We start from the raw sequence: 57,671 nt of genomic DNA on the forward strand, positions 1-57,671 counted from the left end.
ACCGAGATGGCCATGCAACCCCCAAGGCGGCATGAGCACCAACCGGGCTATAGAGCTTAAATGCATCGCCAACTTGTCCAACCAAGTCAGACCACCTCAGATTACGCAACGACCTCAAGCACATCATCTGATTGTTTGAATAGTAGCCCACAAAAATCCATCCCGGACCCAGCGGCGCACCACCAGCAAAAATTCCTAAAAAATCTACACGGAAACAGAAAACCTCACCAAACTAGACACTTGGGGAACTTTCCAGAAGCATTGGGATACTTTCTCGTACAAATCGAAGGGAAAATTGAGATGGGGATGCTGGGACGGGGTCCAACACCTCAGCCAACGGGTAGTGTTGGCGCTGGTGCTTTTTCCAAAAGAAAAAGGGGTCACCGATTTCTCGGTAACCCCTTGGCATGCTTCGTGGTGGAGTTGGAGGGAATCGAACCCACGACCTCTTGAATGCCATGCCTCCAGTAGAAAATAACATATTGAAATTTCAAGTATTTTTAGAAAAAATTCGGGGAGCCACAGAGCCTTTGTTGACTCCAGCCAACAGTAACCATTAGGCCTGTGACGCATCAGCCAACATACCGCCAACGGACAGCCACAGCGTCTGTGGTGCGCCTGCCAACGATCATGTGGCGTGGCCGCCAACACAACTATCAAGGTGGCGAACATAGAGCACAATGCCAACACGTTCTCAACCGGTTCCGCAAGCTGGCGATTCGGTATGAACAGCTCGGGACAACGCCTTTAGCATTGATCCACTTGGCGGCAGCAATCATTGCATTCCGAAAGTTAAAAACTCAAATAATTTATGAGCAAGTCCTTAAACACACTTCTCACTTTCCTTTTAAGCACAGGCTCCCAAAGCCTGGTTCGGGGTGCACAGGGAGAATTCACGAAACTCGTTGATGAGATGCGCTTGGTCGTAATAGCCACTATCCTGGGCCAGGGTTGCGAATGAAGGGGATTGCTGTTGACGCAACAGTCCGAAGCAGCGTTGAAAACGGACGATGCGGGAATAAAGCTTCGGAGAGATGCCCACGGTCCGTGTAAAAATCCCGCTTATGTGGCGAACCGAATATCCGGTTGCCGCTGCCAAGTCGCCAACCCGGATATTTCCGTTGGAACTATCTATCTTTTCAACAAGATAAGACACCAGTGACGAAATGCCGGCACCATACTGCGCACAACCGGCATAGAACCTTTCGAACAGGTCGATACGCTCTCCGAACGAGACGGCCGTACTGATGCGCTCCACCAACTCTCCAGCGCTTCCCTGTACATCGCGAAGAAGGATCTGCCGTTCCGTGAACTGGTTGAGCGGGCATTGCAGCAACGCTTCGGCCGTGCCCGGGAAAAACCTCGCCCCGAAGTACACCCCCCCGCGTTCGAATTCGACCAGGGTTCCCTTTTTTACCGAACCGCAAATTTGGGCCTCAGGCTTGCCGCCAGAACACTGAAAGAGAATGTCAACGGTTCCGTCCGGCACAGCGACAATGGCTCGTTCGTCCCCACGGGAAACGACGAAGCTGTAATACTGCGCCAAGCCCACTGCGTACGCGCCGAACCGGGAATTGTAGTTCTCCGTGGACAATTCAAAAAAAGGCTGCTCCGGTATATATTGTTTCAAGGACACCATAACACGCCTCCTTGGACTGTACCGGATTTAGCAACGACAGCGCCCAAACGACTTCTTCACACTCCAAGTCCTTTCTTTTAAAAAATCAACAAGTTGAGAGGACAAGGAAAAGCTCTTCTCAAGCTGCCGTCCACTCCTGCGCTTCTAGGAATTTGGGTCCTTCCGGGTTTCCCGTGGATAACACCAGGCTCAGGCATGTTCGGGCTAGCAACCCAGGCCGCCCCAGAAGAGGGAGATGACGGTCGTGAAGTACGCTTTGTTCCCGTACCGCATGCCCTGTGCCAGCTTGCCGGCAGCCCACTCAACAAGGGCATCCACTCGGCCTTCGACCGTGTCCAACCTGCCGTCGCCACCAAAACCACGAGTCGATCAGTCCAGAATCCGAGCATACTGACCATGTTCTTCATGGGGTCTCCGGGTTGGTCATAACCTGTCCCCTCACCACGGAAAAGTTGGAAGGCCCAACGGAATCCTTACATATTTGAAAAAATACTTCCAAATTTGCGCGGCAGCGCCTGCAAAATGTAACCAATTTTGTCAATTCAACACAACCCGGGAACCAACGGAAATGGCCGAATAAAATGCTTAAATTATTAAATAAAATATAAAAAAGCGTTTACAACGAGAAGCTCTGACCGTTCTCGGCACACAAGGAGTGCCGATTTTTACAATATTCGAAATATCCTTTCCGGCGATCGGTTGGGTAACGGTTCATCAAAAAATGCCAGGAGGCAGCCTCATGCAGCGCATGAACTACTCTTCAGGAGCTCCTCTGGAGGACATCACCGGATACTCCCGGATGGTGAAAGTCGGCGACCACATCTACATCGGCGGCACCACCGCCGTGCAGCCGGATGGCACCGTGGCCGGCGACAACCCGCATGATCAGGCCGCGTATATTTTCTCGAAATGCATCGCCCTGCTGCAACAGGTACAAGCCTCAGCTTCGGACGTCATCAAGGTCAAAGCCTACCTTACGGACATGGCCTACGCCAAAGACGTGGCCGCAGCATACAGCGAACACTTCAAGACCGTCAGGCCGCTGTTCACCATGGTTGAAACGCCCAAGCTCAATCGTCGGACCCAGTTCGTCGAAATCGAACTCGAGGCCCATATCGGCTGTGAACTCGGCTGACCCTGTACCCTCAAATCACAAGGAGCAAAACCAATGACATACCCAAAGATTGAGTTTCTGTACCTCAACGAAGACGACATGATCAAAGCAGGCGTTACCGACATGGCTGGCTGCGTGGACGCCATGGAGGAAATGTTTCGACTGCTCAAAGTCGGCGATTTCCGCATGGGCGGAGCGAACAACAATTCCCATGGCGTGATGATGCTGTTCCCTGACGAGTCCCCCTTTCCGAACATGCCGCTGAACGGACCAGACCGTCGCTTCATGGCCATGCCGGCCTATCTCGGCGGCCGGTTCGATATGGTTGGCATGAAATGGTACGGATCAAACACTGCCAACAAGCAAAAAGATCTGCCGCGCTCCATTTTGATGCTGACGCTCAACGACAAGGACACGGGTGCGCCGCTGGCCTACATGTCGGCCAACATCCTCAGCGCCTATCGCACCGGCGCGATCCCCGGGGTCGGCGTTCGCTATTTTGCCCGCGAGGAAAGCCGCGTTGTGGGCATTGTCGGACCCGGCGTCATGAGCAAGACCGCCTTTGACGCCTTCATGACCGTGCGTCCCGGCATTGCGCGCGTCAAGGTCAAAGGAAGGGGCAAAAAATCCATCTCCAGTTTCATCGATTACATCAAGAACAAATATCCGTCCGTAAAAGCCATTGAACCCGTCGACGCCATTGAAGACGCGGTGCGCGATGCCGACATCATCTGCGTAGCCACCTCCTCTCCGACAGGCAACGTCAACGAATACCCGTACATCAAGGAGGAATGGATCAAACCCGGTGCGGTCATCTGTTGCCCCGCCGCAGGACGTTTCGACGATGACTTCATCCTCAACCGCGCCCGCAACGTCGCAGATTACGTTGGGCTCTATGAAGCCTGGGCTGAAGAGATGCCGTATCCCGCCTACCACACCATTCCCATCCCGGCCGTGCATTGCATGGATCTTATCGCGGAAGGTCGGATGGACAAGAAGCAACTCGAGGATTTGGGCGACGTCATAACAGGAAAGCTGCCGGCACGCAGGCGCGATGACGAAACCGTTATCTATTCTGTCGGAGGCATGCCCATCGAGGATGTGGCCTGGGGGACCACCGTATACCGCAACGCTCTGGAACAGGGCATAGGCACCCGACTCAACCTCTGGGACAAACCGCAGCTCGCATAAACCTGGCATGGCAGGAAAACTATCGTGCGCATCGAACAGCATCCCATTCTCGGGGAAACCCCGAAAGGCAAGCAGGTCACTTTTATCTGCGATGGCCAGGAGGTGACCGGCATAGAAGGCGAACCCATTGCCGCGGCCCTTTACGCGTCGGGACTGCGGGTTCACCGATACACGACAAAGCACCGTGAGCCGCGCGGCGTGTTCTGCGCCATCGGCCGATGCACGGACTGCGTCATGATCGTGGACGGAAAACCGAACATACGCACCTGCGTCACCCCGCTGGTGGCGGGCATGCATGTGCAGACCCAAAACGGCGTCGTTCCCATGGGCGAGGAGAACAAGGAATGACCAGACATGACCTGATCATTGTCGGAGCGGGGCCAGCTGGTCTGTCAGCAGCCATCGAGGCCGCGAGGCGGGGACTCGACGTCGTTGTCTTCGACGAAAACGCCAAGCCAGGCGGCCAGCTCTTCAAGCAAATCCACAAATTTTTTGGCTCAAAGGCACACAAGGCCAAGATTCGCGGCTTCAAAATCGGTGCGGACCTGCTGCGTGAAGCCAACGAGGCCGGTGTCCGGGTCGTGCTCGGAGCCGCGGTGACGGGGCTGTACCTGGACCATGAGGTTACGGTTCGAATCGATGATCGCCTGGAGCATTACAAGGCCGACGCCATCATCGTGGCAACGGGCGCATCGGAAAACATGGTGCCCTTCGAGGGCTGGACATTACCCGGTGTCATCGGCGCTGGCGCAGCCCAAACCATGATGAACCTGCATCACATCAGGCCGGGAAACAGGGTACTGATGCTCGGTTCGGGCAACGTCGGACTGGTGGTCGGTTTCCAGTTGTTGCAGGCGGGATGCGAAGTGGTGGCCGTGGTGGACGCGGCTCCCCGCATCGGCGGCTACGGTGTGCACGCAGCCAAGCTCGCCCGCTGCGGCGTCCCTTTTTTACTCTCGCACACCATACAAAAGGCCCACGGCACAAACGGAGTGACCGGGGTCACCATCACTCGGATCGGGTCGGACTGGGCTCCCCTCCCTGGGGAGGAAACGTATTACGACGTCGACACAATCTGCCTGGCCGTGGGCCTGTCTCCCATGTCGCAGCTACTGAAAATGGCGGGCTGTCGGATGAAAGACTCCCCGCTCGGATACGTGCCTGATATCGACGCCACCGGTTCGACCAGCGTTCCCGGCATCTTTGCCGCGGGCGACGTCTCCGGCATTGAAGAAGCGAGTTCGGCCATGATCGAAGGACGTATCGCCGGTGTGGCCGCCGCCGAATACCTCGGCTTCATTGGCGCCGGCGACCTTGAGCAAAACGTCGCGGATTTCGAAGAAGCGCTTGGCTGTCTGCGTGAAGGCATGTTTGCCCCGAAAAACCGAGGCAAGGAGATCGCCGCAACCGATGAGGGCATCCCCCTCTCCCGCGCCTTGCTGACCAAGGGCTACCTCGCCAATGACGAACTCGAGCGCTTCCCTGGCATTGCCGCTTCCCGCCGCGAAGGCATTCACCCTGTCATCGAATGCACGCAAAACATCCCCTGCAACCCGTGCCAGGACGCCTGCAAACAACACTGCATTAAAATTGGCGAGAAGATCACCGTCTTGCCGGTAATTGATACGGAACAGCTGTGCACAGGCTGTGGGATGTGCGTGGCTTCCTGCTCCGGACAAGCCATCTTCCTGATCGACGAATCGCAAAATGACGGCTTTGCTACGGTGACCTTGCCCTATGAATTCCTGCCCCTCCCCTCTCCCGGGACCCTTGGCAAAGGATTGGACCGCAGCGGCAGCCCGGTCTGTGATGCGGAAGTCGTGGACGTCAAAACCGTCAAGGCTTTTGACCAGACATCCTTGGTGACCATGCGCGTACCGGCGGACATGGCCATGACGGCGCGTTTCTTTCGTGCGGCAAGTTAAACCGGTGTGCATCGTATTGTCCGCAACAATTGCCCCTCTCCTCAGTGCAAGGCCTTAATCTGGCCGGGAGGAACACTATGCATGATTTCAACGACAGATCGACAGATATCGGCCCGTTCATCCCTCAGCCGGATGATGACTTGCTCATCTGCCGCTGTGAGGAAGTGACCAAAGGCGAAATTCGCCGGGCCGTCCATGACGGCATGTTTACCCTGACAGAGATTCGCCGCTACCTCCGCACGGGCATGGGCCTGTGCCAGGGCCAGACCTGCGGGACGTTAATCAAACGCATTGTGGCCAGAGAGTTGGGCATTTCACCTTTGGAGCTCGAACCAACGGTTTCACGCGCACCCATGCGTCCGGTGGAGATGCGCATTATGGCCAATGACGTATCGGGAAATCGCAAATGAGCAACAACACGGACGTGCTCATCATAGGCAGCGGGATCACAGGCAACGCCACTGCTTATTATCTGACCCGAAAGGGGCTGTCGGTTACCGTGCTGGAAAAAAGCCCGCATATCGGCAATGGAGGTTCAACCCGTAACGGAGGCGGTGTCCGTCAGTCAGGCCGCGACAAGCGCGAGTTGCCCCTGGCCATATACGCGGTGCAAAACCTGTGGCCGACCCTGTCGGACGAACTGGAAATGGATGTCGAATACTACCAGGCCGGCAATCTGCGCCTGGGGAAGACCGACGCCCATATGACAACCCTTGTCGGGCTGACGGAGAAGGCGCGTTCAACGGGGCTGGACGTTCGCATGATCGATGGCGCGGAGGCCCGCGAAATCTGCCCGTATCTCTCCGACCAGGTTTTGGGCGCCAGTTGGTGTCCCACCGACGGCCACGCCAACCCTCTGCTGGCGACACTGGCGTATTATCGACAGGCTCGTCGCCTCGGCGCGCGCTTCATCACCGGTGAAGAAGTGACTGCCATACGGAAGGTCCGCGGTCGAGCCAGAAAAGTCATCACAAAGACAGCTACATACGAAGCTGAAACCATCATTCTTGCAGCCGGGTTCGAAAGCCGCCCCATCGCCTCCGCCGTCGGCATCGATGTACCGATGACCAGGGCGCTGCTGGAAGTGCTGGTGACGGAAGCGCAGCCGCCCATGTTTTATCAGATGCTCGGCACTGCCGCGGCAGACTTTTACGGGCACCAGAGCACGCATGGATCGTTCGTGTTCGGCGGAATATCCGGACTGGAAAGCGTGAACAAGGACAATGGAACGCCTGTGACCAACAGCTTGACGGCCTCATGCTGCTGCAGGGGCATCATGGATTATTTCCCCTGCCTGGCGGACGCGAAGATAGTCCGCACCTGGGCCGGATGGATCGACGTCTGCGCCGATCACATTCCAGTCCTGAGCACTGTGGAGGAGGTCCCAGGGTTGATTCTTGCGTGCGGCTTTTCCGGACATGGTTTCGGTATAGCGCCTGCCGTGGGGACACTCCTGGCCCAGATGGCGGCTGGAGAAGACCCCGTGCTCGATGTCGAAGCGTTCAGGTACGACCGCTTCAAAGCCAAGATCTGAGTGCTCAAGGAATCGTCGTGAAATACAGAGTCGAACAAGACAGCCTCGGTCAGCGCCAGGTCCCTGCTTCGGCCTATTATGGGATACAGACGCTTAGGGCCATGGAAAATTTTCAGGTCACAGGCATCCCCATATCCCATTATCCCCGACAGATTCAGGGGCTGGCATGCATCAAAAAAGCTGCTGCCCTGGTCAACATGGAACTCGGGTTGCTCGATCCGGCCATGGGCGAGGCCATCGTGAAAGCGTGTCACGAAGTCCGGGCCGGCCTTCTGGATGATCAGTTCTCGGTGGACGTCATCCAGGGGGGCGCAGGGACTTCGGTGAACATGAACATGAATGAAGTCCTCGCCAACCGGGCGCTGGAAATTCTTGGCCATTCCAAGGGGGAGTATACATTCTGCCACCCCAACAACCACGTCAACCTGTCCCAATCCACCAACGACGTATACCCCACGTGCCTTCGCCTGAGTTCGATCTGGACCGGGCAGGATCTCATCCGGGCATTATACCGCCTGCGGCAGGGGTTCGATGCCAAGGGAGCCGAGTTCTCCGACGTGATCAAGATGGGAAGGACCCAGCTCCAGGACGCCGTCCCGATGACCCTGGGGCAGGAATTCTCCGCATACGGGGTCACCATCGGTGAAGACATCCAACGTCTCGAGGAAGTCCTTGATCTTTTGCTGGAGATCAATATGGGCGGCACGGCCATCGGGACAGGCATCAATACCAAGCCTGGTTACGCCCCCATGGTCTGCGAACAACTGGCCCACATTACGGGCCTGCCCCTCGTCAAATCGGCAGACCTGGTTGAGGCGAGCAGTGATACGGGCGTTTTCGTGCAGCTTTCAGGCGTCCTCAAGCGCATCGCCGTCAAGTTGTCCAAGATCTGCAACGACCTTCGCCTGCTCTCCTCCGGTCCTTTTGCCGGGCTCAACGAAATCAACCTCCCCCCCATGCAGCCGGGGTCTTCCATCATGCCCGGAAAGGTCAATCCCGTTATCCCGGAGGTGGTCAACCAAGTCTGTTTTCGGGTCATCGGGAACGATCTGACGGTGACCATGGCTGCCGAGGCCGGACAGCTTGAGCTCAACGTGTTCGAGCCAATCATCGCCTTCAACATATTCCAGTCCATGGACATGCTCACCAGAGCTTCGGTCATTTTGCGGGAACGGTGCCTGCTGGGAATCACCGCCAACCGGGAACGATGTCTGGAGTTGGTCCACGGCTCGGCCGGTATCGTGACCATCCTGGTCCCCTACCTCGGCTATGACGAGGCGGCCTGCATTGCCAAGGAAGCTCAATGCTCAGGGAGAGCGGCATACGACTTGATACTCGAGAAAGGGATCATGACCTCGTCCCTTCTCAAAGACATTCTGGACCCGGCCAAGATGACCGGTCCACGCATGATTCCCAGGGAGAGAAAATACGACAGGCTTCAAGGATAACATGTACTAAGATAACATGTACTAACCGGGAGTACGCTATGAAGGCAGAGCTACGAAAAACCCTCGGTTTCTTTTCCTGCTTTTCCGTTGCAGTGGGATTGGTTGTTGCTTCCAGCACTCTGGTCTCTCTTGGCCAGGGAATGGGGTTGGCTGGAGGCGGATTCATCATTGCCATGGCAGCGGCCTGGGTCCTGCAGTTGTTTTCCGCGCAAAGTTACGCGGAACTCTCCTGCATGATGCCCCACGCCGGAGGCATCAGGTCCTACACCAAGGTCTCCATGGGCTCGCTGCCCGCAATGGCCGCAGTGATACTAGCCTATATCATCCCCAACCTCTTTGCCGCGCCGGCGGAACTGGCGGTGGCAGGGACGGTCATCAAAGAAACCTTTGTCCCCGGTATCCCTTCCATCGTCTGTGGAGGGCTGCTTCTGGCTCTGCTGACCATTACTAATGTCATAGGCGTGGATGTCTTCGCCAAGCTTCAGATAGCCTTCACGCTGACCATGATGATCTCCATGGCCCTGCTCGGCATTATCGGCCTGACTGGAATTGGCGCCCGGCCTGCACCGGACCTGCCGAACATGCCGTTCAATCCGATGGGAATAGGCGTACTCGGCCTGACGGCGTTGGCCATCTGGCTGTACATAGGCATCGAGTTCGTCACGCCGATGGCCCAGGAAGCCAGGCAGGCCGAGAAAAACATTCCCCGTGCCATGTTTTACGGACTCTTGGCGATCTTTTGTGTCAATCTTGTGTACGGATATGCTTCGCTTAAGTATGTCCCGGCGGAGCAGTTGGCCAACTCCAATCATCCCCACGTGGACATGGCTCTGGCCATGCTCGGCAAGCCCGGCATGATTTGGATCGCCATCGTCTCTGTCTTCGCCAGCGCCAGCACCATCAACACCGTTATCGGCGTCGTCCCACGCATGCTGTACGGGATGGCCGTCAGCCGCGAGCTGCCTGCAGTCTTTCGATCCATTCACCCCCGCTTCCATACACCATGGATAGGTATTTTGTTCATGGCCGGCTGCATAAGCCTGTTTTTCTTCGGAGGCATATATAAAGCGCCCAATCTTATTGTCTACATCCTGGCCGCTTGCTGCTCATGGCTGTTTGCCTACATCATCGCCCACCTCGACGTCATCATCCTTCGCCGCCGCTATCCGCATTTCAAGCGTCCGTACAAGGCCCCGTTTTATCCGATTCCGCAGATTATCGGCGCCCTCGGTATGGGGTACGCCATCGTGAACATTGCGCCCGTCCCCGAGATGGAAAGCACTATTTTCCGCCTTGTCGGCATTATGGTCGCCGGAACGTTCGTCTATGTAATCTTCTGGCTGCGCTTTATCGCCAAGGAGCCCATGTTCCGTCCCATGCCCATGCAGGATGCGCAAGAGGAATGGGGCCTCGTGGAAAAAGAGCTCTACCCAAACGGCATTCCGGCAACTTTTGTTATCAATCCCGGCTGCATCCCAAACTGCGGTTCGGACATCAACCCGGTTGCAGCTGTCTCAACCGACAAGTAGTCACAACTCCTGGGAGGCATCATGTATCTTATTCAGTCAATCATTCGTCCGGAAAAAATACTTGAAGTGGCCGAGGCCCTCGCTGCAATCGGCGTGTACGGCATGACCAAATTCTCGGTTGTCGGGCGTGGCAAGCAAAGCGGCCTCAAAGTCGGGGACATTATGTACAAGGATATGCCCAAGGAAATAGTCCAGACGATTGTCGACGCAGAACAGAAGGATGCCGCTGTGGCAACGATCATGAAGGTGGCGCGCACCGGAGAAGGGAACCATGGTGATGGCCGTGTATTTGTCATTCCTGTGGCCGAGGCTTACACCATCCGCTCTGGAGACCGAAACTATTAATCGGCAATCAAGGGGCAACGATGTTCAAATCAATCAGGAACCGTCATAATGCCGCTAACGAGGCCATCCTTGGGACGTCACGCCTCTTTGCCGGACTGTGGGGCGATGTCAAACTGGCCGACAATGGCGACGTACATTTTACTGGTCTACCGAAGGAGCTGCAGGGATTAACCGCAACCCAGACCTGGCAACGGCAGCTTCTTGGAGGAAGCATGTCCATCAATCTATGCCTGCGACGGGAGATTTCCTCCTCAGGGCACGGCACGCTCCGCTTTTGCGGTGGCAAGTTCCGCCACAAAGGCAACAGCACCATGGCGCACGACCTGATTGATCACCTGCACGCGGACGCGTCCCTCATGACCGAACTGCGGCATCTCGATCTGGCCGCACTGATCATCACGCTCTCCGGTAGCCAAGCGACAATCATGCTCACCCCGTACGGGGGCGGGCTGGCCTTTCTGGTGATGCCGCCCGTCCGCTACGCCGTCGCGTTTCCTCCTGATCAGATAGCCATGACAGCGAGGGTGGTCACGCGGCTGGAACGTATCGTCAGCGGACAAAGCCGCGACAGGGGCTCGCGCATGACTCACTGAAAACAAGTACCTTTTGTCCGATCGGCTCGGTTCGCTTGCCCGGCTAGTTCTTGCGGTAATCCTCGTCCAGGGATCAGGCTTCGGTGCCGACGACGAGAAATCGGGACAGTGTTCGTTCACCTGCTTCCGATTTTTTCAGAGGATGCATCGGTAATGTCCGAAAGTCCGGGTAGAGGCAGGTTTCCAGGAGAGGGAGGAAGGCCAAATGCCCACCACCTCTTGAAAATCCCAGTTCTAGATGAAATTATTAGAATTTTCGGCGACGACGCAACATTGTTGTGCTTTGAAAAGGCTGGCGAATTCTGCCATCGACGTCTCGTAGCAGAGTGGATCGAGAAGGGTACTGGGGTTGAAGTGCCGGAGCTTCAATTCTGATCGGCTATACGCCCAACCTCGCGGCGCGCAGCCTGCGTTCCAAGCGCTCGAACAGCATCGGGCTTATCGTGGCCGACATCCAGAACCCCTTCTTCGCCATGGTCACCCGGGCCGTGGAAGACGTGGCCCAGGCCAACGACTACAGCGTCCTTTTGTGCAACACGGACGAGGATCCGGACAAGGAGCGCACCTATCTGGAACTCATGCGAAACGGCAACGCCGCCGGCGTCATCCTGGCCCCGACCGGCCGCCTGTCGCGGCAGTTCCCGCCGCAAATCGCCTCGGCCATGCCGCTCGTCATCATCGACCGCCGCGTGACCGGGGCGAGCCTCGACAGCGTGGGCATCGACAACGTGGCCGCCGCCACGGCCCTGACGCGGCACATGCTGGAACACGGGTATACGCGCATCGCCGGCCTGTTCGGCGCGATAAGCAGCACCGGGCGGGAGCGGCGCGAGGGGTTTCTCGCCGCTTTGAAGGAGGCCGGCGTTTCCGCGCCCAAGGAACTGGTCCTCAGCCTTCCGGCCAAGGAGCCGGCGGGCTACGAGGCGACGCAACGGCTGCTCGATTTGTCGCGGCCGCCGCAGGCGCTCATCACCAGCAACGGGCTTTTGGCCACCGGGGCCTGCAAGGCCATCCGGGACAGGGGGGTGCCCATGCCGGAAGGGATCGCCTTCGCGACCATCGACGAGACGCTGTGGACTTCCATGCTGCGCCCGGCGGTCACCGTTGTCGCGCAGCCGGCCTACGCCATCGGCCAGACCGCCTGCGAGATGCTGCTCAAGCGCATTGCCGAATCAAGCCGGCCGACGCGGCAAGTCGTCCTGGCCAGCGACCTCGTCATTCGAGAGTCTTGCGGTCCGCACGGACCGGGCACCCCGCGTGATGTCGCCGTGGTCGCCCATCCGGAGCCCAGCCGCCGTTAGCCCCTTCGCCGCATTGGCCGCCAGCGGATCAGATGACGGATGCGTCCCGCGACAGCGAGGATTGCAAGCCCTTGAGCTGGAAATGCCAGAACGCGGTGAACGCTTCGCGTATGGCTTTCCCGTCTTCATGCGCCTGCAAAATGGCGACGATCATATCCACGGTGCCGACAAAGACGCGATTCAAGACAAAGAGGGTCGCCGGGGACAGGCCTTCCCCACGTCCGCTGCGCTTGGGATAGTCGGCGGCGAGTCTCGTCAATTCGGCAATGAGGAGCCGGCGGACGCGCTCGAGCGCCGTGCCCTCCGCCCCGCGCAGCAAAATAACGACCTCCAGCCGGTATTGTATCCAAAACTCCAGCAGGGCTTCGGCCCGGGCGGATTGAGGGTGAAATCAGCGCCGAAAATTGACCACTCGGCAGCCCCCTTAGATGTCTCGGATCACCAGAGGCACAAGGGGTACCGCGAGGAGATGCTGAGAGTGGAGACGATCAAAAAAGTCCGGCCAGCGGCGCGACGAGATGGAAAATCAATTAAACAGATTGCACGAGAGCTGAGGTTATCCAAGAATACCGTTCGGAAGATCCTCCGAGAAGATGTGATTAAGCTACACTACGAGCGCCGTGTCCAACCACGTCCCAAGTCGATATCCCACCCGGCTTGTGCGTCCCCTTGGCACGTGAACCATAAAGCACCACCTTTTCCACTGATACCCATTCATTTGCGGCATATATGCATCAAATATGACCATGCTCTGGTTTAGCCTTTTTGCTAACTGAACGGCTTCAAAGCCATCTTTAGCCTCACCGAGTAAAGCGTATCCCAGCTCGCCTATGCTTTTTTAGTACGTGCGAGCATAATTTAGAATCATCTGCAATAACTATTCAGGGGCAAGCCTTTCTAAACTTCATTTTGTTCAGGATATTTTATGTAAATTGGCGAGATGAAGAGACCGGCTTGACAGTTTTCGCTTGGATTCCCGCTTTGTCCTAACTGCCGGATATTGAGAATTCAACCAAAGCTGTCCCAAGTCTAAGAAAGAAGCCCAGTACTTTAGTTAGTTGTTTTCTTCACGACGAAGGCTGATAGCTATGATATGCTATAGTCAGAAATTGCGTGCCAACTGCAAGCACCCCGACGACTCCGATTTCTGTTACACAACAAATCTCAGCACAATTAAATAGCCGACTTCCTCTGACAGCATACACCTTATTTCACGACACATAACGAGACCCATTAAAGAAACATCTAAAGTAAAAACCTCTCTGCAGCCATGCTATGAAGAAGCGCTTTTTGGTCGTTACAATGAACTATTTTCGACTCGACACTCTAACTCTAAAGATAGCTACAATAAATCATTACCAATGTATTGTAACTTACATATAGTTTATTTTCGAGATTTTTTATTGCATAAAGGTACTGCATGGCAAACGTGTCCTGATATATATTTTTAAAAATCTCGATATATGCTTCAGGCTCAACGGCTTGACGAAGTTCTGAAATATCTATCAAAGCACAGGCATCTTTAAACGAGTCAACGGACAACATAATGAGTTTGTGAAATTTCTCAAGGTACTCCGCATTGATTCGCGTCCTGTGGATGATGTCGTCAAATACAAAGTCGCGAAAAGCCCCATACTCTTCTTTTGAAAGATCTGATAAACGAGAGAATACCGCAGAAAGATGATTGAGATATATAACGCAGCCCCGTTTGAGCAAGTAGATGTCTTTCGTCAATTTTAACAGAAGCGAGACTTGTGTCTTAAACGCCCCGAAGTCAATAGCTACCTGTTGGGATTCCACTGAGAAATAAATCGGGTAGCTTAACGGCTTCCCTTGGTCCATCTGAACGCCTAAGAGCTGGCCTTGCCCATCCTCATCTACTTTTTGCCACGCGACTGGCCCAGAATAAAGCACTTTCCCCTTGACTTTAAATGGGACGTGCAGGTTTATCCGTTCCCCTCGGTTGATGCTTTCACGACCTTGTACCCAGTTAGGGATATTAATCTTAACTCCACCCTGACTCACATCTTGGAGCAGATATTCAAACGGCTGGAAATCCAATTCCCTGGAACCGAAAAAAGGGAGTACGATGGACTCAATAGGCAGGCGGGCTTCACGCCGGGACTCCGCTCCTTTCATGTTGTGCCCTGGGCGAGAGCCGCAGTCCTTTTAACCAATTTCAGGACACTGCGCCCATCACGACGTTCATAGGTCACGCTGTCCATGACGTCGCGCATAATGGCAATGCCACGTCCTCTCGATGCTAGAGATATCCTTTGTTCGTAGCCAATCCTCTCAATCCCCTCTGGCATCCCAGGTCCGCAATCGCTGATGCTAAAGACGATACGGTCTGAGGCATGGGCGATTTCCAATTGGACAAATTCGTCGGGCCTATCCGGCAAACCATGGATAATGGCGTTATTGAGCGCTTCACAAACCGCTAACTCAATCAGAATGGCATCCTCCTGACTAAATAGCTCAAACTCACTTACTGCCCGGACAGACAGCCCCGCCAGAGCAACATCATCCAAATTTGCCCGTATGGTTATGGTCATGCGTCGTTCGAGCCCTGAAGTCATGGCTGACTACCGCCAAGCGCCCTTAGGGCATCGTTTTTGCTGCCCAATATCTTAAAGACCCCCCGGTCCAGCCGGGTGATTTGAAAAATCTTGCGCATGCTGTCCCGCATGCCGAAGAGCACGAACTCGCCCTCGCCACCCAGCGCTTTCACGCAGGAGACCAAAGCGCCAAGCCCGGTACTGTCCATGAAATCGAGACCGGAAAAATCCAAGGCAAACAACCGGCGTCCCTGGTTTTCCAGGTCGACGATTCTCCCTTTGAACACCGGCGCGGCCGCAGCGTCCAGTCTCGAGCCGACCAGTTCCACGACCGTCACGCCATTCTCTAACGAATCCTTGATTTCCATAGTCGACAAGCCTGCCTTGTTAAGTCCTTTTCGCTGCCGTCGGCCCAGAACGCCGTATCCACAAGGCCGTTTGGTCATCCAGGTATTTCGGCGTGGCCCCGGTAAGGTCTGTAAGTTTGCCGGCCAGGGCATCCAGGAAATCCCCTCCTGCGGCTGCGGCGAGCTTGGCTTGAACCAAAAATGCACCCAATGAAAGCATGTTGGATTGGTCTAACTCCCACTCGAACATGCCATCGGTATACAGGAAGAGCCTGGCCCCAACTGCAAACGGAATGACATTAGCCTTGACATTTTCGATTGCCAGCATCCCCAGCGGATAGACTTGGGCCTCAAGCAACTGGGCAGTACCGTTGGGATTAATAAGTAACCCGGGGCAATGTCCTGCATTGAGGTAGGTCAGAAACCCTTTTTCGAGGTCGATTTCTCCGGCAAACAGCGTGGCGAAGTCGCTTCCCGAGGGGCTGATCTCCATCAGGTGGTCGTTGATCAGCGTCACGGTTTTTTCCAGGGAGTGGTTGTCGCGTCTGCCCAGGCGGAAAAAAGCCTGGACAATGGCCATGAGAAACGCAGCCCGGGCGCCCTTGCCCGCGATGTCGGCGAGCACCAGCCGGATGCGGCCATCGGCCATGCGAAAATAGTCGTAGTAGTCGCCGCTGGCTTGTCCGGAAGGACGATACAGGCTCTGTATCTCCAACCCCTCTGTCACGATGTCCGCGTTGGGGAGAAGCTGGTGCTGCAGCGATGCCACCAGGGCGATCTCGGCAGAAATACGGGCATAAGCCCGGCGCAGCTCATGGTTGAGCAAGACCTGCCTTCCGGCGACGCTCACCCGGGCTTTGAGTTCCTCAGGATGAAAAGGCTTGGTAAGGTAGTCGTTTGCCCCCATATTGAGCGCCTTGGCTTTCAAGTCGTTCTCTCCGAGCCCGGAGAGGACAATGATGAAGGTGTCCGTGTCCTCCACGGTCTCGCGCAACTGCCTGATGACCTCCAGGCCGCCCATGCGGGGCATTTCCATGTCAAGCAGGATGATTTGTGGCTTGAACCCTGAATACCGCTCCAGGGCGTCCACCCCGTCGACGGCTTCCTCCAATTCGAAAGCGTCCTGAAGTGCTAAACAGATAAGACGACGCATGGTCTTGGAGTCGTCAACCACAAGCACGCGAGGCGGATGCGGGGATTGCGTCGGATTGTGGATTTCCGCAATCATGGTCGCTCTCCATGTCGCAGGGTCACCGCGAGGCTGCCTGCCCCCTGAGTGGTTGCAGCCTGCAGCAGCCCGGGCAGGTCCAAACCGAGGCCGGTTCCAAGACGCCAATCGACTTCCTTGTCCGCCTGGAACCAGTTCAGTGCGGCAACATTCCAAGAGGCCGCCGTCTCCAGAGCCTCTCGCAACCAGGCGGCTTTGTCCCCCCCCGCAGCCGCGCTGGACATTTCAAAAACGAGAAGAGGTTTGCCCGGTGCGAGAGCGTCTAGTGTCTTGTGCACAGGCCCAAAAATGTCGGCAAAACTGCGGAAAGCACTATCCCAGCCATTGTTCGCCTTGGTTTGGGTCGTGCCCCAGTTGTAGCCATCCATCCCCATCAGATCGACCACATCGTCGCCGGGATAATAGGCCGAAACCTCGTTCCAGTGAGCGTTGTCCCGCTGAGGATGGGGCAATGATTCCGCATTGGGGCAGAAGGCGAAAAGAACGTTCGTCGCCTTGGCCACCCGGAAACGCTTGACCACATACCGGAACATCTCTCGATACAGGGCCGGGCTTTGAGGACCATAGCCATCCCTGGGACCTCCCCAATGATAGCGTTCAAGGTTCATTTCATGGGCAAATCGGATGACGAGGAGTTTTCCATAAAGCCGCGCTCCCCGGGCGAAGGCGTCGAGAAGAGGGTCATAGCGGCCGGCCAGAATCTCCATGGCCTTGATCATATGTTCCTGGCCGTCGAGGATATACATCGGTTCCCACGTAATGCAGGCAATGGCCCCAGCGTCGCTGATGGCTTTCACGGACGCCAGGGGAAAATGCCCCTCGGCGGGATTTCGAGGCCATTGCAGAAAAAACGTGATCATGCTCGGTGCAACCCCGGTCTCGCGCCGCAGGGCTGCCAACCGATCAGGATCAATGGGGTAACCGTCCAGGACAAAACCGAAGTTCGGCTTGGACGCGGCACAGGTCGACAGTGGATAACCTCCTGCCATCGCCGCCAAGGCAAGGATGAGGCTACCAAGGCCCCGAACCCATCCCTTAGCCATGCTCAGCCCCCTCGGGTTGATTGAAATAGAGGATCGTCGAAAGGATGGCCACATGGTACACACACCACAGGCAATTGACCAATATCGCGCTTGTCGCCGTGTCTTCGAAATAAAGTCGGTTCAGGCCATACGCCGTGGCTCCGGCGGCGGCCATGCAGAGCAGCACTTGGGGCCAGAGGGCACGAAGCGGCAGTGAAGTGCTGCCGCCCTTGGGCGTCACGCCGAAGCTGCCTCGAATACCGAGCAGCCCCTGAACCGAGGCCTTCATATATACTGGAAACGTTATGGCCTGAAGCACGATGCCGATACCAAGCTCGGCCATGCCGTACCGGCGCTGGGACAAGGTAAAGATGAACAGCGTGAGCGTGAGCAAAATATATGGGAAAAAAAAGAGAAAGTAGATTTCAGGCCGGGCAAAAAAACTGGGTACTTCCAGGAATAGATAGAGAATAGGGCACAGCATCATGATAAAAAGCACCCAGCCGACAAAGTAGTGCGTTCCGGATAGGAAATACTCCCACCATTTGGCTACAGGCAGCCTATGCGGATTGCGGAAGAACTCTCCCAATATTTCCCGATAAAGCCCCACCGTGCCCAATGCCCAGCGGAATTGCTGCTTGAAATATCCCCCCAGGTCCTCCGGCCCCATCCCGAAGGCGCAAACCTTATTGAGATAGGCCGAGGACCAGCCGCCGAGGTGAAATTTGAGCGAAGTGGCGAAATCCTCCGTCACGGAGCGCTCTTCGAAACCGCCGACGGAAACCAGGGCCTCACGGCGGAATACCACGTTTGTGCCACAACAAAACATGGCGTCCTGCATGCTTTTGCCTTCGCAAATATATTCATAGAAAATAGCCTGCTGCAGGCCCGCAGCCCGGGCCACCCGGTTGGTTTCGAAATTGGTGTAGTACTGCGGCGTCTGGATGAAGGCCAGTTTGGGGTTGGCTTCCATAAAGGCCACAAGCGGCTCCACGAAGTCCGGGAAAGGGTTCTGGTCGGCGTCGAAAACGATGATGTATCTTTCATCGAGCTTAGGGGTGGTCTCCTCGAAATTGCTGAATTCGAACCCCTCCCGACGTTCCCCTGCCAGAAACGCCAAGAAATCATTGATCATACCCGCTTTGGCCCCATGCCAGACGCGCCGGAACAAGTTGACCCCGATCCGCTGGCATAATGCGTCGATGCTGCGGCGGTAAGCGGCCATAGCGCTCTGGTCCTGTCCAGGCAGACCGTAACGGGTGTCGTCCAAAAAATAGATATGCTTGTTTGGATAGGTCAGGTTGTAAAAGCAGGTCAGGGTGTCCTCAAGAATGTCCAGGGGTTCCTTGAAAGAGGATACGATGATGGCCACTGGCGGATAGTCGTTGAGGGGGGGGACGTTGTCCATGGAGAACGCAGGTCCGGAAGGTTTGGCTATTACATGGTAGAGGTTGAGAAAATAGCCGAAGGAGTGGGTCATGGTGAACGTTTCGGCCAGAAGCAGCAAGAACGCCAGGATTTTTTCGTACCAGTGGTAGTCTGCCTGTAAAAACAGAAACGTGCGGACAATGAGATAAAAAAAGGTGGCCATCATGCAGGCCAGGATAGCCATTCCGATCAGCGGCCCGTAAAAAGAAGACTTCTTCTCCACTTTGCCCCCTAAAACCTGTAGGTCAGGCCGGTCCAGACCCCGGTCGCATCCCATTGTGGCGAACGTTGCACCAATCCCTTGAGGGAGAAGGTCCACCGGTCTGTCAGGTCATTGAGGTATTCAATCTCCAGCCGCCAGAAGGGGTTCTTGGTCGTATCCGATCCGTGGGAGACTTGGATTCCGTAATAATGCCGCCGTGCGCCGCAGAAAAAATCCTTTGCGAGGTCATGCCGCCAACCCAGGGTAAGGGCTCCGGACGAGTAATCCTGCGGCGTCCAGTACGGGTGAACGATGGTAACGAGGGTGTCATCCTGGTAGACGTATTTGTTCGCTTCCCGGGTGTCGCGGTATTCGCCGGTGGCAGCGAGCTTGAGCTCATGGGGATGGTCGGTAAGGATCACTCCCGCGTCGGCCCGCAGGGCCGTGCCTTGGTTGTCGTCGCTGTAGTTGAGGTAGCGCCCCTGGAAGGACAGATCGATGCGCCGTAACGGTTGCAGCCGGAGCATGCCCCCCCAGTTGTCGATCTGGATGCCTTGGGCCAGGCTCATGTCATTGGTGATTTCGTCGGTGCGCTGATAGAAAAAGGCCAGCGTGACCGCATCGATCGGCCGGAGTTCGATGCGCGCCTGCCCCGAATAGAGCGGCCGAAGCCCGACATCCGAATACTGCTTGTTGGTGAATGCAAACTCGCCGGAAAGCCACTGGTTGACCCGGCCGCCCGCGCCCAGGGTCTGGCCTTCGGCCCAGTAGGCGCCCTCGAATCGTCGCGCGGAAACGGCGGCTTGGACCTGTCCTTGCTGGAGGGCCTGGGCCGCCAGGGTCGACGCATCCGAGCTTGACTGCGCCTCGCTTTGGCCTTGCTGGGCGGCCTGAGGGGATTTGGGATCCTCCAGCCACAGGTGCTGCGCCGCCCGCAGGTAATAGCGATCCTCAACCGGGACGGTGAATTCCGTATCCCAGCGAAAGCGGGTGATCTGGGCCAGACGGCCGCCCTTGCCGTCCTCGTCCCAAAAGGAAAAGCCCACCCTGACAGAGGGCGCATTACGCCAACGCAGCCTGTCCACTGCCTGCCCGGCCAGGGTATGCATGGGATCGCTGGTGAGCATGCGTTGATAGGTTGCGGCCTCTTCGTCGCGCATTCCCAAAGCGCATGCAGCCTGGGCACGGTCAAAGAGGGCTTCCTGGTTGCCCGGCTCCATGGCCAGCAAGGCGTCATTTGTCGTGATGGCCTTCGCGAATTGATTGTTGAAGCTATCCATCTTGGCAGTGTGCTCCAAGCCTGCGGCTTCACGTACCTGCGCGGGATACGTCCCGTTTTCCAAGGCTGAATAAAGGAGTGCGGCGCGGTCTGGCATCTTGCCCCAAAACGCCGTTCGCGCAGCCTCGCGAAGCGGGACCGGATTGTCGGGTTTGAGACTGTGCAAATCGGCATAAGCCGTCAGCGATGCGTCGTAGCGCTTCGCCCAGCCCAGCACGCGCGCCTTTGTGAGCAGCACCTTGGCGTCACCAGGGAAATCCACGGCCAAGCCGTCCAGAAGGACCAGCGCGTCGTCATACCAACCTGTTGCGGCCAAGACTTCGGCCAGACCCATTCGAGCGAAATAATTGTCGGGCTCGGAGCGCAACGCAACGCGAAAGAGACGTCCCGCCTTTTCTAGCCGTCCATCATCCTTGAGCGCTGCGGCCAGGGAGGCTTTTTGGGCTACGCTTGTCGGTACGGCCGCGTCCCGTTCCTCCCCGACTCTCCAGGCTGACCACGCATCCGCCGGGTCAAGGGCCAGAGCCCGGCGATAGGCATCGAGGGCCTGCCTTTTGTCCCCGGTCTTGTACAGCAGGTCGCCGAGTTGCCGCAGATCCGTATTGCTGGCGTCGGGGCTGGCGGAGGCTTTGCGGGCGGCGGCCAGGGCGGCGGTCACGTTGCCTGAAGCAGCCCGCGCGGCGGCCTCAAGACGCAGAGGGGCGGCACTGTCCGGCGCAACGGCTGCAAGACGGTGCGTCACCGCCAATGCGGCGTCATCATTTTTCTCCAAAAGGCGCAGCTGGGCCAACCCGGTGAGCGCGTCCTTGTCGTTGCCGTTGGCCGTCAGTAACGCCTCATACACGTTCGCGGCCTCTCCGTAACGCTGCTGTGCGACCAGCACGGCCGCGAGCTTGAGCGTCAGTTCGTGGGTCTTGCCATTGGCGGCCATTTCCTTGCGCACCCCGTCCTCGGCCCGGTAGAAATCGCCCCAGGCCATGGACCGTTCGGCATGGGCAATTCCGGCCCTTCCGGACGGATCAAGGGTTTCGGCACGCTCGAAAAGCCGTTTGGCCAGGACCGCCCGTCCCAGGACCGCCTGGAAGTCCGCAGCGGCCAGGAGCAACTCCACATTGTCAGGATGGGTTTTGAGCAGTGGGATCACAAGTTCGGCGGCCTGCTCTGGTTTTCCGGCAGCGTTCAGGGCGCGCCCGAGCAAAATGACGATTTCAAGATTGACCGGTTCGGCTGCGTGCAACCGCTCGAGCAGCGGCAGCGCATCCTTGGCGCGTCCGGACCAGTTGAGCGTCTGGGCGAGCTTCAATCCGAGGCCCGGCAGGGATGGCTTGGCGGCATAGGCTCGTTCGTAAGCCAGGGCCGCGCCACGGACGTCGCCAGAATAGAGCCGAACACTGCCCAGGGCGGCAAGCGCTTCCGGCAGTGGATTTGGCATTTGCGCCAAAGGTTCGAGCACGGTCAGGGCGTCGGGATACCGGTGCAGACTGATGAGGATTTCGGCATACTCAAGGACGATCCGAAAGTTTGTCGGAGAAGCGGCCAAGACGCGACGATATTCCGCTGCCGCTTGGTCCAGGGTGGCTTCGTTGCGGGCAAGCAGCCGGGCCAGTTCCAGGCGGGCTTCGGCATCCGAGATCGTCTTGCCAGCAAAGACGGCGTCCGGAAATTGCGCCCAGGCACAAGGGCAGACCAGTAACAACGCCATGGGGACCGCGACCGTCCACCGGCAGACATGAGACGCGAAGCGATAGAGGCGCGTCGGGTGCTGCATGCTGTCCTTGCTTTCTATTAACAGCCGTGGTCGTGGGTTATTGGCCAAGAGAACGCCGAAATTCCCGGATGGCGTCCTGTGTTTTGCCGGCCCAGGAGAGTGTCTGGGCATACCGACGTCGTAACTGCACATCATTGGGCGAGGCAACGACGAGCTTTTCGTAAAGTTTGATGGATTCGGCATAGCGCTTGGTCCAACTGAGCACCTCGGCCAACCGGAGCTGAATCGCCTGATTTTCGGGGGAAGCCTGGAGCAGTTCGCGATAGAGGGATTCGGCCTTGCCATATTCCTTGCGCATTGCGAACAAATCCGCCTGGAGCAGCCTGTCCTCGCCGGAAAGCTGGTCAGGCGCTATGGCATCCAAAATCGCCTTGGCCTCCCCGGTCCTGCCGCTCCACATGAGCACCCGGGCCATCTCGGCCTTGGCCTCGACCAGTTCGGGCTTTTCGGCCAGCACCTTGCCGTATTCCACCAAGGATTCGTCGTAGCGTTTGACGTAACTCAACAAGCGGGCCAGTTCCAGGCGGGCTTGCCAATCGGGGACATCCCCGGATGGTTGGGTGATGGCCGGAGCCTTGGGCACAGTGGATTGCGCGTCCTGGCTTAAGGCGTGAACGCTGGGTGTAGCGAAGCAAAGGCCGGCAAATGCCAAGAGAGTGCACCAAAAGACACAACGCGCTTTATGGACATGATAATTCATGGAGTCTCCCCCAAGACCTGTCGGTATTGGACGATGGCGTCGTTAAAACGGCCCGCAGCGGTGAGGACCCGACCCAACACGAGCCTCGCCTGTCGATTTTCTGGATTGCGGCGCAGCACCGACTCGCAGAGGCCTTCGGCCTCCTGAGTGCGTCCATGCCAAGCAACAAGTTGGGCCAAGCCCAAGGCCGCCGCAATACTGTCAGGATACTTCCCCAGTACTCGCCGGTAAAGCTGTTCCGACGCGGCGACATCGCCCACACGCGATTCGAGTTCGGCAAGATATATGGCCGAAGGTTCCGATTGCAAAACAGAGTCGCCTGCCCGACGCAACGCGGCCAGCGCCAATGCGGGCATTCCCATACTATCGAATTCTCCCGCCACCGCATTGAGCACATCGGGTGAAAGTCTGGTCTTCGAAGTGATCAAGGAGCTGAGCACCTCTTTGCTGAAGGTTGCATCACCAGCCAAAAAGGCCGAGCGAGCCAATTTCAAGGCCATGGAGGGGCGCAGTCCACCTGCGGCAGCGGCTATGCGGAATTTCTGAAGCGCTTCGGTGAATTTGCCTTGGGACAACATCGACTCGCCAGAATGGAATGCTACTGAAGAAATATTTAACAATCTAAAGACAAAGCATGACGTAAGAGCTGAAAGAGCGAGCAGCGATGCAAAGATGACGTGCTGCCAATATCTCATATAAAATCCCACTTAACGCACAAAGGAGACAATGACCTTTCTGACCAGAGAAGTCCCTAACCGTTGGCGACAACTCCACGAAATACTTTAAGTTTTCCTGTTATCTATAAACGAAGCTCAATATTTACACAGTTTCGCCCAGCCTTCTTACTTACATAGACCTGCCTGTCGGCCCGAGCAACAACAATATCGGCCGTCTCACCTTCTCGAGACCGCTGCATAATTCTCGTCAGTCCTTGCTTGGCCCGTCTCTAAGGGGCGTGAGACGGCAGTCGTGGTTGTTCTTTCTCCAGGTCTAGGACGTTTTTCACCTCGTTGGCGGCATTTGCCAGCCAACAGAGGCACGTCTCCTCAACAATCGGCCTTCAGGACCGCTTTTTTCAGATTGAAAGCCATGGCATTGAGCAGGAACTCCAGTTCAACCTTGGCCAGACCGAGGTAGCGGGCTCGAAAGAAGCCGTAGCCACGCTTGAGGGTGCCGAAGGCGCGCTCCACCTTTGACCGAAGGCTGCTAACCAGGCGATTGGCGGCTTTTTCGGCGAGTGTGAGTTCCCGATTCCGTGCGGCCTTGTGCATGATACCGTCCAGGAGTCCCCGGACCGCAAGCACGTAGCGGTTCAGCTGGCTGCTGTACCCCTTGTCCGCGTAGACGCTCTCGCCAGCTCTCACATCGACCTCATCCAGCACGGTGACGAATTCTTCCGTGTCGGACCGATTGGCCGGTGTGGCATGACCACCGAGCACGAAACCGTCCCGGCTGTCCGTGGCGGCGTGGATTTTGTATCCGTAATACGCCCGGTTGCCTTTGCGCAGCCAGGCCGCGTCGGCATCGTCAGAATAGCTGATGGTCACATCCGGTGCGTCACCGGCATCTTCCTCGCGATCCTCGGGCAGCACGTCGAGCACCTTGAGCGGATGACGTGCGGAAGAAACGACGCTGGCATCGACAATGGCCCCTTCGCGCACCAGAAGTCCCCGGCGTTCCAGCTGATGATTGAGTTTGTCCAGCAGGCGCTTGAGGATATTGCGCTCCACCAGGCTCTGGCGGAAACGGCAGACCGTGGTGGAATCCGCCACTTCATCGTGGTCCAGGGAAAGGCCCACGAACCGGACAAAAGAGAGGCGGTCGCACAGGGCCTCCTCCACCGCCGCATCGCGGAGATTGTACCAGCGCTGGAGCAGGAGAATCTTGAACATGAGCAACGGCGGGTAGGACGGGTTACCGACGGCATTGGCCACTCGCTTGAGTTCATTGCGAAGCACTTTTTCGAGGGGTTTCCAGTCGATGAGGCGATCAATCACGTCGAGAAAGCATTCTTTGCGCTTGCGGCGGGCAACAACGTAGTCGGCAATGCCAGGCTTCTCGGAAGAACGCTCGCTCATGATCGCCTCCATCGTGTTGGATGGAGAAAATATACATCAACTACATAAATTTACAACAATTTATCCGAATATGCCGTGCATCAGTCTCGAATGGCCAAACTGGGGCGGGTGACTTCCCAGGGAAATCGTTCAAGGGGCATCGTCTTCGCTGTAAAAAAGAAAGGCCCCGACTGTAGAAGCCAGGGCCAGTAAGGTTATAGTCGAGATTTTTTGAAGATTATTGTGGATGCCTCAGCATCAAGCGTAGGGTTGGTGTTTACCACACGTGCAGTTTGCCAGCTTTTTTTTCTATACTGGCCTATTTGTGCCCTACATCAAAAAACTGTCCCTCGTCTGACTGGCCCATCGGCATCACCTCCGTTAAGGTTACAACCAACCTTTCCAAAGGAGTCGCTTACTATATAGGCCTGGGCCATGCCCGTGTCTAGAGCTTTTTTTGAGGGCGGAAATTAAAATTCCCGGGAACGAGTCCGGGCAGGAAATTAGGAGAGGTAGGAGCCCGATGGGGTCGGGATTCTTTCCAGGGGTATGGTGCTCACGCCGGCAGTTTCTGGGCCTCGACCCGCACCAGGGCTTGATCAAGCTGTCCATGGTGTGTGGCCCCAGGGGTGTGTCGCCTGCTGTTGTCGTTTTTTTCAACGGTGCATTCGGAATGTCCATTTGTCCGGGAAAGGGCCGAAGGCGGGGGTATGGGCCGAGGTCAAGGAAGACCTAACCCCTTACAAAATCGTACTTTCCTCCAGGCCTACCCCCTCCTGGGAGAGGGACTGGCCGGGGACACCAACCCCCAGGGCAAGCGGGAAAGCTCCAGGAAGGGGCCCTACCGAGCGAATCCAAGGGGTGTCCGGGCCGGCGGCCTGGGGCCAGAGGGGCAGGAGCCCCAGAAAACCAATGGGGCCGGGTAAATTCCAAGCCCCATGTGTCTCACTCGGCCAGTTTCTGCGGCAATTCTCATCCAGGGGTCAGGCTTCGGTGCCGACGACGAGAAACCGGGGTAGTGGTCTTCACCTGCTTCCGATTTTTTTAGAGGATGCACTTGGAAAGTCCAAATGGCCAATTAGGGACGGGTTCCCAGGAGAGGGAGGAAGGCCAACCGCCCACCACCTCTTGAAAATCCCCCAAGAGGTCCTCGGCCTTTTTCCTCATACACCCATGAGGTAAGTTGCGGAGAAAAACTCTTGCAGGAGCAAAAAGGCGACGGGTGGGGCGGCCTCTTGAAAAAATTCAAGCGATCCCCCTGGAGGGTGCTCAGTCTGGATGGATGGTGCGAAACATCGTGCCGCCCCGGTCGGGGCCGCCACAACCTAGTGTTGGCGGGCGTTGGCGCTTAGGCAAAGAAAAAGGGGTCACCGATTTCTCGGTAACCCCTTGGCATTCTTCTTGGTGGAGCTGGAGGGAATCGAACCCACGACCTCTTGAATGCCATTCAAGCGCTCTCCCAACTGAGCTACAGCCCCGCAGCGAGAGGTGAAATTATCCTCACACCAAAAAAAGTCAAGCCCTTTTTTCGCGCCCGTCCATTTTTTTTCGCGCCCTTTTCTTCCATACCCGTTTCCCGTACAACCCGAGCGTACGATGGCGCTTGCCATAGCCACAAGGAGTCCCCTTAACGTGCTTGTCCTGGCCAAACGCCTCCTGCGCAAAACCCTCTGGGTCGCCGGCATCTTCTTCGGCATCACCCTCATCAGCTTCGCCGTCATCCACCTGGCCCCGGGCTCGCCCACGGACATGCAGACCACCCTCAATCCCCTGGCCACCGCCGAGACCTACGCCCGGCTCCAAAAACTCTACGGCCTCGATCGCCCCCTTTACGTCCAATACGCCGACTGGCTCGGCAAGCTCGTGCGCTTCGACTTCGGCCAGTCCCTCTCCGGCGACCACCGCCCCGTCTGGGACAAGATCAGGGAACGCCTGCCCCTGACCTTTTCCATGAACATCGTCTCGCTTTTTCTCACCCTTCTTATCGCCGTGCCCATCGGCGTGGCCTCGGCCGTGCGCCAGGGAGGGCTTTTCGACCGCGCGGCCACGGTGTTCGTCTTCATCGGCTTCGCCATGCCCGGATTCTGGCTGGCGCTGCTCCTCATGCTCCTGTTCGGCATCCAGTGGGGCCTGCTCCCCATTTCCGGGCTCACCTCCATGGATTTCAACACGCTCTCGCCGCTCGGCAAAACCCTGGACCTCGCCCGTCATCTGGCCCTGCCGATCTTCATCTACACCTTCGGGAGCCTCGCCGGCATGTCCCGGTTTCTGCGCTCGTCCATGCTCGAGGTGCTGCGCCAGGATTACGTGCTGACCGCCAGGGCCAAGGGCCTGCCCGGCCATGTCGTCATCTACAAGCACGCGCTTCGTAACGCGCTGCTGCCGGTCATCACCATCCTGGGGCTTTCCGTGCCCGGGCTCATCGGCGGCTCGGTCATCATTGAATCCATCTTCGCGTTGCCGGGCCTTGGGCAACTCTTCTACCAGTCGGTCATGGCCCGCGATTATCCGCTGATCATGGGCAACCTCGTGCTCGGGGCCGTCCTGACCCTGGCCGGCAATCTGCTGGCTGACGCCGGCTACGCCCTGGCCGATCCGCGCATACGCCTTGGAGGGCGTGGCCGCTAAGGATAGAGGCGAAGAAAAGTATGGTGTTAGAAAAGAACATTATCATGTTTTTTGGGTGGATACGCCTTGGAGGACGGGACCGTGCGTGAGGCGTTCGGACGCTTTCTGCGGCGGCATCTGCCGCGGCACGGCATGCTGTGGGCCGGGCTCCTCCTGGTCGGCGGTATTTCGCTCGCCTCCCTCGCCGCGCCCTACGTGACGCCCTACGATCCGCTGTCCCTAAACGTCGACGCCATCCTCACCCCTCCCGGGCCGACCCATCCCCTCGGCACCGACGCCCTGGGCCGCGACGTGCTCTCGCGCCTGCTCTACGGCGGGCGGGTGTCGCTTTGGGTCGGGTTCGTGGCCGTCGGGCTTTCCGTGTCCATCGGGCTTGCGCTCGGGCTTTGCGCCGGCTATTTCGGGGGGCTCGTCGACGAGGTCATCATGCGCGGCGTGGACGTGATGCTTTGTTTCCCCTCGTTTTTCCTGATCCTGGCCGTCATCGCCTTCCTCAACCCGTCGCTGATCAACATCATGGTCGTCATCGGGCTCACGTCCTGGATGGGCGTGGCGAGGCTGGTGCGGGCCGAGACCCTGACCCTTCGCGGCCGCGAATTCGTGCTGGCCGCCAAGGTCTCGGGCATGCGGGCCCCGGCCATCCTTTTTTTCCATATCCTGCCCAACGCCGCCGCGCCGGTGCTCGTCTCGGCGACCCTCGGCGTGGCCGGAGCCATTTTGACCGAATCCTCGCTCAGCTTCCTGGGCCTTGGCGTGCAGCCCCCCATGCCGAGCTGGGGCAACATGCTCATGGAAGGCAAGGAAGTGCTGGAGGTCGCCCCGTGGCTGTCCATTTTCCCGGGGCTGGCCATATTGCTCACCGTGCTCGGCTACAATCTCATCGGCGAAAGCCTGCGCGACATCCTGGACCCCAGGCTGCGCCAGTAGGATACGAGGCAAGGCGGCGCGTATGATCGAAGTGCTGCGGATAAAGAATCTGGCGCTCATCGACGACCTGGAGCTGGAACTCGGCCCCGGGCTCAATGTGCTGACCGGCGAGACCGGGGCGGGCAAGAGCTTCATCGTCTCGGCCGTCAATTTTCTCACCGGCGAGAAGATGCGGCCCGAGCTCGTGCGGGCCGGCTGCGACAAGGCCGTGGTCGAGGCGCTTTTCGTCCAGGACGGCGAGGACCTCATCTTGCGCCGGGAGCTGGCCGCCGGAACCGGGCGCAGCCGCATCTACGTGGGCGACTCCCTGGCCTCGCGCGAGACGCTGGCCGCCATGCGCCCGAGGCTCCTGCTCCACGCCTCCCAGCACGGCCAGCAACGCCTGCTCCAGCCGGCCTTTCAGGCGGCGCTCCTGGACGCCTTTCTGCCCGATCCCGCCCCCCTGGCCGAGCGCAACCGGCTGGTCAAGGAGTTGACCGATATTGCCGGCCGCATCCGCGAACTCGATGCCAAGGCCTCGTCCCTGGAGGAAAAACGCCAGTTCCTGGAGTTCCAGCAGACCGAGATCAAGAAGGTGAATCCGCTCCCCGGCGAGGAGGAGGAACTGAGCGCCAAACGGGCGGCCCTGGCCCAGGCGCGCAAGGCGTCGGAAGCGCTGTCCAAGGCCCTCGAGTGCATCGAGCGCGAGCCCAAGCTCCTCGACGGCCTGGCCGACCTGCACGCCGAGCTGCTCCACGCCGGCGCGGTCGCGCCGGAATTCACCGACGACGCCGAGGCCGTGGCCGCCTTCCGCCATCAGCTTAAGGACATGGCCGTGCGCCTGCGCCGCGCCCCGGCGGCCGGGGCGGCCGTTTCGGCAAGCGATGCCGAGGCCATCGAAAAACGCCTGTTCGAGCTGGCCCAGCTGCGGCGCAAGCTGCATAAATCCCTGGCCGAGATCGTGGACCTCGGGGGGCAAGTCACGGCCAACCTCGATTTTCTGGACGGGTGCGCCCTGGACCGCAAGCAGCTGGCCCGGGAGGAAGCCGCCGGCATGGAGGCCCTGGCCACGGTGCTGGACACCCTGGCCGAGGCCCGGCGCGCGGCGGCCAAACGTCTGGCCGACGCCCTGGAGGATATCCTGCGCGGGCTCGGGTTCTCCAAGGACGTGAAGGTCATTTTCGAATTTTCCCCGGCCACGGTCCATACCCCGGTGGCCGTGGCCGCGCCGGCGCTTGTCGAGGACAGGGCCCGCATCCTGTGGCGGCCCAATCCCGGCCAGCCGCCCCAGCCCCTGGACAAGATCGCCTCGGGCGGCGAGCTTTCCCGCTTTTTGTTGGCGCTCATGTCCCTTTCCGCCGAACCCGGCGGCCCGACCCTCATTTTCGACGAGATAGACGCCGGCATCGGCGGCCTGACCCTTGGCAGCGTGGGCGAGTACGTCAAAAAGCTTTCCGGGACCTCGCAAATCGTGCTGATCACCCACTGGCCCCAGCTGGCCCGGCTGGCCGACCGGCATTTTTTCGTGCGCAAGTCCGTGGAAAACGACCAGACCAGCACCCGCTGCACGCGGCTTTCCGGCCAGGCCGTGGCCTCGGAGCTGGCCCGTATGGCCGGCGGCGGCGAGGCCGGCGTGGCCATGGCCCAACGGCTGCTCACCGATCTGTAGCATCCTTTCCTTCCAGGCCGTAACGGATAGCCGGGGGCGCCGCGCTTGAAGCGGGGGGGGCGTCCCGGCCCCTTGCCGGGCGCGGGCGTCGGGGATAGGTTGGTCTCGCGGCGGATAACCCATGGAGGTCCCCCCCATGTCGCCCCAGGTCGAAACGATCCTGCTGGCCGTGGATTTCTCGGAGGCCGCGCAGTACCTGGCCGAATACGCAACCATCTTCGCCAAAGGGCTCGGCGCCCGGCTGCTCGTGCTCTACGTCTCGCCGAGCATGAACCGCTACGCCAGCCTCTACGTGCCGCCCCAGAGCATCCGGACCCTGGTCGACCAGATTCTGGAAGGCGCCAACCGGGTCATGGGCGAGTTCATGGACGCGCGCTTCGCGGACATGGCGGCCGAGGGCCGGGTGGAATACGGCTACGCCCCGGAAAAGATTCTGGAAGTGGCGCGCAAGGCCGGCGTGGACATGATCATCATGGGCACCCACGGCCGGCGCGGCGTGGACCGCATTCCTTTCGGCTCGGTGGCCGAAAAGGTGGTCAAGACGGCCACCGTGCCCGTGCTGACCGTGCGTCCGGTCTGAGACCGGCGGCCTTTTTTCGGAAAACGGCGTGAGACCGTTGCCCAAACCGGGCGCATGGCGTATGGAGAGAACCTCTATCCCCCTGCAACGCGGAAGGTCCCATGGCCGACGACGTCCCGAGACAATATCTGACGTTTCGCCTTGGCAACGAATGCTTTGCCCTGGAATCCCTGGTGGTGTCCGAGGTGCTCGACGTGCCGGCGATCACCTGGGTGCCCCTGTCTCCGGACTATTTGCGCGGCGTCGTCAACCTGCGCGGCAACGCGGCCACGGTGGTGGACCTGCGCCGCAAGCTGGAACTCGGTGAGGCGGACGAGGGTGAGACGTCCTGTCTGGTCATCGTGGAGCGCGATTTCGACGGCGAGACGCTTCCCGTGGCCGCCCTGGCCGACGACGTGCACGAGGTGGTGGAAATCGCCCCGGCGGACATCGCCCCGCCCCCGGACATGGGGCTGCCCGTGCCGCCGCGCTTCGTCAAGGGACTGGCCATGGTGGACGGCGGCTTCGTCATGGTCCTCGACCCGGACCGGCTTTTTTCCCTGGAAGAGGTCTCCGCCCGTCGGCGCTAGGCCCCTTTTACGCTCCCTTAACAAATCTCTTTCGCAGCCGGATCCGAGGCTGCATTACCGCATTTGCGCGGCGCATATGCCAGGACTCCCCTGTATTCCGTCGAAAGTCTTTGGAAAGGGGGCCCGGGGGAAGAACCTTTCCGCAAGAAAGGTTCTTCCCCCGGTCTTTCAATCCCCGTACAGGCGGCGGTACATCATGGCGTTGGCCGTGATGCGCCGCACGTAGTCGCGGGTTTCGGTGTAGGGAATGAGCTCGGTGAAAAGTTCCTGCCCGAGCCCGCCCAGGTGCCGCGTCCAAAGCCGGGCCCTGGTCTGCCCGGCGTTGTAGCCGGCCAGCGCCGCGGCCAGACCCCCCGCCTTCTCCACCCGCTCCCGAAAAAAGGCCACCCCGAGCCTGATGTTGACCGCCGGATCGAACAGTTGCCGACGCGTCACCTTGAGATCGAGCTTTTTGCCCACGGACTTGGCCGTGGCCGGCATCAGCTGCATGAGCCCCACCGCCCCCGCCCCGGACACCACCTTGGGGTCGAAAAAGCTCTCTTGCCGGATCAGCGAATAGACCATGTCCGGGTCGATGTCCGAACCCTTGAGCGCCGCAACCACCAGCCGGTCGTAGGCCCGGGGGTAGAGCGCCTGGCGCAGCGGGGCCAGATCCGCCGCCGTGCCGCGCAGCAGGCAGCCGCCGAACGTGCGCCAGGCCGTGCGCAGGACCGTGCCGCGACGGCCCATTTCCTCCGCCGCCGCAATATTCGCCATGGCCAGGTCGGCCCGTTCGGGCATGGCCCGGCTGGCGAAATCGAGCTCCATTCCGGCCAGCGACGGCAGGCCCGAATCGGCGAGCAACCGGGCCTTGTCCAGGTCGTCGGCCGCTTGTTGCGAAAAGCCGTCGGCATGTCCCGGGCACGTCGGGGTGCGGCGCACCGACGAGGCGACCACGTCCGGGACCGCCTTGCCGAGCCCGGCCAGGGCGGCGGCGGCCTTGCCGCCGTAATAGGTATTGGGGCGGCGGGACATGGCCTCGAGATAGGCGGCCGCCGCCTCCTCGGGCCGGTCCAGGGCGGCCAGCGCCTTGCCCCGCCAGAAGCGCGCCCCGTCGGCCCAGTCGTCGTCCGGGAAACGGGCCGTAAACGCCTCCAAATCCGTGACCGCCCCGGCCATGTCCCCGGTGACGTAGCGCAGGATCGCGGTCAGCGACGCGCCCTGGGCGGCCAGATCCGGCGAGACGGCCAGTCCCTTGAGCTGCTGCGCCGCGTCGAGGGCCTCCTTGAAATGTCCGTTTTCGGCCAGCACCAGGGCGAGATGGCGCGCCGCCACCTCGCGCAGGGGGTCGTCGCGGCTGGGCGCGGCCAGCACCCGGCGCAAGAGCGCCTCCATGCGGGCGATGTCCTCGGCGTCAAACGAGCGCCACAGACAGCGCGCCTCGTGGTAGCGGGCCCAGCCGGCCAGCGGCGCATCGGGATCGATTGCGGCCGCCTTGGCGAACATTCCGGTCGCCGCCCGGAACTTGCGCTGGCGGTAGAGCGCCTTGCCGCGCACGTAATCGGCCCGGGCCGCCTGTCCGGCGTCGAAGCCGTGGCTGCCCTGCAACAGGGTCAGCGCCGCCTCGGGCGAGCGCTTCTCCACCATGGCCTCGGCCCGCAGCAGCACGTTGGCCGGCGTGTCCGGATCGAAGGCGCAGGCCGCGTCCTTCCCTTTGGCGCAAAGCGCCCGGGCCAGGGCGTTGCCGGCGGCGGCGGCTTTGGACGCCGGCCAGGTGAGCGACAGATGGCGCAAGAAGTCCGCCGCTTTGCGGTCCTGGCCGAGTGCGGCGGCGGCCACGGCGGCCCGCAGCCAGACTTCCGGGGCCAGCGGCGCGGCGGCCTCGGTGAGCCAGCTTTCGGCCAGGGCCAGCGTTTTCTCGTGGTCGCCGAGGCGGGCGGCGCTTTGAAGGGCCAGATACTGGCCGTCGCGGCCGAGAAAGGAGGTTTCCGGCGCGGCGGTGAGCGGCGTGAGCGCATTGAGGGCCCCGGCCGCGTCCCCGGCCAGGTAGAAGCCCAGTCCCGCGTAATAGGCGGCGACATCGGCCAGGGGGCCGGCCTTCGACACCACGGCGGCCAGCCGCGCCGCGCCGGCGGCCTCACGGCCGGCCAGCACCTCGTTTATGCCCAGGGCCGTTGCATAGCCCGCGGCGGCGTTTTCCCCGTTCACGGGCCGGGGCGCCTTGTCCAGGCTGCCCCCGAGCCGGGCCGAACGGGGCAGGGGAATGCCGTCCGGCGCGGCGGGCGGTGACCAGGGCTCCCGTCCCGCGGCCCCGACAGTATCGGAAAGCGCGGCAACGAGCGTCAGGACCAGGGCAATCCATACCCAACCAAACCGATCGGAGAAGCATTTTATTCCCGGCATGCGCATGCGGAATATCCTACCTTGGCGAGTCGTATATGGCCATTTTCCTTGATGTCTCGAACAAGGACACCCCTTGACTAAACGTGAAATTCGTGACTAACAAGCCGGAGTTTTCAGGGGTCCGCTATGAGTATTCGGGTTTCGCGCGTTTGTCGCGCGAAGCCTGTGCCTTTTTCCACCCGTCAAGGAGGTCGGTATGTCCTTCGCGCAGTCCTGGGATTTCACGCCGGGCGCCCGCGTCGTTGTAGACGATCTGCGAAAGTGCTCGCGTGAATACGAGTGGCTGGAGGAACCTTACGTCTCGCCCGACGGCGAGACCGTGGCAATGGTAGCCGCTTTGCCGGACGCCGAGTTTTCCCTGGCGGTCAATGGTGAAGTCTGGGAGGAAACCTTCGACAAGATCTGGTATCCGCGCTTTTCCCCGGACGGCAGGTTGACCGCGCTCGTGCAGTCGGCCGGCGAATGGACCATGGCCGTCGACGGCGCCGCCTGGGAAGAACAGTACGGCTACATTTGGAACACCCTTTTCTCGGAGGCCGGCGACGTCATCGCCGCCCCGGTCCAGATCGACGGCCGGTACGGCATGGTGGCCAACGGGACCGTCTGGGAAACCCTCTTCGAGAACGCCAACATGGTGGCCCTGTCCCGCGACGGGTCCGCCTCGGCGGCGGTCGTCCAGGTCAAGTCCCTGGCTCAGGCCGACATCGAGACTTTCCAGAACGGCATCTTCAGCGTGGCCGTAAACGGCGTCGCCTGGGATTCCATCTTCGTCAACTGCTGGAATCCGGCCTTCGACGCCGCGGGCAAGCGCGTGGCCGCCACCGTGCGCCGCACGCTCTACGACTACACCATCGCCGTGGACGGCAAGGCCTGGGAAGGCGCGTACGCCTGCGCCTGGGGCCCGGTCTTCAACCCGGCCACGGGGCAGGTCGCCGCGCCGGTGCGCAAGGCCGGGGCCTGGGGCATGGCCATCGACGACAAGATGGTCTGGGAACCCCGCTTCGCCCAGGTCTGGCATCCGGCGTTCTCCGCCGACGGCTCCAAGCTGGCGGCCATCGTGGCCCCGAGCTTCGGCGTCTTCACCGTGGCCGTGGACGGCACGCCCTGGGACGCGACCTTCCCGGTGGTCACGGACCTCGCCATCAGCCCGGCCGGCGGCCGGGTGGCCGCCATCGGCAATGACCAGAACACGAATTTCACGGTCATCTGCGACGGCAAGGTCTGGAGCGGCCAATACGACATGGCCTGGCCCCTGGTGTGGAGCGCCGACGGCGCGCACCTGGCCGTGGCCGTGGAACGCGCCGGCCGGTTTACGGTCGTGTGCGACGGCAAGGCCTACCCCCAGAGCTTCGACAAATGCTTCGACCCGGCGTTTTCCCCGGACGGAACCAAGGTCCTCATCCGGGCCATCGCCGACGGCAAGCTCCATCGAATCGTGGCCCCGCTTACGGCCTTTACCGGCTAGGAGGAAGTCATGCACGCCTTGTACGATCTCGCCGTCGGACCGCTGGCCTGGCTGGCCTTCGGCATCTTTATCCTCGGTTCGGCCTATCGCCTGCTGGCCATGCGCGCCCTGGCCCTCAAAAAGGACGGGGCCTTCGTGGCCTTCATCAGCTGGCCCCACGCCATCAAATCCCTCACCCACTGGCTGACCCCCTTCGGGTCGCTGGGCTGGCGGGAGAATCCCGTCGTCACCGTGGCCACCTTCGTCTTTCATATCTGTCTCTTTCTGGTGCCGCTGTTCCTCATGGGGCACATCGTGCTCTTCGACACCTTCCACGGCTGGTCCTGGCCGGCGCTGCCCGGACAGCTGGCCGACATCCTGTCCATCGTCGTGGTCGTCATCTGCGCCTACTTCCTGTGGCGGCGCGTAAGCGTCCCCGAAGTGCGCTTCGTCACCAGCGCCCAGGACGTCGTCGTGGTTTCCCTTGTGGGCCTGACCTTCCTGACGGGCGTTTTGGCCTATCATCGCATCGGCGACAACCTGGTTATGACCACCCTGCACATTCTGTGCGGCGAGGCCATGCTGATCGCCATCCCGTTCACCAGGCTCTCCCACATGCTGTTCGGCTTTTTCAGCCGCGGCTACATCGCCTCGGAGTTCGGGTCCGTCAGACACGCCAAGGACTGGTAGAGACCGGAGGATTTCATGAGCACCATTGCCGACCGCCTCATCGAGGATGAAGGGCTCAGGCGCGGCGTTTCCCGCCTGAACCCGGAGAAGATACAGAAGGTCTTCAAGGAGCTGATCGCCGGCGAATGCGGCGCGCGCCTGAAAACCTATATGGAGACCTGCGTGCACTGCGGCATGTGCGCCAAGGCCTGCCACTACTACATGTCGCACAAGGACCCGAGCTACATGCCCGTGGCCAAGGTCACCCAGACCATGAGCCGCCTGCTCAAGGCCGACGGCAAGGTCGACCCGCAGGTCATCTACGAGTGCGCCCAGCTCTCCTACACCGAGTGCAACCTGTGCCGCCGCTGCATCCATTACTGTCCGCTGGGCATCGACACCGGCTACATCATGAGTGTGGTGCGCCGGCTGTGCTCCAAACTCGGCTGCACCCCGCAGTACATCCAGGACACCGCCCACAGCCACTCGGCCACCATGAACCAGATGTGGGTGAAAGACGACGAGTGGCCCGACACCCTCCAGTGGCAGGAAGAAGAGGCCCGCGACGAGTTCCCGGACCTGCGCATCCCGCTCGAGGTCGAGGGCGCGGACTTCATGTATTCGGTCATCGCCCCGGAACCCAAGTTCCGCACCCAGCTCATCTACCAGGCCGCGGCCATCTTCAACGCGGCCGGGCTTTCCTGGACCATGCCGGCGACGCCCGGCTGGGACAACTCCAACATGGCCATGTTCTCGGGCGATTCCGAGATCATGGGCCGGGTCGAGCGCGCCCACTACGAGACCGCCCAGCGCCTGCGCGTCAAGCGTATCGTCATGGGCGAGTGCGGCCATGCCTTCCGCGCCGTCTACGACGTGGGCAACCGCTGGCTCGGCTGGAAATGGACTCCCGTCCCCATGGTCCACTCGATCGAGTTCTTCTGGGAGCTCATCCAGCAGGGCCGCATCAAGATCACCCACAAGTACGCCGACCCGGTCACCATCCACGACCCCTGCAACGTCATCCGCGGCCGCGGCCTCATGGACAAGCTGCGCGACGTGGTCCACTTCCTGTGCGAGGAAGTGGTGGAGATGTACCCCAACCGCGAGCACAACTACTGCTGCTGCGCCGGGGGCGGCGTCATCAACTGCGGCCCCCCTTTCAAGAACACCCGCGTCGCCGGCAACGCCATCAAGGCCGAGCAGCTCAAGGCCACGGGAGTGAAGACCCTGGTCGCCCCCTGCCACAACTGTCACGGCGGTTTGGAAGACATTGTCAGCAAGTACGAACTCGGCATGCACATCAAGTTCCTGGGCGACATCATCTATGAACTGATGGAGAAGCCCGAGGCGGAGTAACCCCGGCGAGCAGGAGAACCCGATATGAAACGACGCACCATACCGCTTGCGCTTGTGGCTCTCGTCGCCGCCTGCTTCCTGGCGATCCCGGCCTTGAGCCAGGAGGACATGACGACTATCCCGGACCAGGGCTTTGCCGCGCATACCCGGCTGCCGGCGGTCTTCAACCACGACGCCCACAACGAGAAGGCGGGGATTTCGGACTGTACGACCTGCCACCACGGTGAAAAGGACGGCAAACGCGATCCGTCCCAGGACACCTCCGGCATTCCCTGTTCCGACTGCCACACCGCCGCCGGCAAGCCCGGCCGCACCCCGCTGATGCGGGCTTTCCACGAGCAGTGCATGGGCTGCCACATGGCCAAGAAAAAGGGCCCCGTGACCTGTGGCGACTGCCACCGGCCCGTGAAGTAAGACCACCCATACGCGAGCACGAGGCGCGACCGGGAAACCGGCCGCGCCTTTTTGGTTGCTCTCTGGGGGAAACCCTTTCTGAAGAAAGGGTTTCCCCCAGCCCCCCTCCCAAAGAATTTTAGTGGTTACAACGTATTATTAAATCAATTGCGGGCGTTATAGTTTATTTTGGGGGGGAGAGCGCGAAAGGGGGAACCTTTTTTCAAGAAGGTTCCCCCTTTCGCATTCTCTTCCCTCCAATCAAGGCCCCAGGGGACCTGTTCGGTTGCCGCGCCAAATTGCGGGGAGCGTTGCTTTTCAGGGGAAATACGTTAAACGTTCAATCAATATGGAGACTATAAAAGCAACACGAGAAGAAAATAGAGTTTTGAATGCGGGGCGGTTTTTCAGGGTGCCATCCCTCGCCGCACAGTGGGCAATCTATTGTGCCGGACTTCTTGCGCTTACGAGCATCATCGGCCTGAATATTTATTTTGAACGTGGAACTGTTGAGAATTATGAGATAAAGCTTCTCGAGATCCAGACGGACATTGTTCAGAAGATATTTGATCAGGATATTATCGCGCTCAATACAGTCCTCGAAGATCTGCGGATAACAGCGTTTCCCATCCCGGACACAAAGATGGTCGACCAGAGGCTGCGCATTCTGACCAGCGCGCTGACTGGAGTTCGAACGCTGAGCTTCTACGACGCGCGGGGCACGGTGGTCGCCTCCAGCCGCCCGGAGTTGATCGGCCGTAATTTCGCCCACCGCGACTATTTCACCGACATGAAGCAGGGCGGCGATGCCGGGACCCTTTATCTCAGCCGTCCCTTCAAGTCGGTTCTCGGGCCATGGGTCATTGTCGCCGGGCGCATCATCGTCGGTCCTGAGGGAAAGTTCGCCGGAATTGTCAACGCCACTCTGGACCCTGGCTTTTTTAAACCGTTGCTCCGGGCCATGCTTTATGCGCCGGACATGTGGGTGAATCTGGCGCATGCCGGGGGAACCAGCTTTCTTATGGTGCCGCCGCGCGACAATGCGGAAGGCGCCGATCTCGCCAAGCCCGGCTCGTTTTTTACGCGGCATATGCAAAGCGGCCGCGACCGCAATGTCTTTCAAGGCAGGGCCTCCCTCACAGGAGATCATCGCCTGCTGGTCGTGCACACGATCCACCCCGCGGGGGTGCCGATGAACGTGCCGCTCGTGATCGGCGTCAGCAGGGACACCCATGTCATCTATGGGGACTGGAGAAGGAATGCCTGGCTCAAGGGCGGCGGGGGGCTGCTTGTGGCCTTGGCCTTCGCGCTGGTGCTGCTCTCCGTCCAGAGGTGGCGATATAAAAGCGATGCGGAGATGGCCAGGGCCGCCGAAGAACTCGCGCGTCGCGACCATTTTTTACGTATGGTGATGGACAACGTCCCGGCCATGGTCGCCTATTGGAATGCCGAGAATCGCTGTGAGTACGCCAACAAAGCCTATCAGGAGTGGTTCGGCAAGACATGGGACCAGATGGAAGGGATAGACATTCACGAACTGCTCGGGGACGCGCTTTATGCGGAAAACGAGGCGCGTATCCGTGGGGCGCTCCGTGGCGAGGCCCAGGTTTTCGAGCAGGGGAGAACCCGTGCCGACGGCGCGATCGGCCATACCCTTGTGCGGTATGTTCCTGACAGTGTCGAGGATGGCGTGCGTGGCGTATTTGTGCTTGTCTCCGATGTGACGGAACTTATCGTTACGCGACATGAACTGGAACGCCGTGTCGAGGAGCTGCATCTTCTCGCCACAAAAGACGCGTTGACAGGCATCAGCAACCGTCGTCACTTTTTGGAGCAGGCAAGCATGGAACTCGTTCGGGCGAAGCGTTACGGCAAGCCTTTTGCCCTGCTCATGCTTGACGTGGATCACTTTAAGGCCGTCAACGACACGCATGGCCATGATGTGGGGGATGAGGTGTTGCGTTCCCTTGGCGCGGAGCTTCAGGGAACGGTACGCACGTCTGATCATGTCGGCCGGATCGGCGGCGAGGAGTTCGCCGCGCTGATCATCGAGGCCGATATCGAGAACGCGCGTGAGGTGGCCGAGCGGTTGCGGCAGAAGCTGTACAGCTCTTGCATCGATACGCGCACCGGGCCGGTTTCCTATACAGTGAGCATCGGATTGGCGGAATATCAAAGAGAGGACGACTCCGTGGACGACATGCTGCGTCGGGCGGATCTTGCCTTGTATCACGCAAAGCGCAATGGCCGTAATCGGGTTTGTTGTTACGGCGAGTTTTAACGTGTGTCGCTGATTGCCCCGCATGCAACCGCCTTTCGGGCGGGGCAGGGACCCCACGTTTTTTTCCCACTCTGGGAGAAAGCCCGATCTGCCCAAAAGAGGCTTCGCCCTGGCCGTCCCAATGCCTCGAGATCAATTCTTGCATAGAGTTGGGGAAAGGAGACGACCATGGGACGTGTTTGCCTTGCCTTCGCCGGTCTTGTCGCGGCCTGGCTGCTGGTTGCCGCGCCGGCGGTTGCCGTCGATCCCGCGAACCTGCCCGAACCGTTGCCCGCCCCCGCCCCCGCCCCCGCGCCCGAGCCGGAGGCCGCACAGGCCGGGCCGCGGGCCACGCCTCCAGGCCGGGCTCCCGGCGACGTGCGACGTCATGTTTCCGACGCAAGGGTCTTCTCCGCCACCTCGACCTGCTTCTACGGACCGAGCATCGAGCGGGGGCAGGCCAGGCATTTGTGCGTCAATCAGACCCGGGGCAAGCTCATCGACACGGCCGCTTCGAATCTGGCCGCCGATCCGGGCGTGGCCCGGCTGCGGCTATCCCACCGCGACCTGCGCGCCTTTGCCGACAGTCTCATGCGGGTGTCCGTGGCCGACGAGGAAATACGTCCCGTGCCGGATGGAACCGCCGTGCGCCTGACGCTACGGGCCGAGACCCCGGCCGAGGCCCTGGAGTCGCATCTGGCCGCCTTTGCCGCCGACGGGAAGCTGCGCGCCGCCGCCCTGGCCGAAACCGCCAAGCGCGACCGTCTGGCGGCCGAGGCCCGCATGGCCGCCGTGCCCTTTGGCGCGGACCGGGAATTTGCCGCCAAGGGCATGGAAAACAGGATGCGCGAGGACGCGTCCTTTGCCGCCCGGCGCGTCGTGCCCGGCATGTCCATGTCCCAGGTCAAGGAGCTGATGGGCGACCCGGCCGCCCTCAAACAGGCGGTCATCGGCCCGGAGAGCTACGTCTGCGCCGGTTACGGCCGCATCTGGGTCGTCTTCCGCGACGGGCTCGTCTCCTGCCTGCGCACCCGGCTCGATTACGTGGACCGCTACGCCACGGACTGCCACTGCGCCGGGAATTACACCACCATACTGAAAAACGATTAGTGATTTGCCTGTCTTGACAGAGCCCCTGGCCGCTGGCTAGGGAGAAAGACGTTCGGCATTGCTTCCCTCGCCGTCTCCCGACCCATAGCCGCCGGAGGTCCCATGAGGGCGCTCATCGTTGATGACGATTTTTACAGTCGTAGTTTTCTTGAGTATATTCTGCATCCATACGCCAAATGCGATGCGGCCGTGAACGGCGAGGACGCCATCATGGTCTTCAAGAAAGCCCTGGAAGCCGGCGAACCCTACACCCTGGTCTTCATGGACCTGCTCATGCCCGTCATCGACGGCCCCCGCGCGCTCAAGGAAATCCGTGAGATCGAAAACGATTTCGGCATCGCGGACGGGGATGGCTGCAAGATCGTCATCACCTCGGTGCTCGAGGACGGCGAAGATACCCACAACGCCATGTACCTCGGCGGCGCGACGTCCTTTCTCCAGAAACCCGTGGATGAAAAATCCATCCTGGCCGAGTTGACGCGCCTCGGCTGCCTTGCGCCGGGCCGCGAAGGGTAGTTCGGAAGAGCGGAGGCGGGCGCGGGCGGGGAAGACTTTGATGGAAGTCTTCCCCGCCCGCGCCCGTTTCTTTTGTGCTGTCCCCTCGCACCCGCCGTTATTAAAAAAGCTGTTTTCACGCCGGGCTGGTACGGCCGGTTTTCGAAAGCCCGGACGCGACGCAAGTTGGCCGCGACTGCGGCGGCCTTTTGGTGTATGCCCGAAAATGATCAAAAGCGGGGGGCATTGCCGCAAGGGCCGTCGGTAGGGAGGTGTGGTCGATGCGCATGAAATGGCACATGCTGGCGACGGAAGCGCTTTTCGAGCGCTTCGGGACGTCCTTTGACGGCTTGTCTTCGGAGCAAGCCGGGGAGCGGCTCCTTCGCCACGGTCCCAACGCCCTGCCCGAGGCGGACGGGCTGCGTCTCTGGCGGCTCGTGCTCGACCAGGTCGCAAGCCCCCTTATCTACGTCCTTTTCATAGCGGCCGGCATCGCGGTCTGGGTCGGCGAATACATCGACGCGAGCGTCATTTGCTCCATCGTCATCCTCAACGGCATCATCGGCTTCACCCAGGAGTTCAAGGCGGAACGGAGCGTTTCGGGCCTGAAAAGCCTGCTTTCGCCGCGGGCGACGGTCATGCGGGACGCCAGGGAACGGGAAGTGCCGGTCGAGGACCTCGTTCCCGGAGACCTCGTCGTGCTTGCCTCCGGCGCCGTGGTCCCGGCCGATTTGCGCCTGATCAGGGCGACGGAACTGCGCGCGGACGAATCGGCCCTCACCGGCGAATCCGTTCCCGCCGCCAAAACGGCCGCCCCTTTGGCCGACCCGTTCCTGCCGGCGGTGGATCAGAGCAACATGGCCTTCAAGGGAACCGCGATCGTGCACGGCCGTGGTATGGGCCTGGCCGTCGCCACGGGCGAGGCCACCTGGCTTGGTTCCATCGCCAGGAAGATGCGCTCCGTGGGCCGGGTGAAGCCGCCGATCACGGTCCGGTTCGAACGCTTTGCCAGGCAATTGAGCCTGGCCGTGGTCATTGCCGCCGCGGCGTTGTTCGGGGTCGGCATCATGGTCGGCGAAAGCGTCAAGGACATGTTCCTCATGTCGGTGGCGGCCTTCGTCGCCGCCGTGCCGGAGGGGCTGCCGATCGTCGTCACCATCGCCATGGCCGTGGGCGTGCACCGGATGGCGCGCCACAACGCCGTCATAAGGAAGCTGCCGGCTGTGGAGACGCTCGGCAGCACCACGGTCATCTGCTCCGACAAGACCGGAACGCTCACCTTGAACGAAATGACGGTGCGGACGCTTGCCGATGGTGAGGCGTGCTATGCGCTGACCGGCCAGGGGGCCGCGCCGGAAGGGGATATCCTGTGCGACGGCCGACCGTGCGCGATCACCCAAGCGCCGCGTTTGCGCGACATGCTCGTGGCGGGGGTCCTTTGCAACGAGAGCCGCATCACGGAAGAAGACGGGATATTTTTGTTCGAGGGCGATCCCACCGAGAACGCCTTGTTGACGGCGGCCCTCAAGGGCGGCCTGAACCCGGCGGCGACACGCGTGGCGCATCGGCAGCTGGCGCTCTTGCCCTTCGAGTCGGAGCGCGGCTTCATGGCCAGCCTGAGCGCCGTGGACGGGCGCGGAGTGGCGCTGCTCAAGGGCGCGCCGGAAAGGCTTTTGGAGGCGTGCGCGTCGGACTGGGCCGGGACGCCGCTTAATGCCGCGAACGTTCGCGACACGGCCTCGGCCATGGCCAGGGAAGGGCTGCGGGTGCTGCTCCTGGCCCGCAAGGACTTTCCCGATGGGAAACGCGACCTCCACGAGGAGGACGTGCGGTCCGGGCTCACCTTTCTCGGCTTGATGGGGCTGCTGGACCCGCCCCGGCCGGAAGCGGCCCGGGCCGTCGCCGGCTGCCGCCGCGCCGGCATACGGCTCAAGATGCTGACCGGGGACCATCCGGAAACCGCCGTTGCCGTGGCCTCCATGATCGGGCTCGCGCATGCCGGCGATGTCGCGCTCACCGGCAGGGAGCTGGAGCGGCTGGACGGTCGCGACTTCGACGAGGCGGTGTTGCGCCACAGGGTGTTCGCGCGCGTCATGCCGTCCCAGAAACTGGCCATCGTGGAGTCCCTCAAACGCCAGGGACAGGTGGTGGCCGTGACCGGCGACGGCGTCAACGACGCCCCGGCGCTCAAGGCCGCCCATATCGGCGTGGCCATGGGGCGCAAGGGAACGGACGTGGCCCGGGAAGCCTCGGACATGGTGCTGACGGACGATTCCATAAACAGCGTCTACCATGCGGTGCAGGAAGGGCGGATCATGTTCGACAACCTGCGCAAGGCCGTGTTTTTTCTGCTGCCGACAGGGCTTGCCGAGCTGCTTTCCATCATGGCCGCCATGGTCATGGGCCTGCCCCTGCCCTTTGTCCCCACGCAGATCCTCTGGATCAACCTCGTGACCAACGGCTTGCAGGACGTGGCCCTGGCCCTGGAGCCGGGAGAGCCCGACGTGCTGGATCGCCGCCCGCGCCCCCTGGACGAGGGCATCCTCAACAAGGCGCTTTTGTGGCGCACGATCATCGTCGGCGTGACCATCGCCGCCGGCGTGGTCTGGTACTTCCAGTGGCTGTACCGTTCGGGGCAGGAGATTGAAGTCTGCCGGACGGGAGCCGTGACCGCCATGGTGTTCTTTCAATTCTTCCAGGTGCTCAATTGCCGGTCCGAAAAGCGCTCCATTTTTCTTTTAAACCCGTTTTCCAATATGTTCCTGCTGGCAAGCATGGTCGCCGCCGCCCTGGCCCAGGTGGCCGTCGTGCAGTGGCCCGGGTTCCAGTGGATCTTCAGGACCACTCCCCTGACCTGGCGGCAATGGGCCGCGTGCGTGGGGTTGGCCGTCTCCGTGGTGGTTGTGGTGGAAGCCGGCAAGCTCATGTCCAACCTGGCCGGCGGGAGGCTCAGGCGCGGGGCTTGAAAAAGCTCGGAACGGGGCGGATGAGGTGCTCCACTCCGAGCAGGCGGCAGACCTCGAGCAGGCTTTCGGCCGGCGCGGCGCATGTGCCCGCGCCTACGCCCCCATCGACCCGGGCCAATGGTTGCACCTGGAATACGATAGCCTGGTGATGCTCTAGGGGCGGTTTTTCGGGACGGCGAGGCTGGGGGCGTCGCGGATGACGCCCGGCGCTCCGAAGGCTATCGAACCGGACCTCCCCGGCGCGACAGGACGACGACGCCCCGCCGGCCGGGAAGGGACGGGTGACGGGCTACAGGGGCTTGTGGCAGAACCACCAGTCAAAGCATTCGTATTCGCCGGGGCGTTTTTTGGCGCTTGCCACATCCTTGGGCGGCGGCACGATGACGCGGTCCTTGATCAGCTCGTTATCGGGCCAGCCGGCGGGAATGGCCACGCCGTTGGCGTCGGAAGCCTGCAGGCCTTTGACCGCGCGCAGCAGCTCGTCCATGTTGCGGCCCAGCTCCTGGGGATAATACAGGATCAGGCGCACGATCCCCTTCGGATCCACAAGGAACACGGCGCGCACGGTGTTGGTGCCCTTGGCTGGATGGATCATGCCCAGGGTCTCGGCCACCTTGCCGCAATCGTCGGCGATCACCGGAAACTCGATCTCCACGCCGAGCTTTTCCTTGATCCATTCCACCCACTTGATGTGCGAGAAGACCTGGTCGATGGACAGGCCGACAAGTTCGCAATTGAGTTTTTTGAATTCGGCCAGCCGTTTTTGGAAAGCCACGAACTCGGTGGTGCACACCGGCGTGTAGTCGGCGGGGTGGCTGAAAAGAATAAACCACTTGCCCTGCATATCCTGGGGCAATTTCAGGGTTCCCTGGGTCGTGACGACCTCGATCTCGGGGAAGGGACTTCCGATGGGAAACATGGGCTCCTCCTGGTTAAAGGGTTGGCATGGGCGTGCGCCGGTTGGCGCGGTTGCGCCGGCGGCGGGTATTCGCTAATTGAAATTAGGAATTATTCTTATTTAGAATTTGGCCCTTGCGTCAAGGGAAAAATCCAAAAAAGAGCAAAATATTTTTTCATCTATTATTTTGGTGGGATGGCAGGATGGGTAGGCACGGGGAATCCCACGCCCGGGCCGCCTTGCTCGGGAAAAAAATGGGCTGACAGCGTCCGGCGTTTGCGCCGTGAAGAAGTGAAGAACGCGCTATACGTGGCGCCGCTTGAAATGGCCGTGCCGGCGCTACGGCCACATGCGCCGGCGCGCACGCCGAGGTCGCGACGCGAGGCGGAGCCCGCGCCGGGAAAGGCGGGAATGGAGGCGGCCGGGCCGAAGGACGCGGCCTCAGGCTTCCAACGCGTCGGCCAGGGCCTCGGCCACGAGCTGGGAGGAATACCAGTTCTGGCCGGTGATGATGCGGCCGTCGCGGACCACGAACCCCTGGTTCACGCCGTAGCAGTGGTACCGCGCTCCCCGGGAGGCAAGCGTGTCCTCGAGGACGTAGGGGATGTCCATGAGCACGCCGAAGGTCACCTCTTCGGCCCGGGAAAAGCCCGTCACCTTGCGGCCCGTTATCAGGTAGTCGCCCGAGGAGTCCTTGAGGTTCAGCAGTCCGGCCGGGCCGTGGCACATGCCCGAAACCAGGCCGCCCCGGGACCAGATGTTTTCGGCGATGGCGATCAGGGCCGGATTGTCGGGAAAATCGTAAAGCCCGCCATGCCCGCCGGTATAGAAGATGGCGTCGTACCTGGCGGCGTCCACCGTCTCCGGCCGGGGAGCCCCCAGGATGCGGTCCATGGCCTGCCGGTCCATGAGGAGCCGTATCTGGGCCGGGTCGTTGAAGTCGGTTTGGGCCAGCGACGGGCCGCCCGGGCCCGGGGTGGTGAAATCCAGCTCGATGCCCCGTTCGACCATGACGTAGTAGGGATGGACCAGCTCCGGAAAATAACAGCCGGCAGGCTTGCCGCCGCCCATGGCGGCATGGCCGGAGAGCACGAACAGGATACGCTTGGCCATGACAAATCTCCTGAGGATGCGGGAGAGGAGGATGCGAGAGGGGAAACCCTTTTGCAAAGGGTTCTCCCCTCTCGCGCTCTCCCCTTCCTAAATTTTTTAATAGTTATTGATGCATTGCCGCTAACATCTCGTCCTATTAAGAGCCTTTGGAAAGGGGGGCCGGGGGGAGAACCTTTCTGCAAGAAAGGTTTCCCCCCGGGGCCTTCCCTTCCCTCTACACCGCCAGTTCCACGCGGTTGCGGCCGTTTTCCTTGGCCCGGTACAGGGCCTGGTCGGCTCGGCTGACGAACTGGGAGGGCGTTTCGCCGGGAAGGTAGAGGGCCACGCCCAGGCTGGCGGTGACCTTGCCGGCCGTCGGGTGCCGCTTTTTCTCCAGCACCTTGCGCAGGCGTTCGGCGAACGGCAGCACGTTGCTGACGAACTCCGAGACCACCACCATGAATTCCTCGCCGCCCCAGCGCCCGAAGAAGTCCGTACTGCGCACGTTCCGGCCGATGGTGACGGCGATGTCCACGAGCACCGTGTCGCCCACGTTGTGGCCGAAGGTATCGTTGACGTCCTTGAAGCAGTCCACGTCCAGAAGAATGATGGCCAGCGAGCTTTCGTTGTCGCGGCAGTGCTCGATTTCGTGCCTGAGCCTGTCCTCGATGGAGCGCCGGTTGTAGACGCCGGTGAGCTGGTCCGTGGTGGAAAGGCGCTGGAGGGCCAGGTTTTTCCTGTTGAGCTCCTTGTTCTTCGCGTGCAGCTCGGCGGTGCGGGCCCGGACCAGGGTCTCCAGGTTGCAGTTCATCTCGTTGAGTTCGTTGTAGACCCTGGCGTTCTCCATGGAGATGGCCGCCTGTCCGGCCAGGATGTTGAGCAGTTGGAGGCGGTCCTTGCGAAAGGCTCCCCGGGTGGCGGCGTTTTCCAGATACAGCAGCCCGCGCACCTCGTTTTGCAGGATGATGGGCAGGCAGCACAGCGAGGCGGGTTTTTTCGCGGCGAGGTAGGGGCATTGGTAGAACAGCGTGGCCTGTTCGTCGCGATGGACCGAAAGCCCCGAGCCGGGAGCGGCCGGATCGGCCTGGTCGTTGAGGATGACCAAATGGCGGGTGCGCGCCACGAAATTGACCACCGCCGGGGAGATGTCCGGCGAGAGCTCCACGGGGGTCTCTTCGCCCGTCGCCTCCGGGAGCGGGGCCTGGTCGCCGGCCATGATCACGTTGGCCACCACGAGCCGGCCGTCCTTGTTGCGGATGAGCACGCCCTTGGTCGCGCCGGCGTTCTCCGTGGCGATGGCCGTGAGTTCGCGTCCCAGGTCGTCCATGACCATGTGCCTGGAGATGGCCTGGGTGGCCTTGATGACGGAGAGCAGGTCGAGCCCCTCGGAAAACGTTTCGGAAAAAGTGCCGCTGGAGGTCTCCAGGCCGAGGCTTTGGAAGGCGAAGAGCGGCGTGTTGCCGCGGATCGCGATGTCGGCCAGCGGGGTGCCGTAGGCTTGGCGCAGGTGTCGTCCCTTGCCCGTGGCGCCCCAGCGGTCGTAATAGGACAGGGCCTGTTCGAAATAGGCCTTGGCCAGATGCGGCTTGCCGCGCCGCAGCCAGAACCGGCCGGCTTTTTCCGCGGCCATGGCGGCGTCCTGGACGAAGGCCGATTGCAGGGCCGCGTCGATGGCCTGGTCGTAGGTGTCGATGATCCGGGCGAGGTCCGGGCTGTCCCCGGCCGGGCCGGCCAGCCGTTCCGCTTCCGCCAGCAGGAGCTTGTGGCGGAAGTTGGCCGGGCAAAGCTCGGCCCAAAGGCGCAGCTTGTCGTGGCCGAGGGCGATGCGCGCGCCGAGCTCGCCTTGGGGCTTTCCCCCGGCCCGGCGGGCGTGCTCCAAAAGAAGCAGCGTATAGAAGAACCAGCTGTCCGCCAGCATGATCTGGCCCTGCTGGGTCGCGTCCACCACGTCGATCCACCCATGCAGGGTCTCGGGCGGGGGAAGCGCCTCCTCGGTGTTGGCCAGACAGGCCACCCGCAACTGGGAGTAGCGCAGGGAACCCAGGAAAAACGGCAGTGAGGCGAACTGTTCGGCCAGGGCCGCGCCGTCGAAATCCTTGTCGTCCAGGCTGGCGATGGAGCGCGTCTTGCCCCGCAGGTGCCGCAGCGGCTGCCCGACGATGAGCCGCAGCAACGTGACGATGCCGTCCATGCCCGAGGCGCGCAGGAATTCCAGGCTGCGCGCGGCCTGGGCCTCGACGTCGCCCAGGGGCGCGCCGGAGGCCAGCTGGACGTGGGCCAGTTGCAGGTAGACGTAGCCCGAGTAGGGCGAGCCCGAGGCCAGGGCCAGCCGCGAGGCTTCGAACCAATACCCGTGGCTCGAGGCCAGGGGGTTGATCCAGTGGTTCACGGCCAGGGAAAAGACGTGGTAGGTGTAGTTTTGCAGGGCCGGCACGGCGTAGTGTTCGGCCAGCCGGGCGGCCAGGCTGCCCAGGGCGTGGCCGGTGCGGTAGTCGCGGGCGCAAAGTCCCATGGCGCACAGTGTGGAGGCGTAGTGGATGTAGGCCACCGAAGCCAGGGGGCTTTTGCCCTGGTCCATGGCCAGGCGGGCCATGACCGCCGAGACCGCGGCGCAGACCAGGCCGCGCCCGATGAGGTAGGAATCGGCGTAGAGGTCGAAGAGCATTTCCTGGGCCAGGATATGGTCGGGGGCCGTGGCCTCGGGCTGGTCGTAGAGGGCGGCCGGGTCGCCGCCGGCCTTCTCCTCGATCAGGGCGCCGATATGGGCCTTCTCCGCCTCGAAAAGGGCGAGCAAGGCGTCGTCCTCGTGGGGGATTTCGAACCCGAGCAGCTCCAGGGCCCGGTATTCCAGTTCCACGGCTTCCGCGTAGCGGGCCTGGTGGTGGTATTGCTTGGCCTGGACATTGAAAAGCCGGAGCCGGTCGCGGTCCGTGGCGGCATGGGCGCGGATCTCGGCGCAACGGATTTCGGCCTCGTCGTAGCGTCCGGCCAGGTACAGGCTCTGGGCCAGATCCAGGGAAATGTCGCGCCACAGGGGGTAGTCGCTTTCCCAGGGCGCTTCGGGCAGCAGGGCGCGGGCGAAGTCCAGCATGCCGGTCGCGTCGGTAAAGGCCGTGGCCGTTTTGGCCTTGCGTCCGGCCGCGAGGGCCAGCTCCGCCACCCGGAGGCGTTCGCCGGGGTCGGTCAGGAGGGGCGCGCCCTTGCGCATGTGCTCGAGCACGTCGAAGAGCCGGTTGTCGTCCTTACCCGGCGGCAACGAATGCCAAACGAGCCGCCCCGCCGCCAGATGCAGGGCGGGCTTGCGCGTTTCCTCCAGCAGGGCATAGGCGGCTTGCTGGATGCGGTCGTGGCAGAAGGCGAAGGTGACGTCCTCGAGACGGTCCGCCGATTGCTGGATGTAGAGCTCCACGTCCCGGCGCGGCGAGGTGAGAAGCCCTTGCGCCAGGGCCGGGGCCAGATCCCGGGCCAGGGCCGTGCGGCCGCGGCCGCTTAGGCTCGCCAGCGCGTCCAGGGAGAACGGATTGCCGATCAAGGCGCCAAGGGGCAAAAGCTCGAGGCTCCCGGCCGGCAGGGTGGCCAGCCGCGCCTGCAGCGCCTCCACCACGTTGTCGGCATAGGGCATGGCCGCGACGGCCCGGTCGTCCCAGATCCAGCGGCGCAGTTCGCCGTCGAAGCGCAGATGGCCGTCCTGGTAAAGCGCGGTCAAAAGGGTGCGGGAAAAAAGCGGATTGCCGTTGGTCTTGGCGTGCAGGGCCCTGGCCAGGGAGGCGACTTCGGCGTGTTGCAGGCGAAACATCTCGGCCAGGTAGCCGCGCAGGTCGGTCTGGGTCAGCGGTCCGACGAGGACTTCGGCGATGCTGGCCTGCCGTTTGCGCATGGCGGCCAGGGTCACGGCCAGGGGATGGGTCTCGGCCACCTCGTTGCTGCGGAAGGCGCCGATGCAAAGAATGGCCCCTTCCCCGCGCAGGCTGCCCATGAGCTCCAGAAGCGACAGGCTGGCGGCGTCGATCCATTGCAGGTCGTCGAGGAAGAGCAGCAGCGGATGGTTGCGCCGGCCGAGCGCTTCCATGAACAGGCGAAAGAGCGTGCCCTGGCGGGTGCGGGCCGCAACCGGGTCCAGGGCGTGCGCTGGCGGCTGCTCGCCGATGAGCGTCTCCAGATCCGGGATGACCTCGCACAGCACCCGGCCGTTTTGGCCGACGGCGGCCAGGATGCGCCGCTTCCAGGAGGCGACCCGCGCCTCGCCTTCGCTCAAAATCTGGCGGATCAGCAGGGACAGGGCCTCGATGAGCCCGGAAAAAGGCACGGCCCGGTTGTACTGGTCGTACTTGCCGTAGGCGACGTAGCCTTTTTTCGCGGCCACGGCTCGGCTCAGCTCCTGGACCAGGGAGGTCTTGCCCGCGCCGGAGACGCCCCGGACTAGGACCACGGCGCTTTGGCCCTGGCCGGCCTGCTCGTAGAGGTCTTGCAGCGCGGCAAGCTCCCGGTCGCGTCCGACGATGCGTTCGGGAAACTGGAAGCGGTCGCGAATGTCCGCCTCGCCCAGGGGAAAAGGCGCGATCTCGCCGCGCCGCTCCAGGTCCGCGCGGCACCGGTGCAGGTCCGCGTGCAGGCCCACGGCGCCCTGGTAGCGGTCCCCGGCGTCCTTGGCCAGGCACTTCATGGCGATGTCTGACAGAGCCTGGGGAACGGCCGGATCGAGGGCGCTCGGGGCCGGCGGCGTCACGGCCAGATGGCTGTGGATCAGCGCCCCGGCGTCGTCTCCGGTAAACGGTCGCCGGCCGGTCAGCAGCTCGTAGAGCGTGACCCCGAACGAGTAGAAGTCGGAGCGGAAATCCACCGGCCGGTTGATGCGTCCGGTCTGCTCCGGGGACATGTAGGCCACGGTGCCTTCCACGGTTTCGGGCCGCAGTCCGGTCGAGGACTGCTGGGGCATGTCGATGGCCGAGCCGAAGTCGATGAGCACCACCCGCCCGGCGGCGCGCTCATAGAGGATGTTGGCCGGGGTGATGTCGCGGTGGATGATGCCCCGGGCATGGAGCTGGACCAGGATGCGGGCCAGCTTTTCCGCGACGTCCGTCGCTTCGGCCAGGCGCAGGGGGCGGTCTTCGGCCGCCTGCTTGAGGGTGGGAAAGTCGAAGCACTCCATGACCACGACGACGGAGCGCCCGGTATGGATGAGCCGCGCGGCATGGGGAATGTCCGGCAGGTCGAGCCGTTGCAGGTATTCGTATTCCTTTTCCAGAACGGTCAGGGCCTTGCCCGAGGGCAGAAGGACGGACGGCATCTTGAGGGCGGCCATCCGGCCGGTGGCGTCTTCCACTGCGGACACCACCCGGTGTTTGCGGCCGGTATGAATGGTTTCGAACCTGGAATAACCAGGGATACCGAACATTGTTGCTCCTTCCCGCCGCCGTCCCGGGCCGTGCCTCCCCCGGGACCCGCGGGCCATACCGCGCCCGCCGCGCTCGTGTCGCGACCTCGAAGAAAGTAGATACGTTTTTTTACGACAAAAACTTTGACGAATTATTTTTTCTTAAAGAATAGTGGCGCATTTTTTAAGGGTCGCGACACTAGCCGCTTATTTCCCGGCCGAATCCCAGCGGGCGACCCTGTTCCATTTCCCACTGCACCCCGTACGGGTCAAGCCAATAAAAGAAGGAAATGGTCGAAGTGCCGAGGTTTTCCGGGGGCCCGTAATCCGGGGACGGGTTTATCATCCGCACCTCCGGCTGCTTTTTGAGATGCTCGAACACGGCGCAGATATCCGCCACCTCCAGGGCCACGTGGCGCGGGCCGCCGATGTCGCCGGTCTTGTGGAAAACGATGTCCCGGCAGCACTCGGGGGCGTGGTAGCACATGAGTTCCAGGCACAATCCGGCCTGGGGATGGCGCAAAAAGCGCACGTCCACATCCACCTTGCCGTCCAGGAACCCGGCGTCGCGGGCGAAGGCCGGGGAGGTGTAGTGCGGAAAGTCGATGGCACCGGCATCGTTGTAGGCCATCTGGAAGCCCAGGGCGCGGCCGTAGAATTCCGTGGCCTTGTCCATGTCGTCGACCACGATGTTGATGTGGGAAAGCCCCAGCACCGAGGTGGTCATGGAAAGTCCCCCTCTGAGCGCTTCCAGGAAAAACGGCTTGAATCCCTGGTTCAGGCTGCGAAGCGAGGTGGCCCGGCGGCAGTTGCCCATGGCGTCGGAAACGATCAGGCAGGGCACGTCGCGGTTGTTGCCCCGCTCGCCCGGCTCCAGGATGCCCACGGGCAACTCCACGCCGCCGAAGAATCCCGGGGCCAGGAGATACCCGGCGGCCAGGGCGTCAAAGGGGTTGAACCCCGGGCTGCCGTATAGATCCGTCCATTCCCGGGCCCACTTGTACATGTAGGGCGCGAGATAGGAGCCCGTGTCGCCGGTGTTTTCCAGGCTGCGCGCATCCTCCTTGGTGATCCAGATCTGATGGCTCAGGGAGAAGGGGGCGAAGGTCAGCGGCACGTTGCTTTCGAGGATAATGCGCCAGGCCTCGACGTCGGCCTCGAAGTTCAGGGCGGAAAAAGGCCTGAGCTGCCTGGGGCCGACAATGAATTCTTCGCCCGGCATGCTGCGCGAGCCGGCCATGGCCACGATGCCCTGGATGTTGTCGACCAGTTCCGGGTGGGAGGCGATCAGCACGGCGATGTTGGTGGCCGCGCCCAGGCTCACGATGGTCATGGGCGCTTGGCGCAGGGCGTCGGCCATGGCCCAGGATGCGTCGGAGGCGGGCAGGGGCGCGCCTTTTTTGATGGGCCCGGCCGCGCCTTGCCGGACTTGCAGGCCCTTGGGGCCGAAGCGTTCCGTCAGTTTGGCGGCGATGACGCGGGCGTGCTTGGCGTCGGTGTTGCCGAAGGTGGAGCTTACGCCCCGCAGAGTGACAAGCGGGCTGCTGAAAAGCAGGAGCAGAGCCAGGGCATCGTCGATGTCGCGGTAGAAACCGGGAAAATGTTCCAATCCGATGGACACGTCGGTGTCGACCCAAAGCTCGGTGCAGGCGTTCATGGCTCCCTCCTGGCGGCGTTGGCTGGCGTGCGGGATGGGTGTTTTGCTATGTAATAAGGTTGTCTATTTTGTGAAGCGCCCGCGTCAAAAGGCGAGGGCGGAAAACAAAGACGAACGGAGGCACCTCCTCGGAAAAGCAACATCTTGAAATTTCGCATGCTCCGGCGAACACGGAACCGCGTCGTCGGTCGCGCCGGCTTTTTTCGGACTGGCGTCATGATAGCGTAAGACCGACAAGGAGGAAAGAGGAACGGCGGGGCATTCCCGGCGCGGCGGGCTCCCGCGTCCCCGGCCTCGGGTCCTGGCGAGGGCTTGCTGGGGATGGCGCATTTTATTTGTATTTCTATAATTATTTCTCTTTTTGGTCGGGCCGGATGTCCGGCCGCGCCTTTCGCTGGGGGCGCGAAGCCGTCACGACGCGGGCATGGCGGCGTCGCGGTCGCCGGGGAAGGAGCGAAGCGTCACGCGCGAATGCGGGAAAGCGCGCTCCTTCCCCGACTCTCCGGGCTTCAGTGCGCTCCGGACTCCTTGGCCGCGTCTTCCGGCGCTTTCGCACCGGGCTTGGGCTTGTCCACGCCGAGCACGCGTTCCGCGAAGCCCTGCACCAGCACGTAGAAGACCGGCACCACCAGCACGGCCAGGAGGGTGGAGGCGAGCATGCCGCCGAAGACCGCCGTGCCCACGGCCCGCTGGCTGGCCGCGCCGGCGCCGGAAGCGGTCAGAAGCGGCACCACGCCGAGGATGAAGGCGAACGAGGTCATGATGATGGGCCGAAAGCGCAGCCGCGCCGCCTCCACCGCCGCCTGGGCGATGTCCATGCCCCAGGCGCGCCGTTCGCGGGCGAACTCCACGATCAGGATGGCGTTCTTGCTGGCCAGGGCGATCAGCAGCACCACGCCGATCTGCGTGTAGACGTTGTTGTCCATGTGCCGGATCATAAGGGCCGCCATGGTGCCGAGCAGGGCCAGCGGCACGACCAGGATGACGGCCGTTGGCGTGCACCAGCTTTCGTACTGGGCCGAGAGGACCAGATAGACCAGCACCACGGCCAGGGCGAAGATCAGGTAGGCCTGGTTGCCGACCTTTTTTTCCTGGTAGGACATGGTGGTCCATTCGGTGGCCATGGAGGTGGGCAGGTTGGCCTTGGCCATCTGTTCCATGAGGGTGAGGGCCTGGCCGGAGCTGAAGCCCGCCGCGGCCGAGCCGTAGACCGAGGCCGCGGTGTAGAGGTTGTAGCGGGTGAGCACCGTGGGCCCCAGGATGTCCTTGATGCTGGTGACCGCCGACAGGGGCATCATTTCGCCCTTGTTGTTGCGCACCTCGAGCTGCATCACGTCCGACGCCTTGAGCCGGAAACGGGGCTCGGCCTGGGCCCGGACCTGGTAGACCCGGCCGAACTTGTTGAAGTCGTTGATGTAGGTCGAGCCCATGTAGGTCGACAGCGTGCTGAAGAGATTCTGGAACGTCACGCCCTTGTACTGCACCTGGGTGCGGTCGATGTCGGCGTAGATCTGCGGCGTGGAGGCGTTGTAGGTGACGTTGAGCGGCGTGAGCCCGGTCTGGGTGCGGCCGACGCCGATCAGGCCGTAACAGGCGTTTTGCAGGGCCACGGGGCCGAGGTTGCCCCGGTCCTCCACCATCATCTGAAAGCCGCCGGCCTGGCCCAGGCCCTGGATGGCCGGCGGGATCATGACAAAGGCCACGGCGTCCTGGAGCGTGGCCAGCCGCTCCCGGAGGTAGCGGACGATGGTGGTCTGGTCCACGCCCTTGGGCCGTTTGTCCCAGTCGGTGTAGGTGACGAAGACGGCGGCCATGTTGGGCTGGTTCAGGGAATCGAGGATGGACATGCCGCCGAAGGTGATCCAGTCGGCAACGCCTGGCGCGTCCTTCATGAATCCGTCGATCTGCTTGATGACCGCGGCCGTGCGCGAAAGCGACGCCGCCGGCGGCAGCTGGACGCTCACGATGGCGTAGCCCTGGTCCTCTTCCGGCAAAAAGCCGGTGGGCAGGGAGGCGAAGCCGAGAAACGTCACCGCGATGAGGACGACGTAGCCGAGCATGGCCGTCTTGGCGTGGTGGACCATGAAGCCGACGATCGTGGCGTAGACGTTCTCGCAGCGCTGGTAGACGGCGTTGAACCCCCGGAAAAAGGCGTTGGGCTCCTTGGTGTGCGGCTTCATCCACAGGGCGCACTGGGTGGGCTTGAGAGTCGCGGCGTTGAGCGCGCTGATCACGGCCGTCGCGGCGATGACCAGCGAGAACTGGCGGTAGAGCTGGCCGGTGATGCCGGGCATGAACGAGGCCGGCAAAAAGACCGAGATCAGCACCAGGGTGATGCCGATGATCGGGCCGAAGAGCTCCTTCATGGTGAGAATCGCCGCGTCGTGGGGGGTGCTCCCCTGTTCGATATGGTGGGCCGTGCCTTCCACGATGATGATGGCGTCGTCCACCACGATGCCGATGGCCAGGATGATGCCGAAAAGGGTCACCAGGTTGACGGAGAATCCCAGCATGGCCATGGCGATGAACGCGCCGAGGATGGTGACCGGCACGGTGGTGGCCGGCACGAGCATGGCCTTGAAATCCTGGAGAAAGAGCATGATGACCAGCAGCACCAGGATGCCGGCCTCGATAAGGGTCTTGTAGACGTCGCGGATGGACTGGTTGACGAAGCGGGTGGTGTCGAAGGGGATGTTGTAGACGAGCCCGGGCGGGAAATCCGCCGCGATTTTTTTCATCGTCGCCTTGATCATGTCCGCCGTCTGCAGGGCGTTGGCCCCGGGCAGCAGGTAGATGGCGATGATGCTGGCCGGCTTGCCGTCCTTTTCGGCGAACAGGTCGTAGGTCTTGCTGCCGAGCTCCACCCGGGCCACGTCTTTTAAGCGCAGGACCTGCCCGGTCTGGTTGAAGTCGGTCTTGAGGATGATGTTCCCGAACTGTTCGGCGTCCTCCAGGCGGCCCTGGGTCTGGATCATGTACTGGAAGTGCATGTCCTTGGGGGCGGGCTGCTGGCCGATCTGGCCGGCGGCGACCTGGACGTTTTGCTGGGAGACGGCGTTGACCACGTCCTGGGCCGTGAGCCCGTAGGTCTTGACCTTGTCCGGATCGAGCCAGATGCGCATGCCGTATTCGTCGCTGCCGTTGACCGTGACCGAGCCGACGCCGGGAATGCGCGAGAGTTCGTCGCGCACGCGCAGGTAGCCGTAGTTGGACAAAAACAGGCTGTCGTAGGTGTTGTCCGGCGACTCCAGGGTGACGCACATCAGGATGGCCGTGGATTTCTTCTGCACCGTGACGCCCTGGGCCTGCACCTGCTGGGGGAGCCGCGCCAGGGCCTGGTTGACGCGGTTCTGGACGAGCACGGTGGCCATGTCCACGTCGGTGCCGACCTCGAAGGTCACGGTCAGGGTGTAGGAGCCGTCCGAGGCGCTGTTGGAGCTCATGTAGAGCATGTCTTCCACGCCGTTGACCTGCTGCTCGATGGGCGCGGCCACGGAGTCGATGATCACTTGCGGGCTGGCGCCGGGAAAGCTGGTCGTGACCTGGACCGTGGGCGGGGTGATGTCCGGGTACTGGGCCACGGGCAGGCCGAGCAGCGTGACCACGCCGAGCAGCATGATCAGCACGGCGAGCACGTTGGACAGGACCGGCCGCTCGATGAAGAATTTGGAGAACATGGCGCGCGGCCCTTATTTTTTGGCCCCGGCGGGCGGCGTCTTGGTCCCGGCGGAGGCGGCCGGAGCGGACGCGGAGGCATCCGGCATCGGTTCGGCCTTGCCGCCCGCCCGGACCCGTTGCAGGTCGCTGACGATGACCCGTTCGTCACCCTTGAGGCCCTTGTCCACCACGAGCATGTCGTTGACGGAAAAGCCGATGGTCACGGGCCGCTGCTCCACCACGTTCTTGTCGTTTAAAATCAGGACGAAGCGGCCGAGCTGGTCCTGGCCCACGGCCGTATCCGGCACGAGCAGGGCCTCGCGTTTCTCCAGCGGAATGCGCACCCGGGCGAAAAGGC

43 protein-coding genes, 1 tRNA gene and 2 pseudogenes (1 of these 46 only partly in view) are annotated in these 57,671 nt (G+C 61.4%); 26 read left to right on the forward strand and 20 right to left on the reverse strand.

Going from position 1 to position 57,671, the window contains the following annotated elements; translation table 11 throughout:
• Positions 1–681: 681 nt before the first annotated feature.
• Positions 682–813 (forward strand): annotated as a pseudogene (locus DESFRDRAFT_RS22640) (IS5/IS1182 family transposase); the annotation flags it as partial.
• Between the two features lie 34 nt (positions 814–847).
• On the opposite strand, the gene DESFRDRAFT_RS03330 reads toward DESFRDRAFT_RS22640, so the two are convergent.
• The gene (locus DESFRDRAFT_RS03330; RefSeq protein WP_005991095.1) at positions 848–1,639 is read right to left on the reverse strand and encodes a helix-turn-helix domain-containing protein; all 792 of its coding nucleotides are present in this window, start codon (positions 1,637–1,639) and stop codon (positions 848–850) included.
• A gap of 748 nt (positions 1,640–2,387) precedes the next feature.
• On the opposite strand from DESFRDRAFT_RS03330, the gene DESFRDRAFT_RS03335 reads away from it, so the two are divergent.
• The 11 genes from DESFRDRAFT_RS03335 to DESFRDRAFT_RS03385 all read left to right on the forward strand — a co-directional run bounded on the left by DESFRDRAFT_RS03335 (position 2,388) and on the right by DESFRDRAFT_RS03385 (position 12,619).
• Entirely contained in the window at positions 2,388–2,774 is a 387-nt protein-coding gene (locus DESFRDRAFT_RS03335; RefSeq protein ID WP_272913116.1) for a Rid family hydrolase, read from the forward strand.
• A 33-nt stretch (positions 2,775–2,807) separates the two neighbouring features.
• On the forward strand, positions 2,808–3,944 hold the full coding sequence (locus DESFRDRAFT_RS03340) for a tyramine oxidase subunit B (protein ID WP_005991099.1): 1,137 nt from the start codon (positions 2,808–2,810) through the stop codon (positions 3,942–3,944).
• Positions 3,945–3,968: 24 nt separating this feature from the next.
• The gene (locus DESFRDRAFT_RS03345; protein ID WP_005991100.1) at positions 3,969–4,292 is read left to right on the forward strand and encodes a (2Fe-2S)-binding protein; all 324 of its coding nucleotides are present in this window, start codon (positions 3,969–3,971) and stop codon (positions 4,290–4,292) included.
• A complete protein-coding gene (locus tag DESFRDRAFT_RS03350) occupies positions 4,289–5,869 on the forward strand; it encodes an FAD-dependent oxidoreductase (protein WP_005991102.1) in 1,581 nt (526 codons plus the stop codon). Before DESFRDRAFT_RS03345 ends, DESFRDRAFT_RS03350 begins: the two co-directional genes overlap by 4 nt.
• 77 nt (positions 5,870–5,946) lie before the next feature.
• On the forward strand, positions 5,947–6,279 hold the full coding sequence (locus tag DESFRDRAFT_RS03355; protein WP_005991104.1) for a (2Fe-2S)-binding protein: 333 nt from the start codon (positions 5,947–5,949) through the stop codon (positions 6,277–6,279).
• On the forward strand, positions 6,276–7,403 hold the full coding sequence (locus DESFRDRAFT_RS03360) for an NAD(P)/FAD-dependent oxidoreductase (RefSeq protein WP_005991106.1): 1,128 nt from the start codon (positions 6,276–6,278) through the stop codon (positions 7,401–7,403). Before DESFRDRAFT_RS03355 ends, DESFRDRAFT_RS03360 begins: the two co-directional genes overlap by 4 nt.
• Positions 7,404–7,420: 17 nt before the next feature.
• Positions 7,421–8,851 (forward strand): aspartate ammonia-lyase, encoded by a 1,431-nt coding sequence (aspA, locus tag DESFRDRAFT_RS03365; protein WP_005991108.1) that lies wholly within the window; start codon positions 7,421–7,423, stop codon positions 8,849–8,851.
• A gap of 38 nt (positions 8,852–8,889) precedes the next feature.
• Positions 8,890–10,380 (forward strand): APC family permease, encoded by a 1,491-nt coding sequence (locus DESFRDRAFT_RS03370; RefSeq protein WP_005991110.1) that lies wholly within the window; start codon positions 8,890–8,892, stop codon positions 10,378–10,380.
• Positions 10,381–10,401: 21 nt separating this feature from the next.
• A complete protein-coding gene (locus DESFRDRAFT_RS03375; protein ID WP_005991111.1) occupies positions 10,402–10,725 on the forward strand; it encodes a P-II family nitrogen regulator in 324 nt (107 codons plus the stop codon).
• A gap of 20 nt (positions 10,726–10,745) precedes the next feature.
• The gene (locus DESFRDRAFT_RS03380) at positions 10,746–11,318 is read left to right on the forward strand and encodes a DUF3156 family protein (RefSeq protein WP_043793674.1); all 573 of its coding nucleotides are present in this window, start codon (positions 10,746–10,748) and stop codon (positions 11,316–11,318) included.
• Between the two features lie 431 nt (positions 11,319–11,749).
• On the forward strand, positions 11,750–12,619 hold the full coding sequence (locus DESFRDRAFT_RS03385; RefSeq protein ID WP_272913117.1) for a substrate-binding domain-containing protein: 870 nt from the start codon (positions 11,750–11,752) through the stop codon (positions 12,617–12,619).
• A gap of 28 nt (positions 12,620–12,647) precedes the next feature.
• On the opposite strand, the gene DESFRDRAFT_RS03390 is transcribed toward DESFRDRAFT_RS03385, so the two are convergent.
• On the reverse strand, positions 12,648–12,938 hold the full coding sequence (locus DESFRDRAFT_RS03390; RefSeq protein WP_005991114.1) for a hypothetical protein: 291 nt from the start codon (positions 12,936–12,938) through the stop codon (positions 12,648–12,650).
• 150 nt (positions 12,939–13,088) lie between these two features.
• On the opposite strand from DESFRDRAFT_RS03390, the pseudogene DESFRDRAFT_RS22825 reads away from it, so the two are divergent.
• Positions 13,089–13,259 (forward strand): annotated as a pseudogene (locus DESFRDRAFT_RS22825) (helix-turn-helix domain-containing protein); the annotation flags it as partial.
• 692 nt (positions 13,260–13,951) lie between these two features.
• On the opposite strand, the gene DESFRDRAFT_RS03395 reads toward DESFRDRAFT_RS22825, so the two are convergent.
• The 11 genes from DESFRDRAFT_RS03395 to DESFRDRAFT_RS03445 all read right to left on the reverse strand — a co-directional run bounded on the left by DESFRDRAFT_RS03395 (position 13,952) and on the right by DESFRDRAFT_RS03445 (position 26,686).
• Positions 13,952–14,758 carry a PilZ domain-containing protein gene (locus DESFRDRAFT_RS03395; protein WP_005991115.1) on the reverse strand — a complete coding sequence of 269 codons (807 nt, stop codon included), beginning with the start codon at positions 14,756–14,758 and terminating at the stop codon, positions 13,952–13,954.
• Positions 14,755–15,174: an ATP-binding protein gene (locus DESFRDRAFT_RS03400; RefSeq protein WP_158306960.1), complete on the reverse strand. Its 420-nt coding sequence runs from the start codon at positions 15,172–15,174 to the stop codon at positions 14,755–14,757. The genes DESFRDRAFT_RS03395 and DESFRDRAFT_RS03400 overlap by 4 nt, the downstream gene beginning before the upstream one ends.
• Positions 15,175–15,194: 20 nt before the next feature.
• Positions 15,195–15,545, reverse strand: coding sequence for an STAS domain-containing protein (locus DESFRDRAFT_RS03405; RefSeq protein ID WP_005991116.1), 351 nt, complete (start codon positions 15,543–15,545; stop codon positions 15,195–15,197).
• Between the two features lie 19 nt (positions 15,546–15,564).
• On the reverse strand, positions 15,565–16,752 hold the full coding sequence (locus DESFRDRAFT_RS03410; RefSeq protein ID WP_005991117.1) for a PP2C family protein-serine/threonine phosphatase: 1,188 nt from the start codon (positions 16,750–16,752) through the stop codon (positions 15,565–15,567).
• Positions 16,749–17,795 carry a glycoside hydrolase family 26 protein gene (locus DESFRDRAFT_RS03415; RefSeq protein WP_005991118.1) on the reverse strand — a complete coding sequence of 349 codons (1,047 nt, stop codon included), beginning with the start codon at positions 17,793–17,795 and terminating at the stop codon, positions 16,749–16,751. Before DESFRDRAFT_RS03415 ends, DESFRDRAFT_RS03410 begins: the two co-directional genes overlap by 4 nt.
• Positions 17,788–19,425 (reverse strand): glycosyltransferase family 2 protein, encoded by a 1,638-nt coding sequence (locus DESFRDRAFT_RS03420; RefSeq protein WP_005991119.1) that lies wholly within the window; start codon positions 19,423–19,425, stop codon positions 17,788–17,790. Before DESFRDRAFT_RS03420 ends, DESFRDRAFT_RS03415 begins: the two co-directional genes overlap by 8 nt.
• Positions 19,426–19,433: 8 nt before the next feature.
• Positions 19,434–22,451 (reverse strand): tetratricopeptide repeat protein, encoded by a 3,018-nt coding sequence (locus DESFRDRAFT_RS03425; protein ID WP_005991121.1) that lies wholly within the window; start codon positions 22,449–22,451, stop codon positions 19,434–19,436.
• A 37-nt stretch (positions 22,452–22,488) separates the two neighbouring features.
• A complete protein-coding gene (locus DESFRDRAFT_RS03430; RefSeq protein WP_043793679.1) occupies positions 22,489–23,034 on the reverse strand; it encodes a tetratricopeptide repeat protein in 546 nt (181 codons plus the stop codon).
• Positions 23,035–23,147: 113 nt separating this feature from the next.
• Positions 23,148–23,846, reverse strand: coding sequence for a tetratricopeptide repeat protein (locus tag DESFRDRAFT_RS03435; protein ID WP_005991125.1), 699 nt, complete (start codon positions 23,844–23,846; stop codon positions 23,148–23,150).
• Positions 23,847–24,197: 351 nt separating this feature from the next.
• Positions 24,198–25,229 (reverse strand): IS5 family transposase, encoded by a 1,032-nt coding sequence (locus DESFRDRAFT_RS03440; protein ID WP_005991127.1) that lies wholly within the window; start codon positions 25,227–25,229, stop codon positions 24,198–24,200.
• A gap of 1,381 nt (positions 25,230–26,610) precedes the next feature.
• A tRNA-Ala gene (locus DESFRDRAFT_RS03445) sits at positions 26,611–26,686 on the reverse strand.
• A 118-nt stretch (positions 26,687–26,804) separates the two neighbouring features.
• Here DESFRDRAFT_RS03445 and DESFRDRAFT_RS03450 point away from each other — a divergent pair.
• The 5 genes from DESFRDRAFT_RS03450 to DESFRDRAFT_RS03470 all read left to right on the forward strand — a co-directional run bounded on the left by DESFRDRAFT_RS03450 (position 26,805) and on the right by DESFRDRAFT_RS03470 (position 31,560).
• Entirely contained in the window at positions 26,805–27,836 is a 1,032-nt protein-coding gene (locus DESFRDRAFT_RS03450; protein WP_052303434.1) for an ABC transporter permease, read from the forward strand.
• Positions 27,837–27,968: 132 nt separating this feature from the next.
• A complete protein-coding gene (locus tag DESFRDRAFT_RS03455) occupies positions 27,969–28,763 on the forward strand; it encodes an ABC transporter permease (protein WP_052303437.1) in 795 nt (264 codons plus the stop codon).
• A 22-nt stretch (positions 28,764–28,785) separates the two neighbouring features.
• A complete protein-coding gene (locus DESFRDRAFT_RS03460; RefSeq protein WP_005991130.1) occupies positions 28,786–30,411 on the forward strand; it encodes a DNA repair protein RecN in 1,626 nt (541 codons plus the stop codon).
• A gap of 136 nt (positions 30,412–30,547) precedes the next feature.
• Positions 30,548–30,991 carry a universal stress protein gene (locus DESFRDRAFT_RS03465; RefSeq protein WP_005991131.1) on the forward strand — a complete coding sequence of 148 codons (444 nt, stop codon included), beginning with the start codon at positions 30,548–30,550 and terminating at the stop codon, positions 30,989–30,991.
• 101 nt (positions 30,992–31,092) lie between these two features.
• Complete coding sequence (locus DESFRDRAFT_RS03470; RefSeq protein ID WP_005991132.1) at positions 31,093–31,560, forward strand: chemotaxis protein CheW; 468 nt, start codon at positions 31,093–31,095, stop codon at positions 31,558–31,560.
• Between the two features lie 168 nt (positions 31,561–31,728).
• On the opposite strand, the gene DESFRDRAFT_RS03475 is transcribed toward DESFRDRAFT_RS03470, so the two are convergent.
• Positions 31,729–33,948, reverse strand: a complete 2,220-nt coding sequence (locus tag DESFRDRAFT_RS03475) for a lytic transglycosylase domain-containing protein (RefSeq protein WP_005991133.1) — start codon at positions 33,946–33,948, stop codon at positions 31,729–31,731.
• 190 nt (positions 33,949–34,138) lie between these two features.
• Here DESFRDRAFT_RS03475 and tmcD point away from each other — a divergent pair, with 190 nt between their 5' ends.
• The 8 genes from tmcD to DESFRDRAFT_RS03515 all read left to right on the forward strand — a co-directional run bounded on the left by tmcD (position 34,139) and on the right by DESFRDRAFT_RS03515 (position 44,635).
• Complete coding sequence (gene tmcD / locus DESFRDRAFT_RS03480) at positions 34,139–35,407, forward strand: electron transfer complex subunit TmcD (protein ID WP_005991134.1); 1,269 nt, start codon at positions 34,139–34,141, stop codon at positions 35,405–35,407.
• A 9-nt stretch (positions 35,408–35,416) separates the two neighbouring features.
• Positions 35,417–36,076 (forward strand): TmcC family electron transfer complex membrane anchor subunit, encoded by a 660-nt coding sequence (tmcC, locus tag DESFRDRAFT_RS03485; protein WP_005991135.1) that lies wholly within the window; start codon positions 35,417–35,419, stop codon positions 36,074–36,076.
• A gap of 15 nt (positions 36,077–36,091) precedes the next feature.
• On the forward strand, positions 36,092–37,411 hold the full coding sequence (tmcB, locus tag DESFRDRAFT_RS03490) for an electron transfer complex ferredoxin TmcB (RefSeq protein ID WP_005991137.1): 1,320 nt from the start codon (positions 36,092–36,094) through the stop codon (positions 37,409–37,411).
• Between the two features lie 24 nt (positions 37,412–37,435).
• Positions 37,436–37,825, forward strand: coding sequence for an acidic tetraheme cytochrome c3 TmcA (gene tmcA / locus DESFRDRAFT_RS03495; RefSeq protein ID WP_005991139.1), 390 nt, complete (start codon positions 37,436–37,438; stop codon positions 37,823–37,825).
• A gap of 265 nt (positions 37,826–38,090) precedes the next feature.
• On the forward strand, positions 38,091–40,085 hold the full coding sequence (locus DESFRDRAFT_RS20590) for a diguanylate cyclase (protein ID WP_144004898.1): 1,995 nt from the start codon (positions 38,091–38,093) through the stop codon (positions 40,083–40,085).
• 168 nt (positions 40,086–40,253) lie between these two features.
• Positions 40,254–41,174: a hypothetical protein gene (locus DESFRDRAFT_RS03505; protein WP_005991143.1), complete on the forward strand. Its 921-nt coding sequence runs from the start codon at positions 40,254–40,256 to the stop codon at positions 41,172–41,174.
• 102 nt (positions 41,175–41,276) lie between these two features.
• Positions 41,277–41,690 (forward strand): response regulator, encoded by a 414-nt coding sequence (locus DESFRDRAFT_RS03510; RefSeq protein ID WP_005991145.1) that lies wholly within the window; start codon positions 41,277–41,279, stop codon positions 41,688–41,690.
• Positions 41,691–41,950: 260 nt separating this feature from the next.
• Entirely contained in the window at positions 41,951–44,635 is a 2,685-nt protein-coding gene (locus DESFRDRAFT_RS03515; RefSeq protein WP_005991147.1) for a cation-translocating P-type ATPase, read from the forward strand.
• 289 nt (positions 44,636–44,924) lie between these two features.
• Here DESFRDRAFT_RS03515 and DESFRDRAFT_RS03520 read toward each other — a convergent pair whose 3' ends face one another.
• The 6 genes from DESFRDRAFT_RS03520 to DESFRDRAFT_RS03545 form a co-directional block, all read right to left on the reverse strand.
• Positions 44,925–45,554: a peroxiredoxin gene (locus DESFRDRAFT_RS03520; protein WP_005991149.1), complete on the reverse strand. Its 630-nt coding sequence runs from the start codon at positions 45,552–45,554 to the stop codon at positions 44,925–44,927.
• A gap of 420 nt (positions 45,555–45,974) precedes the next feature.
• Complete coding sequence (locus DESFRDRAFT_RS03525; RefSeq protein WP_005991151.1) at positions 45,975–46,646, reverse strand: type 1 glutamine amidotransferase domain-containing protein; 672 nt, start codon at positions 46,644–46,646, stop codon at positions 45,975–45,977.
• A 214-nt stretch (positions 46,647–46,860) separates the two neighbouring features.
• Positions 46,861–52,020, reverse strand: coding sequence for a diguanylate cyclase (locus tag DESFRDRAFT_RS03530; RefSeq protein ID WP_005991153.1), 5,160 nt, complete (start codon positions 52,018–52,020; stop codon positions 46,861–46,863).
• Between the two features lie 178 nt (positions 52,021–52,198).
• Positions 52,199–53,656, reverse strand: a complete 1,458-nt coding sequence (locus DESFRDRAFT_RS03535; RefSeq protein WP_005991155.1) for a nucleoside hydrolase — start codon at positions 53,654–53,656, stop codon at positions 52,199–52,201.
• 509 nt (positions 53,657–54,165) lie between these two features.
• Positions 54,166–57,333 carry an efflux RND transporter permease subunit gene (locus DESFRDRAFT_RS03540; protein ID WP_005991157.1) on the reverse strand — a complete coding sequence of 1,056 codons (3,168 nt, stop codon included), beginning with the start codon at positions 57,331–57,333 and terminating at the stop codon, positions 54,166–54,168.
• A 12-nt stretch (positions 57,334–57,345) separates the two neighbouring features.
• Positions 57,346–57,671: the 3' end of an efflux RND transporter periplasmic adaptor subunit gene (locus tag DESFRDRAFT_RS03545; protein ID WP_005991159.1), read on the reverse strand. 874 nt of this gene lie beyond the right edge of the window; 326 of the gene's 1,200 nt are visible here — the last part of the coding sequence; its start codon lies beyond the right edge, outside the window; it ends in the stop codon at positions 57,346–57,348.

It is taken from the genome of Solidesulfovibrio fructosivorans JJ], from assembly GCF_000179555.1.
Taxonomy (GTDB): domain Bacteria; phylum Desulfobacterota; class Desulfovibrionia; order Desulfovibrionales; family Desulfovibrionaceae; genus Solidesulfovibrio; species Solidesulfovibrio fructosivorans.

What these genes read in the sequence shown, in the direction of transcription:
- DESFRDRAFT_RS03465 (WP_005991131.1), top strand. Translation starts at nt 30,548, where the DNA reads ATGTCGCCCCAGGTCGAAACGATCCTGCTGGCCGTGGATTTCTCGGAG.
- DESFRDRAFT_RS03360 (WP_005991106.1), top strand. Translation starts at nt 6,276, where the DNA reads ATGAGCAACAACACGGACGTGCTCATCATAGGCAGCGGGATCACAGGC.
- DESFRDRAFT_RS03330 (WP_005991095.1), bottom strand. Translation starts at nt 1,639, where the DNA reads ATGGTGTCCTTGAAACAATATATACCGGAGCAGCCTTTTTTTGAATTG.
- DESFRDRAFT_RS03450 (WP_052303434.1), top strand. Translation starts at nt 26,805, where the DNA reads ATGGCGCTTGCCATAGCCACAAGGAGTCCCCTTAACGTGCTTGTCCTG.
- tmcD (WP_005991134.1), top strand. Translation starts at nt 34,139, where the DNA reads ATGTCCTTCGCGCAGTCCTGGGATTTCACGCCGGGCGCCCGCGTCGTT.
- DESFRDRAFT_RS03405 (WP_005991116.1), bottom strand. Translation starts at nt 15,545, where the DNA reads ATGGAAATCAAGGATTCGTTAGAGAATGGCGTGACGGTCGTGGAACTG.
- DESFRDRAFT_RS03475 (WP_005991133.1), bottom strand. Translation starts at nt 33,948, where the DNA reads ATGCGCATGCCGGGAATAAAATGCTTCTCCGATCGGTTTGGTTGGGTA.
- DESFRDRAFT_RS03460 (WP_005991130.1), top strand. Translation starts at nt 28,786, where the DNA reads ATGATCGAAGTGCTGCGGATAAAGAATCTGGCGCTCATCGACGACCTG.
- DESFRDRAFT_RS03520 (WP_005991149.1), bottom strand. Translation starts at nt 45,554, where the DNA reads ATGTTTCCCATCGGAAGTCCCTTCCCCGAGATCGAGGTCGTCACGACC.
- tmcB (WP_005991137.1), top strand. Translation starts at nt 36,092, where the DNA reads ATGAGCACCATTGCCGACCGCCTCATCGAGGATGAAGGGCTCAGGCGC.
- tmcA (WP_005991139.1), top strand. Translation starts at nt 37,436, where the DNA reads ATGAAACGACGCACCATACCGCTTGCGCTTGTGGCTCTCGTCGCCGCC.
- DESFRDRAFT_RS03415 (WP_005991118.1), bottom strand. Translation starts at nt 17,795, where the DNA reads ATGGCTAAGGGATGGGTTCGGGGCCTTGGTAGCCTCATCCTTGCCTTG.
- tmcC (WP_005991135.1), top strand. Translation starts at nt 35,417, where the DNA reads ATGCACGCCTTGTACGATCTCGCCGTCGGACCGCTGGCCTGGCTGGCC.
- DESFRDRAFT_RS03425 (WP_005991121.1), bottom strand. Translation starts at nt 22,451, where the DNA reads ATGCAGCACCCGACGCGCCTCTATCGCTTCGCGTCTCATGTCTGCCGG.
- DESFRDRAFT_RS03470 (WP_005991132.1), top strand. Translation starts at nt 31,093, where the DNA reads ATGGCCGACGACGTCCCGAGACAATATCTGACGTTTCGCCTTGGCAAC.
- DESFRDRAFT_RS03340 (WP_005991099.1), top strand. Translation starts at nt 2,808, where the DNA reads ATGACATACCCAAAGATTGAGTTTCTGTACCTCAACGAAGACGACATG.
- DESFRDRAFT_RS03525 (WP_005991151.1), bottom strand. Translation starts at nt 46,646, where the DNA reads ATGGCCAAGCGTATCCTGTTCGTGCTCTCCGGCCATGCCGCCATGGGC.
- DESFRDRAFT_RS03535 (WP_005991155.1), bottom strand. Translation starts at nt 53,656, where the DNA reads ATGAACGCCTGCACCGAGCTTTGGGTCGACACCGACGTGTCCATCGGA.
- DESFRDRAFT_RS03395 (WP_005991115.1), bottom strand. Translation starts at nt 14,758, where the DNA reads ATGAAAGGAGCGGAGTCCCGGCGTGAAGCCCGCCTGCCTATTGAGTCC.
- DESFRDRAFT_RS03350 (WP_005991102.1), top strand. Translation starts at nt 4,289, where the DNA reads ATGACCAGACATGACCTGATCATTGTCGGAGCGGGGCCAGCTGGTCTG.
- DESFRDRAFT_RS03455 (WP_052303437.1), top strand. Translation starts at nt 27,969, where the DNA reads ATGCTGTGGGCCGGGCTCCTCCTGGTCGGCGGTATTTCGCTCGCCTCC.
- DESFRDRAFT_RS03530 (WP_005991153.1), bottom strand. Translation starts at nt 52,020, where the DNA reads ATGTTCGGTATCCCTGGTTATTCCAGGTTCGAAACCATTCATACCGGC.
- DESFRDRAFT_RS03440 (WP_005991127.1), bottom strand. Translation starts at nt 25,229, where the DNA reads ATGAGCGAGCGTTCTTCCGAGAAGCCTGGCATTGCCGACTACGTTGTT.
- DESFRDRAFT_RS03435 (WP_005991125.1), bottom strand. Translation starts at nt 23,846, where the DNA reads ATGAGATATTGGCAGCACGTCATCTTTGCATCGCTGCTCGCTCTTTCA.
- DESFRDRAFT_RS03380 (WP_043793674.1), top strand. Translation starts at nt 10,746, where the DNA reads ATGTTCAAATCAATCAGGAACCGTCATAATGCCGCTAACGAGGCCATC.
- DESFRDRAFT_RS03510 (WP_005991145.1), top strand. Translation starts at nt 41,277, where the DNA reads ATGAGGGCGCTCATCGTTGATGACGATTTTTACAGTCGTAGTTTTCTT.
- DESFRDRAFT_RS03410 (WP_005991117.1), bottom strand. Translation starts at nt 16,752, where the DNA reads ATGATTGCGGAAATCCACAATCCGACGCAATCCCCGCATCCGCCTCGC.
- DESFRDRAFT_RS03375 (WP_005991111.1), top strand. Translation starts at nt 10,402, where the DNA reads ATGTATCTTATTCAGTCAATCATTCGTCCGGAAAAAATACTTGAAGTG.
- DESFRDRAFT_RS03355 (WP_005991104.1), top strand. Translation starts at nt 5,947, where the DNA reads ATGCATGATTTCAACGACAGATCGACAGATATCGGCCCGTTCATCCCT.
- DESFRDRAFT_RS03540 (WP_005991157.1), bottom strand. Translation starts at nt 57,333, where the DNA reads ATGTTCTCCAAATTCTTCATCGAGCGGCCGGTCCTGTCCAACGTGCTC.
- DESFRDRAFT_RS03400 (WP_158306960.1), bottom strand. Translation starts at nt 15,174, where the DNA reads ATGACCATAACCATACGGGCAAATTTGGATGATGTTGCTCTGGCGGGG.
- DESFRDRAFT_RS03335 (WP_272913116.1), top strand. Translation starts at nt 2,388, where the DNA reads ATGAACTACTCTTCAGGAGCTCCTCTGGAGGACATCACCGGATACTCC.
- DESFRDRAFT_RS03370 (WP_005991110.1), top strand. Translation starts at nt 8,890, where the DNA reads ATGAAGGCAGAGCTACGAAAAACCCTCGGTTTCTTTTCCTGCTTTTCC.
- DESFRDRAFT_RS03505 (WP_005991143.1), top strand. Translation starts at nt 40,254, where the DNA reads ATGGGACGTGTTTGCCTTGCCTTCGCCGGTCTTGTCGCGGCCTGGCTG.
- DESFRDRAFT_RS03515 (WP_005991147.1), top strand. Translation starts at nt 41,951, where the DNA reads ATGCGCATGAAATGGCACATGCTGGCGACGGAAGCGCTTTTCGAGCGC.